Here is a 57,671-nt window from a genome sequence, read left to right as displayed (position 1 = left end):
CGGCAGATTTTAAGAGGGTCAAAAAATGGACATGAATATGGTTGAGATTTTAGGTTATGCAGCTTCAATCATGGTCGCTATTTCGCTAACTATGAAAGATATTGTTAAGCTTCGTATCCTTAACTTTATTGGTTGTGCGCTATTTACTGCTTACGGACTAATGATTGATTCTTGGCCTGTAGTACTAACTAACGGTTTTATTGCTTGCGTTAACATCTACTTCCTAGCAAAAATGCAGCAGGAAAAAAAAAGCCTAGAGCCTGAGAAAGCGCAATAGCATTCAAACAATAAAAGCCCGCAAATCATAAGATTGCGGGCTTTTGCTTTTAACATTCCCTTTCTATCACAGCATCCTTAAACGAGCGCTAACGAACCCAGCTAAGTGCTAGTGTTTCTCGACGAGAAAACATGTCCACATGCGATGAAATGATCGCCTTCACCGTATTCAGTTTCTCTTCTGAATCCGCCTCACAGGTTATAGTTAAGCTAGATGCACAAAGGTTAAACTCAGCTTTTCCCGTCGGAAATGTCACCAAACCGCTATTTTCATTCCAAGTAGCAGGAACTTTTCGTCCAAAATGCCGACAAAGCGTCACTAAGTATTTGTCAGCGTGTTCGCTATCTATTCGGGTGCTTTCTTTAATCATGAACTTACTCGTTACTTTGAAACGTCCTATGAAGAACCTTGTTAGAATTGATAAGCTGCAAAGAGCTTGAAGTTGCGACCCGGCTCGTAGTCATCAAGCGTGAAGCCACGTGCAGTCCCCGAACGAGACGCATGAGAGCTGTACAACTCGTCAAATACATTATCAATACCAAAGGTCACCGACAGCCCATCAATATCAGACGGCACCCATTGAGCGTATAGATTATGCACATCATAACTTGCTTTCTTTGGCTGACCATCAAAGACGTTGTCTTCCTCTAGAACAAACATTGAGTTCCACCCGAAGATCGTTTCTAAAGCGTCTGACTGGTAATCCAAAGTTAGAGCAATGCTATCACCCATATCAATGCTACGCCCATTGCCCCCAGCAACAGGACCACCAGTATTCTTGTTTTTGGTGTCCGACTTAGAGTAAGAAAGTTTGCTGTTAAACTTGTCGTAACCATAAGAAGCACTTGCTTCAAAGCCTTTAATCTCAACATCACCTAAGTTGTAAATCAGGTAAGTTTGAGTCGCGTTTTGGTACTGATCTGCAATGTAATCATCAATTTCCGTTTGGAATACCGTAATATTCGCCCCAAAGAAATGCTTATCAAAGGTTTTATCAAAACGAACACCACCCTGCGTGTTCAATCCCGTTTCTGGCTTTAACCCATCCTCTAAAAATGCAACGTCTTGGTAAGCAATAAAGGTTTCCATTAGCTCTGGACCTTTAAATAGAGAGCGTGCACTCGCAAACAACGTCCAATCTTGCGTCACCGTCCATTCTGCTGCTAGAGCCCAAGTCACATCATCATAATTACTGTTTCCTGTCTCAGCTTTGCGTTTGTAATCATCAAAGCGCATACCTGCAGTAATAAAGAAGGCATCAGAGAAGAAGAACTGATCTTCTACAAACAGTGCGGTTGAAATCGCCGATTCGTCCATAAACTTACGACTACCGTAGTAACTCGAAGACGTTTTATCCATGTAGTCGAAGCCATAAGTGACTCGATTATCAAACTCACCTAACATAACATCTGACTGGAATTTGCCATTCAAACCAAAGTTTTGGTTTTTGGCGGTGTTCTTTGATAAACGGTTCGAGGGCCAACGAGGCGCCATCACCGTTTCGTCACGTTTAATTTCTGTCTCGGTATTATAAAGAGTGACGTTTCCTTGGTGTTGTTCGCCTCGCAACTCATAACTCAAGGTAACGGTATCGCGGTCATAATCCGTAGGGATAAGTAACTTGCTCGAAAGGCTATTATTTGCACTACCCGACATATCAGGACGCGGACTGTAATCTCCACTGTCTCGGTACATGTCATAAGAGAGCTCAAAACGATGGATGTCATTTAGTTCATACCCCAGCTTAGCCAGAATGTTGTAAACATCACCTGCAGCACCGTAGGTTTTATTGCCATTACCATCTTCAAAATCATCACGCGTAACGTAATGGCCATAGACCATCGCATCAATGTTTTCGGACAAAAGTCCGTACAGTGTCAACGAACCTTGTTGGTTGTCGTTGGATGCATAGCCGCCATAAACACGCGCACCAAACTTTTCATCGTAACGAAGTAAGTCACGAGCGTCTTTCGTTTCAAAGTAGACCGAACCGCCTAACCCGTTTTGAGTCACAGAGTTATTACCTACCTGAATGTCCGCAGATTTGAGAATGTCAGGGTTCAACGTCAAGTTACCAATATGATGGAACATGCTCGCATGCTGAGAAGCACCGTCAAGACGAATGTCCAAATCGGTTTCGCTCAAACCACGAATCGTAATACGTTGATTCACAGAGTGTGTTCCACCAACATCTACACCGGGAATATCGCGCAGTAAATCAGACATATGATCCGCTTGCTTCAGTGACATGTCGTCCGCAAACATCGACTCAGTGTTGCTGGAAACTTTCGTTCCCCATACAACGACCTCTTCAAAATGTGACTCAGTATCTTGAGCTAAAACAGGGGTTGATAGCGCCATTCCCACTGCAAGGCAAAGGCTTGAAAGCTTGATAGGTGAACAAGCAGGGCTTTCCATAACTTCATTCCTAAATATTAATGATAATAATTCTCAGGTATAATAAGCATGAGTTTTATAAATACAAAGGCGATTTGGTTATGCGAAATCGCACAAGTGTTATGAGGAAGTGTCAAATGCAGGAAGTTACAACAAAACGAACTAAAATTGCCAAGATAGCTTTAACCCAAAGACTAAAGGCGACAGAGAAACAATGGATTGTCACGCAAGGCCAACCTTGTCAAACTCAACTGGCCGAAGGTAAGTTCCTATCATATCAGTACAATGATCAAATTTTTGTTCATGGCGGGCGTTGTCTAGAACTTATTGATTCGAATATTGTTTCTACTGCACACGCCTCACTGCTGGTCACTATTCTTTTAGAAGGTAGACTCTCGTTTGGCTACGACGATTTGCAATTTGATTTAGACGCGAGCGACGGCCCTAAGGGTGTAGTGGTGAACTTACTCAAACCTGCAAATTTTCGTCGTTCACTGCTCAAAGATAACCTCATTAATAAGATCAACATATTGGTTAAGCCCCAATGGCTAGAGGCCCGCCTTGAGCAAAATTGTAGCCATCGAGCCTTTTTTAACTCTCATCAGGCGTTTCAACAGTTGGAGCTTAACCAGACGCTATGCGAACTGGCTGAAACGTTAACAAATAGAGAAACACCGCAAGAGTTCCAAGAGAAGCTAGAAGTCGAAAGCTTGATCTATCAAATATTACATCAAGCCACCAAGCAAATTCCTAAGAATTTCAGTGCTAAAAACAGCAGTATTGAACGACACATTGATGGTCGGATTGAGGATATTGTCAGCTATATTGAAACTCACCTTGATCAAGAACTACGCTTGGAAAAGTTGGCGAGCCAATTCTCAATGAGTGTTTCAAACCTGCAGCGCCGATTTAAACAATCACTTAATATGACCATAAACGGCTACATTCGTTTTCGACGTCTTGAGATTGCTAGGCAACATTTGGAACGTGGCCTAGTAACGATAACAGAAGCCGCCTATGAAGCCGGATACCACCACCCTTCTAACTTCACTTATGCCTTCAAAAAGGCATTTGGTGTGCCACCACATGAAGTGATTAAAGAGTAAGGGGACTCTAGGTAACTGACTGTTATTTAGGAGTGTCTTATCCACAACATCGGTATATACTCGCCTTAAACGTTATGGAGGTTAAACATGAATATTGGTGCTGTCGCGAAGCTCACAGGGCTTTCATCTAAGTCGATTCGATTATATGAAGACAAAGGGATCATATCTCCACCAGCGCGTAGCGACTCTGGCTATCGCGAATATTCAGATAATCATATTCAAGAGCTTAACTTGGTATCACGCGCAAAAAGCGCAGGCTTTTCGTTGCAAGAATGCAAAGAGTTCGTACAACTTGCTCATAACCCCAACCGCAAAAGTAGCGAAGTAAAAGCAAGAACCATGGACAAACTGAGAGAGGTTGAAGAAAAAATTGCACACCTCATGGAGATCAAAACGCAACTTGAAGGTTGGGTTTCTTCTTGTCCTGGAGATGCAGAGAGCCGATGCCCAATCATAGACGAGCTCACCAAGTAAGCCCGCCTATCTATTGATCTCGTTAAAAACGAACTAGCTCGCTTAATGATAAGTACACATGCGCTTACCGTTTAACTCTATGATGTTAAATGGCGTTTCATAGATGTCCTCTAGCGTAGACGCTTGAATAACCTCTTCAACCGCACCACTCGCAACAACTTTACCTTTCTTAAGCGCCAATATGACATCTGAGTAACACGCCGCGAAATTAATATCATGAATTACGACCACCATGGCTTTATTCATGTCATGGGCTAACTGCTGCACAACTTTCATGATCTGAAGAGAGTGTTTGATATCTAAGTTATTAAGAGGTTCATCAAGAAAGACATAGTCTGTATCTTGTGCAATCACCATAGCAATAAATGCAAGCTGTCGCTGACCACCACTTAACTCATCCAAGTATTTGTCTTGAATATCTTGCAAATCTAAGTAGTCGATCGCTTGTTCTATGACCTCATGATCTTCTTTAGTCAGATTTCCTTTAGAGTATGGGAAACGACCAAAAGAGACTAACTCTTTTACGGTAAACCGCATTGTAATCGAGTTAGCTTGGCGAAGTACTGCCAGTTTTTTCGCTAGCTCTTTTGTGTCCCATTCCGCGATTTCCTTGCAATCAATGATAACACTACCGCCATCTCGCTCCGTTAAGCGTGAGGCCATAGATAACAGCGTGCTCTTTCCCGCGCCATTTGGACCGATAATCGATGTTACCTTGCCCTTTTCAAACTGAGTATTGGCCTCGTCTACGACTTTGTTTGAACCGAAAGCCTTCGTTAATTTGTCTATTACTATCATATTTATACAACTTTGTTTTTCAGCAGCAGGTATAAGAAATACGCACCGCCGATAAAGTTAATTACGACACTCAACGTCGTCTCAAAACTGAACACATTTTCGATTATCCATTGCCCAGCAAGTAGTGAACTGATGGATAGAAACGAACATCCGACCAATAGCGTTTTATGTTGGTAACTTCGGAACATTTCCCGGCTTAAGTTGGTCACTAGTAAACCAAAGAACATGATTGGCCCTACCAAAGCCGTAGAAATAGCAATCAAAACCGCCGAGATAATAAACACATTTCTCGTCACTTTAGGTACATCAACACCCAAACTTTTCGCATTGTCTTGGTCGAGCCAAAACACATCTAAAGTGCGATGCATCCTAAACAACAACCAACATGCAAACATCAAAGCCGGAGCACTAAAGTAAACCAAGTTCACTTTGACATTATTGAAACTGGCGTACAGTTTCGACTGAACAATTGCATATGTGTTTGGGTCCATCAGCAAAGAAAAGAATGACGCCGCATTGGAAAATAGCTGACCAAAGATCAAGCCGACCAATAGCAACGTAATCAAGTTCTTGCTGCCTTTTGAAAAGTAAAACCCAAACAGCAGTAGCGAAAACGACACCATTACAATTACTGCAATCGCGAAATTGACGTACAAGTTAAGAACTAAGGTACTCAACCCACCAAAAATCAACACGATCAAAATTTGGGTTAACACATACAGCGCATCAAAACCCATGATACTTGGCGTTAAAATTCGGTTGTGCGTAATGGTTTGAAATACAAGTGAAGACTGAGCAATGGCCACACCCGCTAGCACTATCGCCAATACTTTAGGAACTCTACGAGACAAAAAATATTGGTAGTTGTCAGCCGTTAGCCCAATACCAATAAACAGACACGCGAAAAGAATCGCAATGCCACCTAGCAGCAGGATTTTCGTTGAATCACGCATGTTGCTTACCTCGCAACAACATTGCGATGAATACCACGCCACCCAATATGCTAATCACGATAGAGATTGGCATTTCATGAGGGAAAATAATTAAACGACTCACCAAATCGCAACACAACACTAAAATGGCCCCATACATGGCCGTAAGCGGAATGTTCTTTTTGAGGTTATCGCCATAAAAGTGACTCACGAGATTCGGTACAATCAGCCCTAAGAATGGCAACTGGCCAACAATCATCACGACACTTGCTGACATGATGGACACCAATAGCACGCCAATCGTCACAACCTGCTGATAATTCAAACCCAAGTTAATCGCGAAATCTTTTCCGATACCTACGGCAGAGATCCTTGCGGCAAAAAGATAGCTGAGGATAACCATTGGTACCGCGATGTACAGCAGTTCAAAATCACCACGCAAGATGTTGGCGAAGTTTGCGACTGTCCAAGCATTCAGACTTTGAAGTGCATCATATTTGTAAGCGATAAACGTAGTCATGGATTGGATGACATTGCCGAAAATAATCCCGACAAGTGGCACAAAAACCACGCTCTTAAATTGAATGCGCTGAATAAAGAAAACAAACGCCAGCGTCCCAAATACCGAGATGCCGAACACGAGCCAAAGGTGATTATCATTACCAAAGAAAACCACGCTCAGTACATAGCCCAGCATGGCACATTCGATCGTACCAGTTGTAGAAGGTGCCGCAAATCGGTTCTGGCTGATTTGCTGCATGACAAGACCCGCAATACTCAAGCCAGCACCAGCAAGCAATATGGCAAATAAACGTGGTATACGGCTGGTAAAGAAAAGTTCTAATGCTTTCTCATCACCTGAAAAGAGTTGTTGGGGTGTCATGTTTGCCACCCCAACAAATAACGAAACCGTGCTTAAAACCACAAGGGTTAGCAATAACTTCTTCAAAGTTAACCTCTGCTATCTTGGATTACAGTTCAACGGTTTGCTTAATCTCACTGACCATTTTTTCTGTTGCTGTCACACCAGACATCGACAAGTACCAAGCGTCCACATCTAAATAGGTGATTTTATGATTTTTATATGCCGCAGTCGCTTTGACTAAGTCGTTATCCATGGATTTACGAATATCGTTATCCGGCGTACCTGTCAGAGAATTTCGGTCAACCACGAGGATATTTTTCGGGTTAGCTTCACGAATAAACTCATAAGAAATGACATCTCCGTGAGTGCCCGTTTTCACGTGCTCAACCGTTTCCAAGAAGCCAAAGTCGTTATAAATGACGCCAAATCGCGACTGGGCACCAAACGCGCTGATGTTGTCACCCATGCTTAAAATCGTTAATGCATCATTTTTGTTCGATTGGTTGTAGTCACGGATTACTTTGAATTGAGCATCTAGCGCTTCAATTTTCTGCTCTACTTTTTCTTCGATATTGAAGATCTTACCAATATTGCGCCATTGCGCTTGCGTGCCTTCCCAATAGCCTTGGTTCTCTTTCGCCGCAAAAACAACTGTAGGGGCAATTTCACTCAGCTCTTCATATTTCGCAGACGCTCGCGGACCAACCAAAATCAAATCCGGTTTTTGCATGTAGATGGTTTCAAAATCAGGTTCAAACAAACTACCCGCAGAGGTGTAGCTATCTTTGCTGTATTTTGAAAGGTAACTAGGAAGATTAGAAGAGTTAGATACTGCAACAGGATCGATACCAAAGTTGTCCAGCGCATCTAGCGGGCCAAAGCCAATCACAACCACACGCTCTGGGGATTGTTCTAGCTCTGTTTGACCCATGTAGTGGTCAATCACAACTTTAGCAGCAAAAGAAGGAGAAACAGTAAATAACGACAGCATAGCCGCACCGACGAATTTTTTCATTTTGTTAAGCCTTAATGAGATCTATTATCATACGCGTTCGCAATATAACGCTACTCTTTAATGCATTCAACAAAATTTAAGGTACTTTACATTAGTTACGTTTACTCAAGACTTAGATATATCAAAGACTTATAAAACCCATCAGTTTCAATACCTGGGCGTATCATTCATGCGCTTCAATAAACGCTTTGAGTGCCAGCTCATCAATAATCTCCAAACCGTTGTCCGTTTTTGTAATCAATCCCTTTTCAATCAAGTCCTTAACTACACGTCGATAGACTCGGCCTGAAGTGCCAAACCGCTCAGCCTCTTGGTTCACTTTATCAAAGCCACCAAGGAGCTTATCCGTCTGATTACGGACGAGAAGATCATAGGCAATGTTGTAAGTAATGGGATGCAACAAACGATTAGTGTAGATATCCATGGAGTCTTGATAATCCTCAGCCAATGCTGAAGCGAAGAACACCATCATTTGGGGATAATTTTGCAGCGCTTCGGTTAGTTTTTGGATACAGATAACATCAACCTGCATATGTTCATCTGCTATCACATTCCATTGACAAGGAGTCCGAGTGAAGAACTCCATTTCACCATAAATATGATAGTCGCAGTTAGCTTCCCCTAATTGAAAACGTCGTCCATTTGCGGCCAATATGTTCATCGAGACTCGACCTACTGGCACAACATACAAGTACTGAAGTTGCTCACCTTGGCGGAGAATTGCTTCCCCAGCATCAAAGAAACGCGAATTTATTTGGCATTGATAAATCAAATCGCGAAAGGTGGCACTCTTTTCTTCAAGGTATGTTTTGAAGCGACCAGTCGGATAAGGGCTGATTTTCATTTTCTGCTCTCTCAGAAAAAGTTACGGACAACTATTTAAGGTGGATTGTACCCCGTAACTCCAAATAAAAAAGCGACAGTGACCTGTCGCTTTACATCTATTCTGTTTATGTGACTTACTGAGATAGAGACTGGCTAACGCTGAGCAACCAAGGCTTCTAATGCCGTAATCGCGGCACTCTTCTCACCTTGCATCATTACTTTGGCTTCATCAACGTACTGACCAACACCTTCTTTCACATCTTGTTGATACAGCACCACGTTGTTTAATATCGAAGCCACATGAAGGCCTCGTAGTCGACCGACCGTAAACAGCGCAGAGGTTTCCATATCGGCACCTAAGATGCCTTTCTTGTTCCAATGTTGGCATATTGCATCTTCGTCATCGGTATAGAAACTGTCGTGAGAACGCACCACACCAAAATGATAATGCACTTTTTGCATCGACAAGTAACGCTCAACTTCCTTTAACAGTGAAAAGCTTGCGTAGGCTGGATAAGACGAATCGACATACGCTTTAGAGCCGCCCTCATCTCTTACCACGCCTTCGGCAATGATCAACTCGCCAAGGTGAATGCCTGATTGCATTGCCCCCGCAGATCCAACACGTACCACATGAGTCACACCGCACTGTTTTAGCTCTTCCACTGCGATGATCATCGATGGCGCACCTATACCTGTACTACACACTGAAACAGGCTTGCCTTTGTAGTTGCCGGTAAACACACGGTACTCGCGGTTTTCCGACACCATTTCTGCATCATCAAATAATGCCGCGATACGATTCGCTCGATCTGGCTCGCCGCATACAATAACGAGAGGAGAGATTTGTGTTTCATCCACTCCGATATGAGGTTGTTTGGCCATTTTTCGTTCCTTACACAGCAGCGTGCGCTAAGGTTTTATCGCCATTGCGCTTAGCGCTACGAGCCCACTCACGCGTGCCATTGGCAGCGATGAACATAAGAATCGCGTACTGAACAGACATTGCGTAAACACCTTGCGTCGCGTAGATACCCACACTGATAATGTTAATCACAACCCATAGAATCCAGTTTTCGACGTATTTACGTGTCATCAGAATTTGTGCAACCATGACAGTACTGTCATGGTTGCATCCCAGAACGGGAACGCGTCAGGTTCAAGCACCGGTTCAGCCAAGCCAGCACCAAAGAGATTCAAGCTATCAACAGCAATGTTTGCTAGCGCAAAGAAAAATGGGTCGATATAGATCGTTAATAATGCGATACATGCAACGCTAATAGAGGCAGTAGTAATAAGTTTCTGTTTATTTAACCAGCGAACTTCCAGCGTTTCACCTTGTGCGTTTGGACGGGTCCACGCATACCAGCCGTAAATGTTCGCACAGAAGAAAAACAATTGAAGAAGCAATAATCCGTATAACTGAATTTGAAAAAAGATAACGGCAAAAAGCGTGACATTCAGCAAACCGAATAAGTAGTTGATGGTTTTTTCTTGGCTGGCAAACCAAATGCAAAGCAGTCCAAAAACGGTACCGAAAGCTTCGATCCAACTCATTGCGTAGCCGTCGCCGATCGGAATGTTAAAGAGAGTATTATTAATATCGAGTAAGGCAAAGAGGTCCATAACATGTCCTTTATTATTTTGTTTGGAATACGCCTATATTAGAACGTGATATCCAACAAAAAGGAGGACATTTGTCCTCCTCTTGATGCACTCGATCATAAATCAGATTCATTACTTACTTGAAAGTACCTATTTATCTCAATTATTCATTCCAAATGAACTAGGACTCGTGTCCTAGGTAGCGCTTTTTGAACGTCGATGCTGACGCGAACAGTAAAGTCGAAGCAAATGTAAACACCACGCCAGCCAAGTATACATACTCTTCATTCGCAAGTAGTTCATAAACACTCACGACAAACACCGTTAATACTAGTGAAATATTGAAACGGTGAAACCACGGCCTCTTTACTGAATACTGTGCATATCTCTTAACTAACATAAAGATTTTCCATTCATCTCAATAATTTATAAATCTAATTATAGGCTTTATTAATAATAAGCTTTTTAAGCACTATCGACACGAAATCTTTCGAGTTACTCGCAAAAAATCACACTTTTCAAATGTTGAGTTAATAAATTCGAACATCTGTTTTGCATGCTTATTTATTTTTTAGCCCATTTTTTATAAATTATATGCACTAAATTTGTTAACCATGCGTTTGTTTTTAATTAAGAGAAATTCGTCACACTGTTGCGTACAACCAATGTTGGTTCCAGTTGAACGACTTGAGCGTCGTTAGATTTGTCGTCCAGTCTTCGTACAAGAGTCTCAACGGCAGCCTGCCCCAAACGGTACTTAGGCTGATGAATGGTAGTTAGCGATGGCGACATAAATTTCGCGATATGGATGTCATCGTAACCAATAATGGATAGGTCGTCCGGCACTTTAATACCGAGCTCATTTGCGGCGTTAATCACACCCATCGCCATCATATCGTTAGAGACGAAAATCGAGCTGGGTAATGCGCCACGTTGAGCCATTTTTTTGAACGCTTGATACCCACCCTCACATTCGAAGTCCGATTCAATGATCCAATTGGAATTAAATTCCAAGCCCGCTTCGTTCATTGCTCGCTTATAACCTTCGTATCGCATTTGCGCTTGGTGTTTAATCAAAGGGCCAGTGATGCACCCAATTTCGGTATGGCCGCAATCAATTAAGTATTTCGCCGCTAAGTAACCGCCACGAAGTGAGTTGTCTTGGATTTTATCGCTTGTAAATAGCATCGGCCCCCAGTCCATTACCACAACTGGGATATCTGGGTAACGCTCAAATACATCGATACGCTCTCCTTCTAGCGACGAGCACATCAAGATCAAACCATCGACACGCTTTTGCAATAGCGTATTAATGGATTGACGCATACGTTCGTTATCACCCTCGGTGTTACATAAAATGAGGCTGTAGCCTTTTTGGTAGCAGCTGCGTTCGACGCCTTTTACGACTTCGCCAAAGAATGGGTTGGTTGAGGTTGTCACGAGCATACCAATGGTTTTGGTACGATTGACTTTGAGGCTACGCGCCAACGCAGAGGGCGCGTAGTAGTTAAGCTCTTTTGCGGCATTGTTAACGCGTTCAGAGATCTCTTCGCTCACAAAACGCGTCTTGTTAATAACATGGCTCACTGTTGAAGTGGAAACCCCTGCCAGTTTTGCGATGTCTTTCATCGTCGCCATGTTACTACTCCTATTTTAATGAGGCGTTGTGCGCCTTATTGTTCAGCGAGAAACGCGTCCACCTCTTCGCGGGTTGGAATCGACGTTTGCGCGCCAAAGCGGGTCACAGAAATTGCAGCCGCCGCATGTGCAAACTTAATCGCTGATTCTAAAGGTAAACCTTCTAGGAGACCAGTGACGAATGCCCCATTAAATGTATCGCCCGCTGCGGTAGTATCCGTCGCTTCAACGCGGAAACCCGAGATGATTTCGCCTCGACCGTTTTGGCTTAACCAAACGCCTTTTGCACCGAGTGTGATCATGACGATTTCTATACCTTTACCATGTAGCACATTCGCCGCTTCTTGCGCGTTTTCGTTGTCTGTTACAGTAATACCTGTCAGAACTTCAGCTTCCGTTTCATTTGGTGTAATCACGTCAATGCAAGACAGTAATTCATCTGACAGTTCGCGAGCTGGCGCTGGGTTCAGAATGACATTGGTTTTGGCATCTTTCGCTACACGCGCAGCTTTCTCAATGCCGCACATCGGCGTTTCCAATTGCATTAGCAAGTAATCTGCTTGGCGAATACGCTCTAAATCTGGCTCAATCGCTTCTGCTGTCAGTTTGGCGTTTGCTTCAGCTGAAATGCAAATGCTGTTCTCACCACTGTCCGACACTTGAATCATCGCGATACCTGTCGGGCAATTTGGCTGCATCTTCACACCAGTGATATCGATGCCGTCCATTTTGAAGTTTTCGCGAATGTTAATGCCGAATGAGTCGTCGCCCACACAAGCGATAAAACCTATGTCTGCATTTAATCGCGCCGCCGCGACGGCTTGGTTGGCACCTTTGCCACCTGGGATAACTTGATAGTTGCGACCATGCAGCGTCTCGCCTGGGCGAGGGAAAGAAGGCACTTGAAGAACATGGTCAGCGTTTACACTACCTAACACCACTAACTTATTCATACGGTTATCCTCGGTTCTGAATGAACCCTTTTTAAAAACTGTTTAGGAAAATACATTAGATGACTTTAACTTCTCTTCCTGACGAAGGAGTCTCGATAAAAAGCCAAAGGCATCTATCCCCACACTTTGCAGTATTTTGGGTAAATTTGCCCTCACCTCCTAAACGACAGATATAAACGGAGGAGAGAGCAAAAATTAGGATGATTTATTGAACTTAAAACTTACTTAGTGACTACTTTTAGTGGTACTGGGATGTACTCTTCTACTTCTTCACCTTTCAAAACTTTGTCAGCCGTTTCAACACCTAAAGCACCGATAAGGTCCGGTTGCTGAGCAATAGTTGCCGCTAGTTTGCCACGGTTAACTGCTGCAATGCCGTCTTCCGTTCCATCAAAACCAACGATAACGACATCTTTGCCAGAAGCTTGAACTGCGCGAAGTGCACCTAGCGCCATTTCATCATTCTGTGCAAATACCGCTTGTACATCCGGGTTAGCCGCTAGCAGGTTTTCCATCACGTTTAGACCTTTTGTGCGGTCAAAGTCAGCTGGTTGGCTAGCGAGAAGATCCATATCGCTGCCCTTCACGGCATTCATAAAGCCTTCACCGCGCTCACGCGCTGCCGATGTGCCCGCAATACCTTCAAGTTGAATGACTTTTGCTTTTTCGCCGACTTTTTCCATGATGTAGTGGCCTGCCATTTCACCACCAATTACGTTGTCCGACGCGATGTGACTCACAACTTCACCACGGCTTGCACCACGGTCTAGTGTCAACACAGGGATCTTAGAACGGTTCGCCATACGAATTGCATTAGACACTGCATCAGAATCCGTTGGGTTGATAAGAATTGCTTTTACGCCGCGAATACTTAAATCCTCGATGTTCGACAGTTCTTTACTCGGGTCATTTTGCGAGTCCAGTACAATTAAGTCGTACCCCAATTCTTTCGCTTTTGCTTCCGCACCATCTTTCATCGTTACGAAGAACGGGTTGTTTAGCGTCGAAACCACAATCGCCATGGTATCTTGAGCTTGCGCCGCTACCGATACGGTTGAAGAAAGAAGTGCAGCAGAGATAAGAGTTGCAAGTTTTTTCATCGTTCTAGTCCTTTGTGTAGGGTGAGCCAGTACACGTCCCCTGACTCGGTTTGTATTCACTGTTTTATATATACAGATTGTTATGAATTACTTGTTTTTGTTGTCTACCAATACCGCAAGCAAGATAACCACTGCTTTTGCAATCATTTGGTAGTAGGAAGAAACATCAAGTAGGTTAAGTGCATTGTTCAAGAAACCGATGATCAGCGCACCAATCAAGGTACCCATGATACGGCCTTTACCGCCCATCAAGCTGGTACCGCCAAGAACAACCGCTGCGATAGCGTCTAGCTCGTAGCCCATACCTGCTGTTGGCTGCGCCGAAGAAAGACGAGACGTTACAATAATGCCTGCAAGCGCTGCTAACATACCGCAGATGGCGTAGACACCAATCTTCACTCGGTCTACATTGATACCTGATAGACGCGTCGCAGACTCGTTGCCGCCTAGTGCGTAAACATAGCGACCAAAGCGCGTGTGGTTAAGTAAATACCAAGCCGCTGCAAACACAACCACCATTAACCAAACAGGAACCGGAATGCCTAGCGCGTAGCCAGTACCAAACCATGCGAACGCATCCGCGGTGTCAGTAAAGCCTGTCGAGATTGGTCGACCTTCGGTGTACACCATGGTCACGCCACGTAGTAACGTCATGGTAACCAGCGTAGCGATAAATGCCTGCACCTTACCCTTCGCAATAATGATACCGCTGATCGCACCTAACGCTGCACCTGCGACTAAAGCAGTGGGAACCGCTACCAGCACCGGAACCTCAAGCGCAATCATGCTTGCCGCAAAGGCACCACACAACGCCAATACCGAACCAACACTTAAGTCGATGCCTGCTGTTAAAATAACTAATGTCATACCCACTGCGATAATGGCATTCACGGAGGTTTGACGAAGAATGTTGAGAATGTTGTCGACCGTAAAAAAGTTCGGGTTCAAAAATGACACAACAACGATCAGAAAGATCAAAGCTATCAGTGATTTTTGCTCAATCAGCCACTCTTTTGTGAACAACTTCTTGTTGCCAGTTTCGGTTGGTTTGCTCATGGTATTCGTACTCATGCTGCTTCCTCATTGATCTCTTTGCCTACGGCACAGGCGAGTAATTTTTCTTGATCGGCGTCTTTCGCATCAAATTCGCCAGTGATACGACCTTCATGCATCACTAAAATACGGTCGCTCATGCCGAGCACTTCAGGCATCTCGGAAGAAACCAAGATGATGCTCATGCCTTCGGCCTTAAACTTGTTGATGAGCTGATAAATCTCTTTTTTTGCTCCGACATCAACACCACGTGTTGGCTCATCCAGAATCAGAACTTTAGGTTTCGTCATTAACCCTTTCGCAATCGCAACTTTTTGCTGGTTACCACCAGATAAGTTGCCGATGATTTGATCTCGCGTTGGGGTTTTAATGTTGAATAACTTAATAAAATCTTCCACTGCAATCACTTCGTCGCTGTGTTGAATCTGGAAGCCTTTGGTCAGCTGGTTTAGCGAACAAAGTGACATGTTCTCCTTAACTGAAAGACCTAAAACCAAACCATCGCCTTTGCGATCTTCAGAGATGTAAGCGATACCATTTGCCAAGCCATCTTGCGGGCTAACCGGGTTAATAGTTTTGTTGTCAAGATTGATAACACCATGCTCACTAGGTAATGCGCCGTAAATGACTTTCATGAGTTCAGTGCGGCCTGCGCCCATCAAGCCAGAAATTCCGAGAATCTCACCGCGCTTGAGAGTAAAGCTCACATCCTGAACGCCAGACCCAGTCAAACCAATGACTTCAAGACAGGTTTCGCCATGTTGGACATCAATACGTGGATATTGCTCTTCTAATTTTCGGCCAACCATCATTTCAATTAGGCCATCTTCATCAGTGTCGGACACCTTGCACTCACCGATAAACTTACCATCACGAAGCACGGTAATATCATCACAGATTTCAAAGATTTCTTTAAGACGATGCGAAATGTATACGATGCCGCATCCTTGCTCGCGGAGCTCATTAATCACTTTAAACAGTGATTCCGTTTCGGTATCGGTCAGTGCGTCCGTTGGCTCATCCATAATGATGACTTTCGACTCAAACGAAAGTGCCTTTGCAATTTCCACCATTTGTTGTTCACCAAGGCTTAAATCGCCAAGCAATGTTTTTGATGAATGCTTTACATTGAGACGTTTTAAAAGCTTGTCAGCTTCGTCATACATTTTGCCCCACTGGATACGCCCTAAGGAGCCGGTGAACTCTCGTCCCAAGTAAATATTTTCGGCAATCGTCAGTTCAGGAATCAGGTTCAGCTCTTGGTGAATAATGCTAATACCAGCTTCCTGTGAATCGCGTGGACCTTTAAAGGCCGCCGGCTGACCTTGATATTGAATGCTCCCCGCATCCATGTGGTAAATGCCTGTCAACACCTTCATTAACGTTGACTTGCCTGCTCCATTTTCACCCATCAGCGCCATAACACGGCCTGGATAAACATTCAGGCTTGCTTTGTCGAGTGCTTTTACGCCCGGAAACGCCTTCTCAATTTCGCTTAGTTGTAGAATGGCTTGAGTCATAATCTGTCCTCAATATCTCTGGCTTAAAAAACCACGCCCGCTTGGAAAATAACGTTCGCATATGGCGAGCATTCGCCGGTTCTTACGATAGCGCGACTTTGGGCCGTGCGTGCTTTAAACGCTTCATGTGACACGTAGCTCACCTCAATAGATTTGCCCGTCTCTTCACTCTCTTTGCTCAGTTCGTTGAGCAACGCTTCATGCAAAACTGGGCTTGCATCAGAGAACTCTTCCGCAATGATGACCCCTTCGATTTGGGACTCAGATAGAATTACGCGAACAGTATCAAGAAAACTTGGTACCCCATGCGTTAGCGCCAAATCGATTCGCTGAACATGCTCTGGGATTGGTAGACCAGCATCACATATCGTGATCTCGTCGGTGTGGCCTAGCGTCGCCACCAAGTAAGAAATATCTGAGTTAATTAGGGTACTTTTTTTCATCTCATCGACCTTTCGGTTACACGTTCATACAACCATGAGCGCCTGTTTTAAAGTGTTTTCGTTATTAACAGAAAACTCATCGAAACGTTTCGATGAAATAATAATTCGTCATCGCAATTTGACCAGTGTGAGATCGATAAGGTGTGAGAATGATCTGTAATTCAATTGTCATTGAATAGGAAAAGTGCACTTGAGTCACACTTTACCATCGAAACGTTTCGATGATGGTATTTCCCTGTCATTACGGTTAGGTTTTATACAGGGAGGAAGGAAAAGAGACGTCCAACTACTGAGAAAACCTCTAGTTAATAAGCTCGAAACCTTTCACGTCATCACAATTCTTAGATAGCTGCCTGATTTTGGAGAACGCTCACCTTACAATCTGGTTACAATTTGCCAAAACACATCATCCGTTCAGTACCTTACCTGGTACGCGACGTTTGTAGGGACACAAACGGAAACTAAGAACCATAATGAAGTTAAGCAATAGAGTCATTTTGCTTGTCGCGCCAGTGATCTTATTAAGCGCGTTAGTATCTAGCTATATTATTTATAGCATTCAAAAAGTGACGCTCATCAAGCGGGAAGACAGCTATATTCAGTTGCAGATGGAAAAGCTCGCCGGGCAGTTTCGACAAGCGAATATTTTTCTTAATAGCTATGCCTATACGCTCAGTAAAAGTGATGTATTACAAGACTATTTGGTAAATCATAACAACCCCTATCGTGAACGAGTCTTGTTTAACCGATTAGACGAGACCGCTGAAGTATTGAGCCATGGTTACAAAGGCGATGCGAGCATGGCGATCCTCGACGGAAAACAAAACCTTCTCTACTACACAGAAAACAAATATTACGAATCATCGGGCGTGGTCGACCCAAAGGTGTTAGAGTACATATCACGAAGTTTCAATGAGAGAGAGGCTTTCAGTCACACTGGCTTTATTTATAACTCCAGTGGACAAAGCATTCTTCTTCAATATGAGGTCGTCGACAAAAGAACGGGGACTCACCCTTTGAGCTTTGACTCGAAAAATGTGTTTTTTGTGGTAGTTTCCGTATCACTTGAAGCCTTTAACGAGATTAAGCATGACATCGAGTTTGACACACACAGCGTGATTACTTTCGCCGACAAACCCATTTATCTTGATATTCCTCTCGCTCAAACCATTGAGCTGCTGCCGCACTTTTATGCCGTGCTTTCTCCTGCCGAATATTTAATGTGGAATAAAGTCGATAAAGTGTGGCTAGAACTTGCTTTCTCCTTTGGCGTAGCGGCGTTTTTCACCATCACATTAATCATTTTGGTGTTGTACCGCTATGTGTTGCGCCCTGTTTCTCGCCTTGATAAGCAGCTGAACGAACTTGAATCTAATCAACGTGACAATATTGAAAAGCTAGAAACAAACGATGAAATAGGACGCCTCTCTGCACGCTTTTTTGATATGTATGAGGAACTTAATGTCATCTATAAAAAGACAAAACGCCTAGCTGAAACGGATCACCTGACGCAACTCGCCAATCGCCATCGTTTTCATGAGCTTGCCACTCGTGAACTTATCTCCCCTTCGCAGTTTCTGTGGGTTGTTTACGTCGATCTTGATAACTTTAAATACGTGAATGATAAATACGGGCATGAATTGGGAGATAACTTATTAAAAGTGTTCTCATCACACATCAAGAATGCCTGTCAAAAGTTCTCGCACGATTACAACAGCCCCTGCTTTGCCGCCAGGTTGTCTGGTGACGAATTTGCAATTTTGCTGAGCTCAAATCAAGAGGTAAAACGCTTACCTGATTTGCTTGCATCAGAGCTGCTAAAACCGATTAGTAATCTCAGTTCATCTTGGAGTAATTCATTTCCCGTTACGGCAAGCGTAGGTATTGCACAATATCCTCAAGACGGTACTGACATCGCAAAGTTACTCTCCAGTGCCGATGCGGCTATGTATCAAGCAAAACGGGCAGGGAAAAATCAATACGCCTATTATTCAGCCGCTCTCAATATTGAGTCTCAAAGACGAAGTCAACTTGAACGTGCGCTCCGAAAAAGCAATGTAGAGGAAGAGTTTCACCTTGTTTTTCAACCCTATATGAACAATCGAAGCAACGAAATTGAGGGGTTAGAAGTCTTGTTGCGCTGGGAAGCCGAAGGTATCGGCCCTATCCCTCCAAAGGAGTTTATTCCAATTGCAGAGCAAGCCGGATTATTTGATAAAATTGACCGCTGGGTTTTCGCCAATGCAACGGCGGAATACCATCAATTAAGGAATATTTTCGGTAAGGATATTGTTCTTTCGGTCAATCTTTCATCAGCAGAGCTAAACTCGATAGAAATGGCAAACTACATCCATGAACAAGCGACACTGCACAGTGTTAAACCAGAATGTATTGAGATAGAAATAACCGAAACCTTTGCCGCAGAACAACAAGGCACGGCTCTACTTGATGAGCTATCAAAACGTGGCTACCGTCTTGCAATTGATGACTTTGGTTCTGGTTACACATCGTTAACTCAGCTCGTTCAGTATCCGGTTCAAAAAATCAAATTTGATCGAGAGTTCCTCGTTACATTGATGAACACCAACAACGGCCATGTGATCAAACCTATTATTGAGCTATGCCATGCCCAAAATAAAACGGTTACAGCAGAAGGTATTGAACACAATATGATGCATGAATGGCTATCGGCATACCGCTGCGACTATATGCAAGGCTATTTATTTGGCAAACCAATGACTAAAGAACAATTGAGCTTGTGGTGGCAATCGGCAAATGACGACAGTCGATTTGATGCGTCCATGGTCAGCTCAATTAGGGTTTCAAGAACATAAGTTAAGGGGAGACGTACAGCAGTCACAACTGTGGCGGCTGTATTTAGCTGTATATGAGCTTCATTGATAGATGCTCAGCTTTTGTTCCCCCATACCTATATCTATGACTTTAGTTGAGTAAATCACTATTTATTCGTTTTTAAACCAGCACTTCCTTGAAATCCAAACCGGTCAAATTCAGCGCTTTGACGCTATCGTACAAGCCACCTTTTTTGTCCGTGCAAAACGTTCTGAGCCCAGCACCTTTTACTCTGAACAAGTCAGATTCATTAACGGCTTCTCTATTCAAAACGAGTTTCTTAAACGGTCTAGCACGACTTAGCTTACCATGACGAAGATTATACTCGGTAGCAGAGGTATCAATGGCATCAATTTGAGTGACAATGTTTAATGCTCGCCAAGGCTTTCCTTGTAGATTTAATGGTAAAAATTCGACATTCTCGCTCAACACATCGAGCTTATCCGCAATAGAAGCGGATACAGCAAGAGTAAAAGATCCCCATGCTGCAATATCAGGCCTGGGCAATGGCTTTTCACTCATAACGTCTAACCATTCAATATCAATACTTTTCCAACTGGCTTTAACAGACTCTCCATAGAGTTGGATAGGTTTGCTTGCCGTTACTTGAAGAGACATTTCCAATGGCGACTCTTGCAACATTGCAAAATCATTAACATTGGGAGAGACAATAAACACTTTATTAAATGCTGTCATAACCGTCCTTAAATAAATTCTAGCGCTTTTCTTAATGAGATGAGCGCTTTCACACCAAACCAAACCAAACCAAGCATAATAGATAGAGTTTAATTTCATGTTCAAAAATTTAATGAATTAAGATCTGGCGTTCTTATCTTTTAATTTCGAAGTTTTATTATTTATATATTTTAATCCACACGATAGAATTATTTTTTCAATTTTTACTATGTACCCTTCCTTATGTAATCGAATAAATTAGAAAATAAACAGTAGCACGCGTCACTTCACTTTTGTTGAGCTCATCACCCTCACTTAAATGATACATTCACAAGTTCAATTTTTGAACGACTTAGACTTAGCTTTGTCAATCGTGAATTAAAAACAACCGATTCACCGCTGTTTTACTGCCTTTTCTTACCACCCTGTTGTTTATTCATACATTATAAATGCACTTATACACATAACGATTCGGCGTTACGATTTGTTACGAGTTAAGTCACAAACTTTTGAGGTATTGGATAAAGTGTAGAAAAAGAAAACACATTGAAATAAAAAGAGTTTCTAAAGTACGAAAAATAAAACGCCGTTTTTATAAATTGGCAACTTCACAAATATCCTTAAACACAGTTTTATTAATTACATATATCAGATATTATTTACGCCGAAGTTTATAGAAACCATCGTCAAACTTCATATTTTATATAAATTTCAAACAGTTAGTTTTTAACTCGAGAAATTATCGTCAACCCAATATCAAGCACCTAAGCGTGCAATAAGAAACATTGGGAATAGAATTATATTGATGTGCATGTTGTTTTAACGAGTGCATGAAGCAATCGGTAAATTTGTAACACCATAGAGTTTTATTTAGCCAAGATGAAAAAGTTAATTATATTATTTACATGTGCGCTGTTGTCTGTCTCACCTTTTGCTTTTGCAAAACAATCAGATAACGAACCCAGGGATCATTTACGACCAAAGCAAGCTGAACATGTGTTTAAACAAGCCAAGCTAGATGGCATAGTAGACTTTAAGTTGTTCAGTGACGCTTACATCGCTTATCAGAAGACACCCGATAGAAAGAAGTCGGTACTAACGATCATCGACTATAGTAAACCATCAACTGAAAAGCGTTTTTATGTGGTTGATTTAGATAAAAAGAAGCTAATCTACAATACGTATGTTTCTCACGGCGTGAACAGCGGAAAGAAAACAGCGACACAGTTTTCAAATGTCGTGAACTCGCGAAAAACATCATTGGGCACTTTTTTGACTGATACCACTTACTACGGCTCAAATGGCTATTCACTTCGATTAGATGGGCTAAGCTCTGGATTAAACGACAAAGCTCGCGAGCGTTACATTGTCGTGCACGGCGCCGATTACGCAAACCCTTCCTTCATCAAGAAGAATGGATACCTCGGACGCAGTTGGGGTTGCCCTGCTTTGCCAGAGAAGTTGTCTCGCGAGATCATTGACACCATAAAAGGCGGCAGCGTTATTTACGCAAGCGCATAATATCGATGCGACACATATGGGGAAGAAAAAGAAGATTCTATTTCTTCCCTAGTAATAATCCTGTTAGCTTAATCGTCCTGTGCAACGACTCTCTTTCCATTTTCGCTTACTCGAAAGCGAAAAATTATTGTGTTATTCGCTGATATACCTAAGTGCGATCAGAAAACTCTGTTCATCCCCCTTCCATCTCGTTAGTATACGCTGAGTTGATCAGACACTGGCTTTCATCGTTATCATAGTGCCACTAAGATTCCTTAATCATGGTGGGTAACTGTGGCTTTATATGTTTAGGGTTACTTCTTGCGTTATCTACACCGTATATTATTGATGCTTTCTTTGTCCCTGCTCTCAGGGCTCATCACAGCTTCATATGCGCATGAGTGGCACCACACCAAACATTACACTTCCGAGCGCCTACTTAAACTCTCTCAACAAGACGATTTTGAGCTAGCACACACTGATTTTCATGCCTCAGCTTCTCTGAGCTCTTGGGGTTCAGAAAGTTACTACCTACATATAAAGCGCGAGTTGTTCGGGCTTGTCTCCTGTCGCCGAACATCAGCTACTGATGGCGTTTTATCATCAGATTTTACTCCTGATTATTTTTTACTTATTGCTTTCTCTTCTCCACCACTACTGGAGTTGGCAAAACAAGCATCTCGCTTACCTCTAGACAGTTATGGCGGACTCATGAGTCAACGCTCTCTTTATCGCCTCTCAGGAAGAAAGGAAGCGAACTTAATGTACGTCTTTACTCATGGTCGCAACGCCTTCTCTGTTGTTTAACTTTTTATGACATACAGAGAACACGAAAATGTAACGATAAGAGCCAATATGCTCATTGTTACTAGAACCAATTTGAGGTCCATATAATGACAAGAATCGCTACAACCATCGCACTAGCATTACTATTTTCAGCGGGCTCAACCTTAGCAAACACAGAAACTAAGCCAGAAGAAATGAGTAACGACACTCTGTTAGAGTGTGCCAACGTTTCTAACGCACGTATTGCAGTTCCGGAACACAGAGCGATGTTCAGACACTACTTAATGTCTGAGAGAGACTACAGCTTTGACCAGCTATCGTCTGCCGAACTTGAATTTAAAGCAGCAGATAAGAATGAGTCTGAAGTAGAGAACATCTACAAGTCTCAGTGCAAAGAAGTTGGCGAATACCTATATAGCATTGGCTATTAAATTCGAAACCCTAACGACACTCAAAAAGAAAGGCGCAATGTATGCGCCTTTCTTTTTACTGACAAAAACCTGTCGATTAGATGTCTAATCTGCATACAAGCTTAAAAGTGCAAATCAAAGTAAACTTACTGGGAAAACTCAGACACATCCTTGGGTTTACAGAACGCTCGACGTGCTTTAACAAACAAGAAACTAAGCACTCCAATCACAAGAGTAATTATTGGTGCCGCCATTAATAGCATTGTGATTGCTTTGCTCATATTTTCTGGTAGCAAAGGAAGTAATGAACCAAAACCGCATAATACCAGCGTCCATAAAATCGCACTCAGCCACGCAAAGTAATGGAATTTACTAATACGTTTCACTCGCAACCCCATCATTAATGGCAATAGGGAGCGAACAACCGGAATAAACCGCGCACAAAAAAGCGCAATCAATCCATGTTTACTGAGTAATACGTCGACTTGTTCCAAACGCTTTTGAGGAACCGCGCTCACCCAACCTTGGACCTTAGGTAAGCGATTTAGCCACTTGCCTTGTAAATAAGCCGCCCAACTTCCCAATCCCGCACTAACAGCTATCACCAACATGATCATAATTGGGTCAAGGACGCCAACCGCCGCCAGCGTACCGGATAATACGACGACACTGTCGCATGGGAAAGGTGCAGCAGGAATAAAACCACTTTCCAAAAAAATAATCACAGCAACAACAAAATAAACTAAACCTGCACTGCCTGGCGCCATTAACGCCGTGAAATCTTGATGCCAAAAGGCACTCAAGACCTGAATTATCGAATCAAACATAAACCGCTCCTAAGCATAATTAACCAAAAGTTGCAAAAACATGGAGTGTGTTAGCGAGCATGTATAAAGCGGTATATGAAATTCGATTCTTTTCTCACTCCGATTCTGTATTTAAAGTGAGTAAAAATACTTTCAATACAACAACCTAAAGCCTCATTGCCGATGCGTTTTAGCCGCTTCATCGAGTAAATTGCCGAACGATGCGCCCACCATGCTACATCAAGCATTTCAAACCATTCGGGTTCTACATCGTCGTTCGAGCTCATTTCCTTAGCATGGCTAACCCTCAATACATTCCGGCTGTTTAAACTCGGATAGTCTTGTTGTATTGGAGAGATAGGATATTCTGAAAAGTGCTTCGACTTAGCGTCAACAGCAATATTCTGGTTATGAAAGGAAAGAAAATTTGGGTGTGAGTGCGCCAGGCTCATGCTCGGAGCCAACAAGCAGAAAAGTAGTCCGAGTAAAGCAATCAGAATCGTACGCACAAAGGTAACCAAAACCAAAATAATAAGTTCTTTTAACCCTGTGCGTAACTATTGGCAATTAGTATTCTTAATCGTTAAGAATACTAATTATTTTTCACCGTAAGGGTAGCTTTCAAACATCTTCGCGATTTCTTCTTGGATGAGAGATTCTCTTTTCTCAGAGCTCATTGACTCAGACAGTTTACGACTTGAAACGCCTTTCCAAACGACTTGATTAGCCTTTGCATCAACCAGTTCAACCACCAACTTCCCATACTTACGTTCTTTATATCTTTCTGGGCTTGAAGTGATCACACCAAAGCTATTCCAGCCATAGCCAAAGCTCACCGACGATCCTGAAGAAACAAGCTCGGATTCTTCTACGATATCATGATGTACGTAAAGGTCACCGCCACTATTTACCTTAATTAAACCCTTACCCTCAAGCTGTTCAGCAAGCCCTTGCTCAATACGTCGACCATCAATACTGGTAGGAGCTTCCGCCTGAGCACCGAAGTCAAACGTTCTGTAAGCTGAAAAGTCGGCTTGTTTATCTACATCGGTTGTAACGGTAGTACAAGCAGATACCAGCATCACCACCAGCCCTAATATCAAACCTCTCATCATGTTAAATCTCCTTTGGTTAAGCTGACTGTTTCAGCAGAATTACCCTGTGTTATACATACGCATCAACAGTAAAAAGTAATCATTTCAATATCTAGTCTTGACCATGAAACGTGACTGTTCAATAAACGAGATTAACCTTTACACAGAAAATCTTGAATATCATCAACATCTAAACACCTAAGAATTCGGTGTTTACGACCTAATTGGAAGCCCCTAGGCTTAGTAGCGGAATCGCGAGTGCCACAAAAAACCAGAGACAGTGAACACTTTAACATCAGTCCGCTACTTTTTTAGGCAACTGACAAACATTTGATGAGAAAAGACTTTTCTTTTTCGTCCAGTGTGGCATATTAACTGAGTCCTATCGATGCGCGGGCATCGTATAATGGCTATTACCTCAGCCTTCCAAGCTGATGATGCGGGTTCGATTCCCGCTGCCCGCTCCAATCTCTTTATCTCAATTTACTCATAAAAATCCGATGGCGGAGCGAACAAACGGCGGCAGCGTTGTTTCCATGATAAGTTTGGTCGAGTTACGTCATAAAACATGTCTTTCCATTCTGCAAACGTCACGCGGATGGGATTAAAGCTGTTTACAGGTTTAGAAACCCCATACCGAACCGTTTCCACCTCTGGTTCAAACGTTCCGAACATTCGATCCCAAATAATTAATACACCCGCATAATTTTTGTCGATGTACTGACGGTTCACACCATGATGAACGCGATGATGAGACGGCGTGTTAAATACCCACTCTAGTGGCCCGAGCGAACGAATTGATTGGGTGTGAACAAAAAACTGTAAGCCCAGATTAAACAACACAACGAAGACAACCCATTTTGGCTCAAAACCAATAATCACCAAGGGCAACCAAAAAATCCACATCCCCGCTAGCGGATACATTAAACTTTGACGAAAGGCGGTACTGAAGTTCATTCTTTCCGAACTGTGATGAACAACGTGCGCGGCCCACATCCAACGAATACGATGGCTAGCCCGATGAAACCAGTAATAGAAAAAATCTTGCAGGACAACAAGTAAAAGAAAAGCTGAGACGCTCATTTCGATATCAAACAAACGCCAATCGAACCACCACAAATACAACTGAGCAATCAGTAAACCCGTGAGTATGTCTGTCGCTTGGTGTAAGCCCGCAAGAACAAAATTACACGCTACTTCAGGGAAGTAATACGTCGCGCTTTCAGGCAAGCGTCCCCTTCTTTGTCCGAACCAATATTCGGCAAGCATGCAGAAAAAGAAAACTGGAGCCAGAATCATCAGAAGTAATTCTGGGCGGTCCATCAACTGCGTCCAATCCATTGTGTTTCTACCATTTTGCATAGTGATCTTCAGTAAGACCCATAACTTCTTCTAACTGATGTTTGATGCCATTTCCATCGATAATATAGCCAGAGAAATAACCGATGTACTGACGAAAGTTACTTTTGAGAAGCCAAAAATTTTTCTTCTCTGAGCGTCGATTCAAAGGCGTGAACTGTAAGTTAACTCGTTTATCTTCAGACGTAATATGCCACTTTTGCCCTTCATCACTTCGTGAAAACTGAAACTGCACAGGTTGCAAAAAGTGACGCTGACCATTAATCCACAATACATTTTCGCAATAGCCAGTTTCATTAACGCCAGCTGCCAAGTTCAACCCCAGACGCCTGTCATCCTCAAAGCAATTGATACTCGCCCAGCGCCAACTTGTTTCTCGCCGCATGTACCCAGCGGAAAAATCGTAACCAGCAGCCACCTCTGAAAGATCTTGCTCTTTTCCTAATATGAACAAGTTACCGTCTACTGCTAACGCATTGTGCTTCTGAGTATATGTCCAACCCGCATAACCTGTTGGCGTACACAACATTAATGGCAAACTCATATTTTCTGGACGTAAATAGAGATCCGCATTGACTGACTCTGTCACAAAGTGGACGTGCCAAATACCATCCTTAATAGAAAACTGAACTCTTTTGTTAGCAAGATGGGCAAGACTGCACCAACTGGAAGGCTGAGTTTGATAACCTATATTAAAAGGTTTCAACCATTGTTGCTCAATCAACTTATTCTTTTTAATATCAAACAGGTAGCAAAAGCCGGATGCTAAATACCGTATATCAGCAATCGCTACTCCAATGACGTAATTAGGTGTGACCAAATTGACGAACTGAAACTGCTTATAATCGCGGTAACGGCGCCACTTAGATACCGGCTTATCCATCTCATCAAGGTAGGTAAATTTATCTAGCTGTAACGATGTTGGAATTCCATCAAGGTGGCCAAACGCTGGTAGGCCATTCTGCTGAATAAACGAGTTCAGAACCTTAAGCTCATCCATATAGTTGTCTTTTCACAAGTTATCACACACACAAACTTTAACATGACGTTAACATAAACAATTTGCGTAACTGCACAACAACATCGACTAAAGTGATTTCTGCTTGTTATATGTGAAACTGATCACTCAACCACCCGCTTACTTAGCTAGCCCTACCTATCTCAACCAACACAGCCTGGGTTAGAAGCTGCACATTCTCATCCGCAGGAAAGACCACTACAACCATTGAATCTTGGTCAAAATCACTATTTAATGGAAATACATTCATATAAACTGATTGCTTATTCACATCAAGGAAGAAATCTATGTCATACATACACGATACTATTGTTGCGTTGCAACACAGTAGCCCTGCGCAAAAAGAATTTTACCAAGCGGTAGAAGAAGTATTAACTTCTCTCGCGCCGGTAATAGAAGGCAATAATAAATATAAGGAACAAGCGATTATCCAGAGGATCGTCGAGCCAGAACGTCAAATCATGTTTCGAGTTCCTTGGGTTGATGATGCTGGAAATGTACAAGTAAACAAAGGTTATCGAGTTGAATTCAACTCTGCTTTGGGGCCGTACAAAGGAGGATTGAGATTCCATCACTCAGTCAATGCGAGCATCATAAAATTTCTCGGCTTTGAGCAAATTTTTAAAAACGCACTGACTGGCCTTCCTATCGGTGGCGGCAAAGGCGGTTCAAACTTCGATCCTAAAGGAAAATCCGACGGCGAGATCATGCGATTTTGCCAATCATTTATGAACGAGTTGTACCGTCACATCGGTCCTACCACCGATGTGCCCGCAGGCGATATCGGTGTCGGGGCGCGCGAAATTGGCTATATGTTTGGTCAATACAAACGATTGACGGGCCGCTACGAAGGTGTGCTTACAGGCAAGAGTCTGCTTTGGGGTGGCTCACTCGCCAGAAAAGAAGCGACAGGATATGGCGCCGTCTATTTTGCAGAGTGCATGCTCAACGACCGCAACGATTCATTGAAAGGGAAAACTTGTCTCGTTTCTGGTGCTGGCAACGTGGCTATCTACGCCATTGAAAAACTGTACCATATGGGAGCAACGCCAGTTACATGCAGCGACTCTCGAGGTACGATCTATCATGAGCACGGTATTGATCTTAAGCTCCTAAAACAACTGAAAGAAGTGAAAAGAGCAAGCTTAGAAGAATATTTAGAAACTTACCCTGAAGCAGAATACACACCAGAGGGCGACTATCCTAATGAAGGACATGCTGTTTGGCGATATCAGGCTGATGCTGCCTTCCCTTGTGCGACTCAAAATGAATTAACGTCAGACGACGCACTGGCTCTTATCGAAAACGGATGTATTTTGATTAGTGAAGGGGCGAACATGCCAACCACCCGTGATGCTGCCAATATTATCGTGGACTCGGACATAGCTTATGGGCCTGCCAAAGCAGCCAATGCAGGCGGCGTTGCAACCAGTCAACTTGAAATGGCGCAAAACGCCAGCATGCAAAACTGGACTTTTGAACAAGTGGATAGTCAGTTGCAAACCATCATGAAAAATATTTTCATCAATGCAAACGAAACCAGTAAAGAGTTTGGCCAACCTGGAAATTTAGTTTTAGGCGCCAACATTGCAGGCTTTAGAAAAGTCGCTGATGCAATGATTGAGCAAGGTGTCGTCTAGATGAACGAGCCAGCAGGATGACTGCTGGCTTAATATAACTCCGCAATAGGCCGCGCTTTTTGATAAAGAGCTCCACTTAATTCGCAATAAGCGTTGTCACTTCTGTTTTAACGGAGTTGGCGATAAAGCAATTCTCATGGGCCATGTGGTGCAGTTTTTCTAATTGAGATGGTGTCGGTTGTTTTTCACCTGAAAATGTTATCTTAGGGTTTAACGTTACCTTTGATACCCACTCTTTTCCGTTTTCGCCTTTTTCAAGCTCCCCTACCGCTTCATCTAAGTAACTGTCCACAACGTAACGCCGCTTTGCTGCAATAGACAAGAAAACGAGCATATGACAACTAGAAAGTGCCGCGACAAACGCTTCTTCTGGATCAACATTTTCTTCTACGGATAGTGGTAATGGTACTACGTGGGGAGATGGAGATGCTGGGACTTGCAACCCTCCATCAAATTGCCAAATGTGTGCCCTACTATACTTATTATCACTAAACTCTTCGCCAGCTTTACGATGCCATTTGATTAAAGCGGAATGCTTACTCATTCTAACTCCCTGATTTTCCGACGACGAATCAACACTATCCGTCCTTGCCACAGTAAACCACAACAAAATGAGTTAAGGAAAGCATCGCACTCACAGGGACTATAAAATCTGTTGAGGATCGGCATTGTTCTTCTGGATATCATCCAAAAGTCTATGAGACTGATGGATGTTGACCTGTAACCGATTGATCAGCATCTGCAACTGCTCAATCTCGGGACTTTGGTTGGCTTTAAGTTGAGTTTCCAGGGCCTCCGTTTGGCTCGCCAAAATAGGTAAACTTAGGTTCAGTGCCATCCCTTTCGTTTTGTGCAACGTCAACTCTAATGAAGCAAAGTCTTCAGCCATAAAGTATTCAATAAGTTCATCAACAGAAGTCTCAAAATCGACAATAATGCTTTTTAGCAACTCGTCGAGCGCTTCTGGCTCATCTCGTAAAGAAGTAAACATGCCTGAACGGGAGAGTTCTTCCTCTGTTAACCTTAAGTTCTCGATTGGCTTACGTTGCAATTGAAGCACATTGCTGTCACTCGTTAGTGGCGGATTCTGTTTCGGTTCGAGTCTGGCGGCAAACTGTTTGAGAGCGTCTGAAAAGCTCTCATGCTGTAGCGGTTTCGTAAGCACATGGTCTGCTCCTGCTTCGATAAAGCTATCGTGAGCTTCACGAAATACGTCTGCCGTGTACGCAAAGAGTAATGTCTTGATACCTAACTCTTGTCGGATAACGCGTGTCGCCTCAACGCCATTCATCTCGGGCATATGGTTGTCCATCAAGATCAGGTCGTACTCGTTCTCTTTCGCCTTTTTAACCGCGATTAATCCATTTTCTGCAACATCCACTTCATGCCCAAGCTTTTCGCAAAACCCTTTTGCCACAATGGCATTCACACGGTTATCATCAGCAAGTAGTATCTTGAAATGGTGTGATTTTGCGCGAGGTTTCGGTGCTTCTTGCTGCTTTTTCGGAGCAGATTCTACCCAAGGAATCGGCAACTCAACGATAAATTGACTTCCAACGCCTTCTATACTCTTCAGAGTAATATGGCCACCCATCAAATCGGTTAGTTTTTTGACGATGGCTAACCCAAGCCCTGTTCCGCCGAACCTTCGAGTCGTTGATGAGTCTGCTTGCTCAAACGAGTTAAAAATATGCTCGTGCTTGTCTGGCGCAATACCAATACCGGTGTCGCTCACGCGCATGACCAACAACTGATTCGATTCATCTAACTCAGTTCTAACCAGCACATGCCCTTCATTGGTAAACTTCACCGCGTTACCGGCGAGATTAAACAAGATCTGTCGTAAACGCGCACAATCTCCAGTAAATTCAGTATATTCAGAAACCTCGTTTTCCAAGATTAACTCGATATTTTTTTCATCAACAAGTGGTTTTATTGCGCTACACACCGGAGAAAGCACTTGATCGAGCTTAAACTTAGCTTGCTCAAATTCCAGTTTGTTTTCTTCAACTTTAGAAAAATCCAAAATATCGTTGAGGATAGTCATCAGATGCTGGCCAGAATCAAGAATAACCCTAATATGCTCTTTCGTCGTCGGCTCTTTGGTCTCTTCTGCAATCATTTGAGAAAGCCCTAGTACACCATTCATCGGCGTCCTTAGTTCGTGACTCATTGCAGCGAGAAAATTTGATTTCGCTTTTGCCGCTCGCTCGGCTTTGTTTCTCGCCTCTTCAATTTCAAGATTCAACTGTTTTAAGTTATGCATTCGGTGATGTGACTGATAAACAAACGCGCTAACTAGAAACATCACCGCGATAAATACAAACAACCACGTAAAACGCGCCTCACTTTGAGCAATATTGAGTAACCGATGCTCTGAGCTTTCGACAAACTCAATATAAGTGTGATCAAGCAGTTCATTCGTCAGCAATTCAATTCTTTTATCACTCGTTTGAAGCCGTTTAAGGAAGTTCGCTTCTTTTTCACTCTCAACTTCAGTTTGTGTTAGAAGCAACTGGTTGAGAAATTCAAAATAACGACTGCCACCCAATGATTGACCGCTCTCGGTAGAAACCTCTTGCTGATATAAATTGAACAACATGAGTAATGCATACCGATTTTCTACCTGAACACCAATTAACATATCAAGCTTCAACGTTGTTTGAAGCACTCGCTCCTTAAACTGTTCAAGCGTATCCCTAACTTTTATACGATTGGGTGTCACGGGAAACCAAACTGATGCCTTTGATGATTCCAACAGTGCCTGTGCTGCGATTTCTATCTCTACTAAAGATGTTGTTAACTCATAGTTTTTCCTATCTTCAACGGCATATCGGTTCACGATAACATCACGCTCTTCAATCAACTCATGTCCGATATTCATTGGCCCTGCATGAAATTCTTGAGCGTTTTTTGAATTCATATACGACATATACGCCAGTGTGCAGCACGTCAGTATCCCAATAAAAAAGCAAAAGTTGATCAGTTTGAATTTATTCATTTTCCAACACCTCTAAAATTATGGGTCTAGGTGCTGTCAACGACTGCAAGAATGCTTCAATGTCCGCGACATTCTCATCGTTCATCGTTATACCGAGCTGGGTTTTAGCCATGATTTGTATCGCGTCGGATAACTTATCGACTTGCCCATTATGAAAATAAGGACTCGTTAGCGCGACATTGCGTAAACTGGCTACTCTAAAATAGAATCGCTCTTCATCTTCTATCGTAACGAGTTGCCGGCCCGAGTCCTCTACTACTGGCTTATCCTTGAAATAGGCGAACCTTTGGATCATCGCTCCGCCGATATTTTTGCCCTGATGACACTGCACACAACCTGAAGTCTGAAATGTTTTCCAACCTCTGATTTGCTGTTCACTCAGTACATGCGTGTAACCCAATAAGTAAGCATCGAATGGTGCGCCAGGCGTCTGCAGCCCTTCAACAAACTCCACAATAGCGGACTTGATATTATGAACGTTAATCGGCAATTCATCGTCACGACTAAATAGCGCTTGATAATGTTCACTCTCTTTTACATATTGCTCTATTGTTTGCCAGTTTGAGTCCATTTCCATTGGATTATGGATTGGACCATCAATCTGAGCCATCAAGGTGTTTTCCGTTCCATCCCATAAAAAACGATAATTTAACGCCGCATTAAACACTGTTATAGAATTTCTAATTCCATCACCTTTCACCCCCGTAGAGACTGGTGTATTTTCAGCGCCATTGGTTTGCAGATTGTGGCATGTCGCGCAGCTGACATTACCATTTGACGATAATTGAGGATCGCGGAAGAGATGCCAGCCAATTCTCGCTAGCTTAATATCCACATTAGGATCACCCTGTATGGGCTGAACTAGGGAGATATCACCTAACATCTTCGCGTTTCTTGCGGTTGTTGTTTGGCTCAAAATGAGTGTTACAACAGCTAGTGCGATTGCGTTGAATTGCCTCATCAACTACATACCTTAAACTTGTCATTGATATGAATTTAGTTGCATTTTGGCGTTTTTTCCACCGACAGGAAGTTGAAAAAACGAGTTAAGTATTGCTTTGTTTAAGGCTTTGGTTGAAGAGGGAGTAATAAGGCGAATAGGAAGAAATCGATCGCCTTATGAGTAGCTAACGTATTGAAATCTGAGTTTAGTGTAGAAAAGCCAAAAACCGTTGAAACCAAGTCACCTCTCCATACGAGATCAGATCGAAAATAGTAAAGAATACGGCACAGATAACGGCCAACTTAATCAAACGCTGAACAATAAACATAAACATCACAATTACCAATAATTTGCTTTAGTTTACTATCTCACACAGCGTTTATATATAAAAAAGTAGTCTCCTAATTAGCCTCGGCAACTTATTCATTAGAACCTATACTCAAGCATCTCTAAGTTATTTGGATATACTTGAATTAGGATTTCAAAAAGTCCCTGTGACCACACAAGGAGGACTGCATGAAACGACTATGGATATGGTTCTTACCTTTACTCTTGATGGCCAGTCAAGCACTGGCGAATACTGTTTGGATTGTTCCTGTCAAAGGCGCTATAGGGCCTGCTACTAGCGACTATTTATCTCGTGAAATAGAAGAAGCTCAACTAAACGGTGTCAGTTTAGTGATCTTAGAGATGGACACACCAGGCGGCTTAGATAGCGCAATGCGAGATATTATTCACGCGATTACCACCTCCTCCACTCCAATTGCGACTTGGGTTGGCCCGTCAGGATCTAGAGCGGCTAGCGCAGGGACATACATTTTACTCGCCAGCCACGTTGCCGCCATGGCTGAAGCCACCAACCTTGGCGCGGCAACGCCCGTCGCGTTAGGTGGTGCCCCTCAGCCCCCTTCATCGGATGATGGCAAAGATCAAAACGCGGAAGAAACGTCAGAAGGAACCAACGAAGGTTCAGAGAAAGTTCCCGCGAAAACCGCAATGGAGAAAAAGGTGATTAATGATGCTAGAGCCTATATTAAAGGCTTAGCAAAGCTTCATGGCCGAAATGCAGAGTGGGCAGAGAAAGCAGTGAGCGAAGCAGCGAGTTTGGACGCCACAGAGGCATTGGAATTAAACGTTATTGATTATATAGCCAACTCACCAGAGGATTTAGTCAAAGCCATTGATGGACAAACTGTTAAAGTTAACAATCGTGATGTGACATTGTCACTGGAAAATCCCGTATGGATTGAAAGAACACCCGATTGGCGAGCAGAAATGCTAGCCGTTATAACCAATCCAAACGTTGCCTACATTCTAATGCTCATCGGCATCTACGGTTTACTTCTTGAATTTTACAACCCAGGAATTGGCTTACCCGGTGTGCTAGGTGGGATTTGTCTGCTTCTTGCCATGTACGCACTACAAATGATGCCCGTCAACTACGCAGGTCTTGGTCTGCTGTTACTCGGTATTGCACTAATGATAGCGGAAGCATTCAGCCCGAGCTTTGGTATTTTGGGCTTAGGCGGCGTTGTCGCCTTTGTACTCGGTTCGATATTTCTCATGGACAGTGAGTTACCAGGATTCCAGATCGCCCTTCCTTTGATTTTTGGTATTGCCATATTTTCCGTGGCTCTAATCGTGCTGACCGTCGGCCTGCTGCTCAAAATTCGTCGCCGGCGTGTAACGACGGGTTTAGAGACTTACCCTGGGAAGGTCGCCGTGGTAAGCGATGACTTTATCGATGGCGAAGGACGCGTTCAACTCAACGGTGCGTTATGGCGAGCTAAAGCCAAAGACCATCAACAATTCAAACAAGGTGATCACGTCACCATTGTTAATGTTAAAGGGCTGACCTTAACTGTGATGCCTGATGACCGCCAAAATAAATAGGAGGCGCTTTATGATGCTCTATACCGTTGCGGTGATCGTGGTGCTGCTGTTCGCACTAGCGACCCAAATGTTCAAGGTTTTGAGAGAATACGAACGTGGGGTTGTGTTCTTTCTTGGTCGATTTCAAGAAGTCAAAGGACCTGGTTTGATCATCCTTATCCCATTTATTCAGCAAATGGTGAGGGTTGATTTACGTACTGTCGTTTTGGATGTGCCGACACAAGATTTAATTACCAAAGATAACGTTTCTGTGCGCGTCAACGCGGTCGTTTATTTTCGCGTAGTCGATCCTCAAATGGTGATTAACAATATTGAAAGCTACAGCGATGCCACCAGTCAGTTAGCACAAACCACGCTGCGCTCGGTATTGGGTCAGCATGAACTCGATGAATTGCTATCAGAGCGAGAACGCCTCAATAAGGATTTACAATCCATTCTCGATCAACAAACTGATGACTGGGGAATCAAGATTGCTACGGTTGAAGTCAAACATGTTGATTTAAATGACAGCATGGTCAGAGCCCTAGCCCGTCAGGCAGAAGCAGAACGTAACCGTAGGGCGAAGATCATTCACGCTACTGGTGAGTTAGAGGCTTCAAATAAATTAAAAGAAGCAGCGCAAATGCTCAACGAAGCACCGAATGCACTGCAATTACGTTACATGCAGACACTCACTGAAATCACTACAGACAAAACATCCACTATTATTTTTCCAATGCCGATCAATCTTGTCGAAGCTGTCAGTGATATCGCCGAAGCGGTGAAAAAGAATAAAGAGACACAAGATAAGTAAGGTTCTGACCCTAGGAAGTAACGACCACTCACGTTACTTCCTTATTTGGAACTCGCTTTAAGGATGTGCCCATCTTCTTTATCACACTCTTGTTTCATTACTTCTAAGCCCGTTTTAAAGCATGTTCGCCAAGCGGTTTCAACATCGGTATCGTACCCGGAATCACACTGTCGAACCGTTTCTAACAAACTCTCAAGCCAAACATCAAAATCCTGCGGCTCTATACCAATTTCGGCACTTGCATGCTTTTTCCCATACTTTTCCACCATTTTGTGCGCTTCGGTCGAGGTATCTGCCATCATAAAAAATACGATAGACCCTCTAAGCATTCTCACTTGTTGGTGCATGTCTATACCGTCAAACTTCTGTCTAAAGTTGGCGCTTTTCGACCATAAATTTTTGTAGAACAAGTCGAAAAACTCCTGATCTGAAGTACAACGTTCATAGCTATCATTAAAAACTTCAATCACGTTCATGTTGCTTTCCCCTACGCCTCAATATGAGTTTAATTTAATATCAAATAAAAGCTTCCAAATAAGGACTTTTAAGTTTCAAATCGATCAACTCACATCGATTTTCAACAAAAAGTAAAAAGTGATTTAAATAAACACCCTCTTATCAATGAAAAAATATCCATTATCATGAACCCATATTCGAGGTACGCATGGTTGTCGATGCTAGTGCATCCTCATCTGTCATCACATAAAGAGGATATAAACGTGTCCCATCAAATCATTACCGATCTAAATAACCGTTACACTGCAAAAAAATATGATGAAACCAAGCGCGTTTCTCAAGAAGACATGGCGATAATCAAAGAAGCACTGCGTTTGTCGGCGTCTTCTATCAACTCACAACCATGGAAATTCATCGTTATTGAAAGTGATGAAGCGAAGCAACGTTTCCACAATACGTTTGCAAATATGCACCAGTTTAACCAACCACACGCGAAAGCCGCATCACATACGATTCTGTTTGCTTACGATCCTAAATTTACTAAAGAGAAATTTGCGAAACGTGTGGATGCAGAAGTAACATCTGGCCACTTGCCAGCGGAGATGTACAACAACTTTATGGGTGCTTACGCTTTTGCCGATGCAAATACGGACGAAAATGGCTTCAACGGAAACTGGACAAAAGCACAAGTCTATTTGGCACTAGGCAACCTACTACACACATTGGCACGACTAGGCATTGATTCAACACCGATGGAAGGTGTCGATCCGGCTCTGATTGGAGAAGAGTTTAAAGAAGAGCTCGAGGGCCATATTTGTGAAGTTGCGCTGGCGATTGGCTACCATAAAGATGGGGAAGATTACAATCATGGTCTTCCAAAAGCGCGCCTTGCAATGGATGACGTAATTACGACTCTATAATCGACCATTGTCTTAGCTTAGCGACTTAACTCATTGTTTAAACTAAAAAGAGCCGCACATTAATGCGGCTCTTTTTTACTTGGTTCTGCGTCAACTTTACGCAACTTGCTCTGACTTAAAATTACCAAGCAATGCATCGTAAAGCTCATTGTCGCTTAACACACCAACCAGCTTATTATCTTCAACCATAAGCAGAGGCTGATTGCTACGCTGTTTAAGTTCAATCGCTTCTCGCATACTGATTTCTGGACTAACCTGAACCAGAGAGTTTTCATTAACTTCGTCAAGGTTCGAAGAATCGCTCTTCCATTGAATCAACGATTTATCTTTATCCGCTAAACTTAACCCCTTGCTCTCTTGTATCACCCAAATATCTTTATCAGGGCAAATCAGAACACGCGTATCTTCGCGAACCAAATCGTCACGCATTAAGGAACGTCCCTTCAGCACATTTAATGGATTAGTGTGAGCAACAAAGTCCGCCACATAATCGTTTTCTGGAGCAAGAATGATCTGTTCTGGCTTGCCATGTTGAATCAGCTTTCCTGATTCCATAATGGCGATGTTGTTACCGATTTTAAGTGCTTCATCCAAGTCGTGACTCACAAAAAGAATGGTTTTGTTTAGCTTTTCCTGAAGCAGAATCAATTCATCTTGAAGCTGAGCACGAATCAATGGATCAAGTGCTGAAAACGGTTCATCCATTAACAAGATATCAGTGTCCATCGCGAACGCTCGCGCTAGGCCAACACGCTGCTGCATACCACCAGAAAGCTCGTGCGGGAATTTGGTTTCCCACTCAGATAAACCGACCATTTCGAGCTGTTCACGCGCCTTTTTACGACGCTCTGCTTTACCAATGCCTTGCATCTCTAGACCAAACGCTACATTGTCTAACACCGTTAACCAAGGCATCAATGCAAACTTCTGAAACACCATGGACACGCGGTGCGTACGAAGGTGGCGCAGTTTCTGTTCGTCACAGTTAGAGAGCTCAACCATGTCGTCGCCATCTTTAATTTTCAGAGAGCCACGAGAAATATCGTTCAATCCGTTAACCGTTCGCAGCAAACTTGATTTACCCGAGCCTGAAAGCCCCATCAAGACACAGATCTCACCCTGTTTCACGTTCAGCGAAACATTATCAACCCCAACCACTTGGCCAGTTTCATCAATGATTTCTTGTCGAGATTTCCCTTGATCTAGTAGTGCTAGCGCCTGTGCTTGTTGCTGACCAAAAACGACATCAAGATTTTTAATAGTAATAGCGTCCATGATTATGCCTCCTTCTGGTTTGGTGCTTTACACAAGCGGTCAAGAATGATGGCAACGAGTACAATCGCTAAACCAGCTTCAAAACCTTGTGAAATGTTTACCGTATTCAGTGCACGTACGACTGGCTTACCAAGCCCATCAGCACCAACAAGCGCCGCAATGACCACCATAGAAAGAGACAACATAATGCACTGCGTAACGCCAGCCATAATACTTGGCAATGCCGCAGGTAACTCCACCTTAAACAGTAGCTTCATGCGGCTGGCACCAAATGCTTTACCCGCTTCAAGTAGCTCCTCCGGCACTTTAATAATGCCGAGGTACGTCAATCGAATTGGCGCAGCGATAGCGAAAATGATGGTCGAGATTAGACCAGGGACAATACCCAATCCAAACAGAACCAAGGTTGGAATTAGGTAAACGAATGTCGGGACGGTCTGCATTAAATCGAGTATTGGCCGCAACAAGGTGTATAACCAAGGACGGTGCGCCGCCATAATGCCCAACGGCACGCCAATTAATACGGAAATCGTTGTCGCTGCAAACACAAGGACAAAGGTTTCCAGCATTTCTTGCCAGTAACCAAGGTTGAGAATTGCGAGTAAGGCCAACACGATAAATACGACAAGAGGAATGCTGCGATGTAAGAACCAAGCAATTGCCGCCGTCATAATGATTGGCGCTGCAGGTGGCATCCATTTAAAAATGTCCACCACGAAAAGAATGATCGTTTCAAGTGTAATAGAGATTGCATCGAAAAAACCCGATGCATTGATGGTTAACCAATCGACGCCAGTTTCCATCCATTGGCCCAACGGTAGTTTGTTGTCCGTAATAAAATTCAAAATAAAACCTTTGTGTTAATGAAGCGGGCAAAACTGCCCACTTTCTTTTAAAAAAACGAGCTCAAATACTGCTTATTAAGCGTTTGTTTTTAAGTAGTTTGTAATAGCTGTTAGCGCATCTTGGCCATCCACCGTTTTCACGCCCTCTAGCCACGCTTCAATTTGCTCTTGGTTTGCATTCAACCATGCTTGCGCTGCTTTTGATGGCTTCTGTTTCTGGTTAAGAATCGCTTCCATCAGTTCATTTTCCATTTCTAGGTTAAACTCTAGATTTTTCACTAGCTGACCTACATTTGGACACTCAGCGAGGTAATTTTTACGTACGTTTGTGTAGACGTTCGCGCCGCCGTAGTTAGGACCGAAGAAGTCATCACCACCCGCTAGATATTCCATTTCAACGTTACTATTCATTGGGTGCGGCGCCCAACCTAGGTACACAATCCATTGATTGCGGCGTGCGGCACGTGATACTTGAGACACCATGCCAGCTTCACTGGACTCAACTAGGCTGAAATCTTTTAGGCCGAATGCGTTGCTATCAATCATTGACTGAATTAAGCGGTTGCCATCGTTTCCTGGTTCAATGCCGTAAATGCGGTCTTTAAATTTGTCGGCATGTTTTACTAGGTCAGCGAAATTGGTTACGCCTGCGTCATAAACGTATTTTGGAACCGCTAGCGTGTACTTTGCGCCAACGAGGTTCGCGCGTACGGTTTCAACAGTACCTGCATCACGGTATTTCGCGATATCACCTTCCATCGTTGGCATCCAGTTACCTAGGAAAATGTCGATATCGCCATTAGCCATAGAGGAGTAAGTTACAGGCACAGACAGAAGATCGGTCTTCGTTTTGTACCCCAACCCTTTAAGTAACTCTGATGTAACGGCAGTGGTCGCTGTGATGTCAGTCCAACCTACATCTGCGAAACGAACCGTTTCACATTGGTTGGCGTAAGCGCCTGTTGCTAAAGTACTTAGTGCAATTGTTGAGAAGATTTTTGTCATCTTAGACATGTTGAATTCCTTGTAATGATTACTGACTTTTTCATTTTATGAGATCGAATCGAGATCTCTTTTTGGCGGATGCATTCGTTGCATCTCTTGCCAGTCCGGTGCAATCCAAACTGGTACGTTGTTCGACGTTTCTAGGGCGTTATCCAAAATCATATCCGCGGCGCGTTCTGCCACCATAATCGTTGGCGCATTTAAATTACCGTTCGGAATGGTTGGGAAAATAGAAGAGTCCACCACACGCAAGCCTTGAATACCGCGTACTTGGCATCGCTCATTTAAGACGGCTAATGGGTCATTATCTGCGCCCATTTTGCAGGTACAAGATGGATGGTAAGCACTCTCGACGTTTTGCTTCACCCATTCATCAATCTGTTCATCCGTTGTGATGTTCAGACCGGGTTGGATCTCATCCCCACGAAACTCATCCATGGCTGGCTGATTGAGGATCTCGCGAGTAAGGCGAATACAATCACGCCAATCCTGCTTATCTTGTTCAGTGGAAATGTAGTTAAACTCAATCTTCGGCTTATCATTCGGATTCGCAGAGACAACTTCGACCGACCCGCGACTTTCTGGCTTGTTAGGTCCAACGTGCACTTGGAAACCATGACCATCAAAAGCAGCTTGCCCGTCATAGCGCATTGCCGCTGGCAAGAAGTGATATTGAATATTTGGCCACTTTAGTCCTTCACGAGAGCGGATAAACGCACACGATTCAAAGTGGTTAGTAGCCCCTAGGCCTTTGCGAGTTAATATCCACTCAGTGCCAATCAAGCCCTTGCTCACCAACCCTAATTTGCTGTTGAGCGTGATAGGTTGTTTACAGTGATATTGGAAGTACACTTCTAAGTGATCTTGCAGGTTTTTACCTACTCCCTCCAACGAGTGTTTCACCTCAATGCCCGCTTTTTCTAATACTGCCTTAGGGCCAATGCCTGAAAGCTGCAACAGCTGAACGGAGCCAACCGAACCCGCACTCGAAATCACTTCATTATTCGCAAAACATTGCTGAATTGAACCTGACTTTTCAAATTCAACGCCTACCGCTTTCTTACCTTCTGCACCAGTTTCTTCTAATAAAACTCGATGAACCGTCACCCTCTTCATTAGGGTGAAGTTTTTGCGTTTTTTAGCGCGGCTTAAGTATGCATTAGAGGTCGAAGCGCGTACGCCTTTGTCGACGGTCATATGCATTGGGCCAAAGCCCTCTTGCTGATAACCGTTGTAATCTTTTGTTTCTGGGTAGCCCGCTTCTTTGCCTGCATCAATAAAAGCTTGGTACAGTGGATTGAGCTTCATATCGTTGCCGTTACATGTGCCGACTGGACCGTGATCGCCCCGATATTCATCAGCACCACCAATCCAAGACTCTGCTTTACGGAAATAAGGCAAACACGACTGATAATTCCAGCCTTTCGCGCCTTCCTCTTCCCACTGGTCAAAGTCACAAGCGTGTCCGCGAACGTAAACCATGCCGTTGATAGATGAGCTACCGCCCAGAACTTTTCCGCGAGGACAATGAAGTTGGCGACCATCCAACCCTTGCTCTTCAACCGTCTCAAACTGCCACGCGTATTTTTCAGTGTTCATCGGGTAAGAAAGCGCTGTTGGCATTTGGATAAAAATACTTTTATCCGACCCACCCGCTTCGAGTAATAGGACCGAATTTTGACCACTTTCACTTAAGCGATCCGCTAACACACAGCCGGCCGAACCCGCACCGACGATGATGTAATCGTAGTGTTGTTGCATTTTTATTCTCCTAGGAGTTAATACTCATCACCGTAGATAAGTGAACGAAATTAGCGTAGGAAAAATGCTTGAGAACAAGGCGGAAATTTTGATAAGTAGTTAACCTACAATCAAAATTGACAACGTAGTTATCGAGCATTTTAACAAGCTAAAGTGGTCAGTTATCTACTATGAGTAGTATCATTTGTAAGGGCTTTCGAAGTCGCTTAGCTGAACCAAAACACTCTTCGTTTGTGTGTAATGTTTAAGGGTTTCGACTCCGTTTTCACGGCCAACACCTGATTGCTTGTAGCCGCCAACTGGCATTTCCGCAGGTGAGTCACCCCATGTGTTCACCCAACAAATACCCGCTTGAATTTGGTGTATCACACGGTGCGCACGAGATAGGTTTTGAGTAAAGACACCTGCCGCTAAGCCATAATCGGTGCCATTTGCGCGCGCAATCACTTCCGACTCATCGCGGAATTTCAGAACTGACATTACCGGGCCAAAGATTTCTTGTTGAACGTGGCTCATGTCATCATCGCAATCGACAAATACGGTTGGAGCAACAAAGTTACCATTAGCTAGACCATTGTCTGTTACTTTGTAGCCGCCAGTCAGTAACGTCGCGCCACTCGCTTTCGCGGCTTCAATCGCTCCTAGAACTTTCGATTCATGATCTTTAGAGATTAGCGCGCCAATTTGCGTGTTCTCATCAAGCGGATCGCCGACGACTAACAGCTCGGTTCGGGCTTTAAGCTGTGCGATAAAGTCGTCATAAATACCTTCATGGACAAATACACGTGTACCATGCGTACAAACCTCACCTTGGGTGTAGAAGTTCGCCACCATGGCCGCAGAAACGGCATCGTTTAACTTCGCATCATCAAAAATAATCAGCGGAGACTTGCCACCCAGCTCCATCGTTACTTGTTTTAGTGTCTTAGCGCTGTCACTCATGACGACTTTACCGGTGCCTGACTCACCCGTGAATGACACTTTTGCGATATCAGGATGCGCCGTTAGCATCTGTCCTACTCGGTAATCCCCTTGCACGACATTAAATACGCCATCTGGCATGCCCGCTTCTGAATAAATTTCGGCGAGCTTAAGCGCCGTTAATGGTGTTTCTTCTGATGGCTTGAAGATCATTGCGTTGCCCGCAGCGAGTGCTGGCGCCGATTTCCACATCGCAATTTGAATTGGATAATTCCAAGCGCCAATACCCGCGCAAATGCCCAATGGCTCACGACGTGTATAGAAAAACTGATCGTCGCTGAGTGGCTGCTGTTCACCTTGTAGACTTGGAGCAAGGCCAGCGTAGTACTCAAGAACATCGGCACCTGTTGTGACATCAACCGCGATAGCTTCTTGAATGGGCTTACCAGTATCTGCCACTTCCAATGCAGCCAGCTCGTCATTACGCTCACGTAAAATGGCAACGGCTTTGTGTAAAATACGGCTGCGCTCAATCGCAGTCATCGCCGACCATGCAGCAAAACCTTTCTTTGCCGATTCAATCGCTGCTTGAAGATCGTCTTGGTTCGCTTGTTTAATGTTGGCCAATGGCTCACCATTCGCCGGATTGTAAGTGGTGAAGTGTTCATCTGAACACCCGTCGTACATCGCACCATTGATATAGTGTGCTTTCATTTCCATTTTGAAGACCTGTAACTTTTATATTTTTTCAGAATAAAACGTAAGTTGTTTTTCGAGATAATCGTTGATGATGATTCTCGCTCTTTCTGCATCAATGCCTTGCGGGTTGAGCGTTCCGCGCAGCCAAATTCCATCAATAAGTGATGCAATACCATGAGCAACCAATTCAGCCTGCTCTGCATTTAATAATGCTTTGAGTTCTTTTCTTAGGTGGGACAATAGACGTCGTTCGTTGACACGCTGTAAACGCTTGAGCTGCTCGTCATGCATTGAGTACGACCAAAACGCCAGCCAAGTCTTAGCAACTTGGTTTTCTGCCTGATAGCCGACAAAGTTACCGTCAATGATTGCATTAATTCTTTGGTGATGAGCATCACTTGGCAGCTCACGTAACTTCTGTGTGATAGTGGACGAAAGCTGACGCAAGATTTCTCGCATCGTTTCCTCCAGCAATCCGTGCTTACCACCGAAATAGTGGTTGATAATCCCCGTTGATACACCGGCTTCTTTGCTGATTAACGAAATACTCGCCGCGTGTAAACCGACTCTATCAATCACTGACATTGTCGCTTTCACAAGCTGCGGTTTTCTGATTTCAGGCATCCCCACCTTTGGCATTTTGCGTCCCTGTTATTTTTAATTGAACGGTTAGTTAAATATAAAATGCCTGAAAATTAATTCGAACTCAAATTATTTTTAAAGAAAAATGTTAGTAAAAAAGGATGAAAAGTTGAGGGTGTACGAAAAATCGCTCGGTAAGAACTTGTCGGGATAACTAGATTTCAGTTTAAGAACAAACAAACAAGAAAAACAAAATCAAACACTTAACTCTTTCTCTATTTTTAAAACGATGATGAACGAGTTGATTTTTGAACAACAAAAATCTGTGCCACAAAAAATTTATATCGACCACTAATCATTTCACCTGTACACGGTTTATTTGTACAAAGAATAGACACACTAGTTTGTTATAGTTTTGTAGACACAACTGGCATTCGCACTTTGAAGGTGAAGGAGGCAAAAAGAGAGGTTATGTTGAACGCCATGAATATGCGATTCGATATCCTTAAGCCATTTTTAAGTAATATCGCCAAGTGACTTTAAGATGTTAGATTCAGCGTTTTATATTCGAAGCAAGGATCTCAAAGTCACTTGGCTATCAAAGTAAATGGGAGGGATAAGTTCAGATTCATCGTGCGATGAGCCTGAACTCTTGATTTCTGTTACGCTAGCGAGCGACCTTTCACGCAGTTGCGTCCGTTCGCTTTCGCTTGATAAAGCAATTTATCGGCCTGATCGCAAAGTGATTTAAAGCTCATCTCATTATCTTCAGTGGTAACGACTCCAAAACTACAGGTCACTCTCACTTCTTCTTTCTGTTCCGTAACAAAGCCATGTAGGGATAAAGCGCTACGTAAACGTTCGGCAGTAATAAGGGCGTTTTCATGGTCTGTATTGGGCATAACAACAACAAACTCTTCACCACCAAAGCGAGCAACAATGTCGTTTTCACGTACAGTTTCCTCCAACACTTTGGCAACGCCCGTTAGTACGGTATCTCCAAACACATGCCCATAGGTATCATTTACCTGCTTGAAATAATCCACATCGATTAACGCTAAAGTTACTGGCCCCGATTGTGGTTTATTTGGCACCATTTTCTGTTTATCGAGTTTGCTATCTACCCATTTATTTAAAGCTAGATAACCGTACTTAACTTGCTCGACTTGCTCAAAAACAAAGTGTTGTATTTTTTCTTGCTTAGATTGAGGTACCGGTTTCTCTTTTCGCTCACGCCTCACTTCTACTGGCTTAGTGAACCAGTCCTCTAAAAAACGGCGATTGAACAACCCTGTCAATGTGTCTGTCTTTGCGAGGCGACGCATTCTCAAACGCGAGCGATTGACGACGAGAAATACTACCGCCATCAAAAATAGAACACCGATGAGCGCAAGTAGCGCTTCACCCAATAAGTAAAAAGTACGACGGTTATTTTCTAGCTCCATACGCTGCAAAACATTGTTCCAGTTGAGATCTTCGTTCTCATATTCAAGTCGTTCCAACTCAAATAACGTCTGCTGGCGCTCAAGATTTTCAACTTCTCTTTGATTGCTAAATTGGATAAATTTATCGTGATAGTTACCGTAAGTTTCGAATGCTAGTTTAAAGTCATTGCTTCCCGCATAGGCCATAGCGGCGACTTTTAGTAGCTCCATTTGCTGTTGCTTGACGTATCGACTCTCTATAATCTCCGGCAGCATTGGCGCGATCATCGCTAAAAGTATTTCAAATTGCTGCTGCTCTAACATATATTCGGCTTGTAACAACTTAAATGTTGCCAAATACGCGCTAGACGTTTCTCTGTACTGTAAATTCTCCGCCAGCTTCAAGTGATTAACCATCTTCTTTTCTTGTTTCGTCTCGCGATATAAAGCTGCAAGTTCAAGGTTAACTCGAAATCTAAAGCGTCCATCACCGATAATTTGAGCCAGCTTTAACGCTCGCTGATATGACGCTATCGCCTCTTCGTATTGGAACTGTGCTTTATGAAGTTTCGCTATCGTCAAAACGCTCAACAACTCATTGAACGACATACGCCTATCCCTAAAATAGCGATATGCTTGTTCCAAAAGCGCCTCAGATCGGTCGTAACCCTGAATTTTGACAAGTACGTCACCTAGCTCTAGTGCTGCACGTTCGACCAGCCCGTGAACACCTGAAGATTCAGCCGCATCCATGGACGACATAAGTGCAGCATAGGATTTTTTAAACTCACCTTGCTCATCGTAATAGCGTCCTTTTAGCAACAGGATTTCTGATTCAAGTTGCTTATCACCATTCTCACGCGATGTTTCCAACAAGCTATCCAACGCAGAAAGCGCGGTATCGATATCGCTCTTTCCAACCATAGTTCGCATCTGAATCAACTTAAACAGGAGATACTCATGGCTCTGTGGACGTACAAGCTCCAATCCTTTTTGAACGACACTCTGACTCTCTTCTACGCGCCCTAGCAGCTCTAAAACCGTGGCCTTGGCAAGCCAGTAACGCACCAACAGCGCTGTTGGTTGGTTTTGTAGTAAAGACTCTTCTTCTAACGCTTCAATCAAAGCTAAAGAACTCTGAGGTAATGCGTAAATTTGATTTTCGATGCCTTCTAACGACTGTAAAAACTTACCTTCCTGTTCCACCTTTTCTGTGGAGGCCTGAACAGAAAAACACAGACACCCCAATAATAGCGGCATCGTCCTAAGCGAATGAAATAGTGACATTATTGCTCTTCCCTAATGGGTAGTTACTTCAGTGTAATTGAGAATTCTGATTATTTATTATTAAGACAACTGAAGGTTATTCAGTCAGCCTCATATTCCCATGTATTTTGCGCTGAATAATAAATCACCATCTTTAGATGCCGAAATAGTTTTCGGTTACAATATGACCAATAAGAATGTTTTTTACACACCAAGAATAACGATCTCGTTAGTGAGACAAAAGATCGTCTTAGTTGTGAGTTAATACATTTACATGACAAGCAATATAGAACTAACCATTCACATTAGAAATAGAATCAATTTTTATACCGTTCGATGAGATAGCAGTCGACCATGCATCCAATACATTTTTCAGATAGAAGCAATAAAAGAAAGGAGAAAGTGGAAGGAAGCGGACAATCAAACTCGCTCCCCTTTTTTATGTTGCAGAGGGGGTTACATTCGCATTCCGCCATCGACTTCGAACACTCGTCCGGTCACGAATTCGTTGGTTAACACGTATTTTATGGTCGATGAAATTTCATCCGCCAAACCTAAACGTCCAACCGGAATCATTCCGATTAAACGTTCCATCGCTTCAGGTTTTATTTGGTCTGTCATGGCAGTTTTGATGACACCCGGAGCAATCGCCACTGAGCGAATTCCGAAACGCCCTAACTCTTTCGCCCACACCGTTGCCATGGTGGCTACCGCCGCTTTAGATGCTGAATAGTTGGTTTGACCAATATTCCCGGCACGCGCAACGCTGGATATGTTGATCAGAACCCCTTTGCTATCGGTGTTCAGCATTACCTTGCTCGCTTCACGGCCACACAGGAAAGTGCCTGTTACATTCACATCTAGAACAGACTGAAATTGTTCCAGCGACATCGTGTTAACCTGACCATCTTTGACTTTAATGAACATACCATCACGCATAATACCTGCGTTATTGATAACGCCATTGAGCTGCTTGAAATCTGCCTCAATTTGCTCAAAAGCAGTGCACACCTGCTGTTCGTCAGTCACGTTCGTCACATAAAAACGAGCGGTAACGCCGAGAGATTCACATTCCGCTTTCGTTTCAGCCAGTTGATCTGAATTGAGGTCGATAAGCGCAAGATGAACGCCATTTTCCGCCAGTGACAGTGCCATTTGTTTACCCAGCCCCTGCCCTGCCCCCGTGATCGCAATGACCTTATTTGCTAACTCCATAAGCGCTCCTTAGGCCTGATTTTGCTTTTGGTAGAACTCAAACAAGCTTGAAAAATCTTTTTGCCCGTTGCCCTGACCGTTGTGAAAATTAAACAGATTACGAGCCAAGCTGCCCATTGGCGTTGATGTTTGACTGGCAACCGCCGCTTCCATCGCAAGACCCAGATCTTTAGCCATTAACTGGCTCATAAAGCCGCCTTGATAACCATTGCTTGCAGGCGTATTTTCCATCACACCTGGACAAGGGTTATAAAGCTCTAGCGCCCAGTTACGCCCTGAACTTTGCAACATGATGTCGGAAAGCACTTTGGGATCGAGTCCGTTTTCCATCCCTAAATTTAGTGCTTCACAGGTGCCGCTCATCAAAATGCCCAACATCATGTTATTGCAGATCTTCGCGACCTGACCAGCTCCAACATCGCCCGCATGGAAGATGTTTTTACCCATGTGGCTAAGCACCGCTTTGGCTTGAACAAAGTTCTCTTGCGAGCCGCCAACAATGAAAGTTAACGTACCTGCTGCTGCGCCCGCAACGCCACCAGATACTGGTGCATCAACAAAACTGATACCAAGTTGCGATGCTTTTTCGCCAACCAAACGAGCAGTCACCGGATCGATGGTGGAAGAATCAATCAGCAAGGTACCTGATTCGACGCTATCTAAGATGCCATCTTGACCAAGATAAACGCTTTGAACGTGTTGGCTCGCTGGCAGCATAGTGACAACCACGTCAACACCTTGTACTGCCTGCTGAACGGAATCGGCACTTGAAGCGCCCAATGCGGTCAACTCCTCAACTGCGCTTGGGTTCAAATCAAATACTTCGACATTCAAGCCCGCTTTGAGTAGATTCTTAGCCATAGGCGCACCCATGTTACCAAGGCCAATAAATGCAATTTTGTCCATATCGTATTTCTTCCTTGTACTAAAGTGCCGCTATAGCTACCGACGATGCGGTCAGTGGGTATTCTGCTGAGTCAATTGGCGAGAAGAAGCGCTCCAAAACTTGTGGCGTTACGTCAGAAACCGTGCGATGTTGCCAAGTCGGTTGATTGGTTTTATCAATAATCAGCGCACGAACCCCTTCTCTAAAATCACCTTCTAAGCCACAACGTAGTGTTAGGTTAAACTCCATATCAAAACACGCTTTCAAAGAGAGATTTTGATACTGCGTTAACTGCTGATAAGTGATACTGAGCGACAACGGACTGCCATAGTTCAGTGACTTCTGCGCATTGACGAACCACTTGTTATCAACGTTAGCACTGCTGATTGCGTCAACAATTGACGCTAAGTCACCCGAACATAACTGCTCAATCAATTCCGCATAGGGCATCAACATCCCTTCGCTTGGCTCGTCCACGTGTACCGAACGCAGCGTAGTAGCGATTTTTTCGTTGATGTTCGCTTCACCTTTCCAACTTACCGATGCAAGCAGATCCAGCAGCACTTGCTTGTTTTCTGGCTGTGCAATCCATTGGCTTAACCCCAACGCTTTCATATCTGTTGCGCTAATTTGGCAAGCCGTCAAACTTAAGAACAGAGCCAAATGTTTTGGCAACTGGTTTAGGAAGTACGTCGCGCCTACATCTGGGTAAAGGCCAATTTTAATCTCTGGCATTGCAAAGCGGGTGGTGGTTTCTGCTACGCGATGACTTGCGCCCATAAACAGGCCAACTCCCCCGCCCATCAAATAACCATGTCCCCACGCGATGATCGGTTTTGGATAAGTATGAATAAGATGATCACAGCGATATTCGAGGTCAAAGAAGGTTTCCATCGCTGAAAACGCAGAATCAAAGTCTTGCTCTTTGTTTTCAAGTGCACGGTAGATCGCTTGAATATCTCCGCCAGCACAAAACGCTTTTTCACCTTGAGCATGCAAGAATACCGCGACGACGCTGTCGTCCGTTTGCCATTCATTAAGCTGTTTGTACAACTTCTCAATCATCACGTAACTCAACGCGTTGAGAGCAGCTGGATTATCAAGCTCCAGCACACCAATAACAGAGCCATCTGCGCACTCAAGTTTTGAAACATTTACTGTACCTGTCATTTGGCCTCCGCTAGCTGTTTGTCCATTGTGGCTTGCGCTTTTGCAAAAACGCATTCACACCCTCAGTCTGATCTTGTGTATTGAACAGCTGTAAAAACAGTTCACGCTCCAAAACCAATCCAGCCGCGTGAGTTTGGCTGCGTCGACCTTGAATGAGCGTTTTGCACGCTGACACAGATTTCGGTGATTGACCTGCAACACGCTGCGCTAGTTCCATAGCCGCTTCGAGTGCTTGACCTTTCGCCACCACCTCTTCGACTAAACCAATTTTTTCCGCTCGCTCGGCCGTCACTCGTTCGCCACATAGAATCATACGCTTCGCCCAACCTTCACCTACCAACGCGGTCAGGTTTTGCGTCCCACCCGCACACGGCAACAAACCTACCGATGCTTCAGGAAGTGCCATTTGTACTTGTTCTTCTGCGATACGAATGTCACACGCCATCGCCACTTCCAGACCGCCGCCCATCGCATAGCCATTAATCGCTGAGATAGAAACCCCATCGAATGCAGAAAGCGCTTCAAACGCTTCACCAAATGCGAACGCCATGTTTGCTGCTTGTGATTTATCACCCGATGCAAAGTTATTAAGATCTGCTCCAGCAGAAAAGAATTTCTCGCCTTCGCCTGTTAAAACCAACGCATAAATAGAGCGATCATTACTAAGTTCAATTGCCAACTCTTTTAGCTGATTCAAAGACTCAAGCGTCCAAGTGTTCGCTGGCGGATTACTAATCGTGAGCTTGGCAATATGCGCTTCGCGCTCTAATTTGATTTGTGCCGTCATAATCTTTCAGTCCTTTTTAATTTCTTTAGGTAAGGCTGTGTCTCGCTGACTAAAGCAGCTCAACGCCTTCCGTTAGTAATCGTCTTGCGACGATCAGACGCATGATTTCGTTGGTACCTTCAAGGATTTGGTGAACACGAACGTCTCGGAAATGGCGCTCGACTGGATATTCTTTGATGTAGCCATAGCCACCGTGAATTTGCAGCGCCTGATCGCAGACTTTAAAGCCCACATCAGTAGCAAAGCGTTTTGCCATGGCACAGTACGCACTTTTTTCTGCGTGCTGGGCATCGAGTTTAGCGGCAGCGAGTCGCACCATTTGACGCGCAGCGACCAGCTCAGTCGCCATATCAGCAAGCTTGAACTGCAACGCTTGAAATTGCGCCAGTGAACGGCCGAACTGTTTGCGTTCGTTCATGTATTGCTTGGCTTCGTTCAGTGCTTGTTGCGCAGTACCGACGGAACAAGTAGCGATATTGATTCGACCACCATCAAGGCCAAGCATGGCGAACTTAAAGCCCTCTCCCTCTTCACCCAACAGATAGTCAGCCGGAATGCGGACATTTTCGAAGGTAATCATGCGAGTTGGCTGGCAGTTCCAACCCATTTTGGCTTCTTTTTTACCGTAGCTAATGCCTTCGCAATCAGCAGGAACAACGAATGCAGAAACGCCACCCGCTCCTTCACCACACGAACGCGCCATCACGACGAGAACATCTGTATCACCCGCACCCGAGATAAACACTTTTGCTCCATTGAGGACAAACTCATCGCCATCACGCACTGCGCTAGTCGTTAGAGAAGCGGCGTCAGAGCCGGCATTAGGTTCGGTTAAACAGTAGGAAGCGAGCTTTTCACCCGAAATTAGATCCGCGCTAAATTGCTGCGCCACTTCGGCTTTGGCAAAGCTGGTTATCATCCACGTCGCCATGTTGTGAATGGTCATAAACGCAGTAGTCGCGGTACAACCCATAGCCAACTGCTCGAAAATGATCGCCGCATCCAAACGAGATAACCCCAAGCCACCATGCTCTGGCGGCGTATAGATGCTCAGAAAACCAAGTTCACCTGCTTGACGCAGTACGTCTTTAGGGAAATGATGGTTTTCATCCCACTCGGCCGCATGAGGCGCTAACATTTGGTCTGCAAACTGCTTTGCTACTTCGGCAAACGCGAGTTGATCTTCGTTTAATTCAAAATCCATCTTGAAGTCCTAAGGTCTAATTCGTTGCATTTGTATCCGAGCCAAGCCCACTTAAACGGTGGCGCTTGGCTAGAGGTGTCGCTAATCCAGTAATTAGCTAAGTTGAATGGTCATGTTTGGACCGCTTGGAATGTCATCTTCAAACCAACGCGCGGTGACAGTTTTCGTCTCGGTGTAGAAGCGAACCGCTTGTTTACCGTAAGCATGCAGGTCGCCGTAGAAGCTGCCTTTCCACCCAGTAAATGAGAAAAATGGCAATGGCACTGGAATCGGCACGTTGATGCCTACGTTACCTACTTCGATATTGTGTTGATACTTTCTCGCGGCAGCGCCGTTCGCCGTGAAAATAGACGTACCATTACCAAAGCGGTTTGCATTGATCAGTTCAATCGCTTCATCTAGGTCATCCACTTCCATAGTTAACAGTACAGGCCCGAAAATTTCTTCCTGATAAATCGACATGTCTGTGGTCACGTTAGTAAACAGTGTTGGCCCCACCCAGTTACCGTTCGGGAAGCCAGGTACTTGGCAATCTGTCCCGTCCAGAACACAATTCGCGCCTGACGCTTTGCCTTCATTAATCAGATTCACCACTCGCTGCTTCGCTTGAGGGCTAATCAGTGGACCATAACCAGCGGTTTCATCATCCCACGCGCCAGGCTGAACCTGAGCTAACGCCTCTTTAAGCTCTGGAATCCATTCTTTGGTTTCGCCGACAAATACGGCAACCGAAATAGCCATACAGCGTTGGCCTGCAGCACCAACTGACGCGCCAACTAGGTTATTGATGACTTGCTGTTTGTTTGCATCCGGCATGATGACCATGTGGTTCTTAGCACCTGCAAATGACTGCACGCGTTTCAGGTTGTCTGTACCTGTTTTGTAGATGTACTCACCAACGGGCACAGAGCCAACAAAAGAGATCGCACGAACAACTGGATCAGTCAGAATGCGGTCGACTTGCTCTTTGGTCCCGTGAACAACTTGCAATACGCCTTTTGGTGCACCAGCTTGTTCAAATAGCTCTGCCAATTTCATTGCAGTCAGCGGAACTTGTTCCGAAGGTTTTAGAATAAAGGTGTTGCCACAAGCGATCGCCATCGGGAACATCCACAATGGGATCATCGCAGGGAAGTTAAAGGGTGTGATGCCAGCACAAACACCGAGCGGTTGAATGTAAGAGTAACCATCAATATTGGTCGCGACATTTTCCACCGTTTCGCCCATCATTGAGCTACAAATGTTCGCCGCTTGTTCTACGACTTCAATCCCACGCCAAATGTCACCCTTTGCATCCGCGAGGGTTTTGCCTGTCTCACTTGAAAGCAGTATCGCCAACTCATCGTGTTGCTCTTTTAGCAGATGTTGGTAACGCAACATCAATCTAGCACGCTCCGGCGCTGCAACTTCTTTCCAGCGTTTGAACGTTTCTGTTGCGCTGGCAATCGCCGCATTCATTTCCGACTCCGTGGCACAAGGTACTTGTGCAATCACTTCGTTGGTTGCCGGGTTGGTTACATCTAGCCATTGTTTTGAATCGGAGATGGCAAATTCACCACCGATATACTGCTTTACTTGTTCTGTCATGATGACATCCTTGTATTTTTCAGCTTGTTACTGACTACTGTTATGTAAGTGAAACTTTGTTGAGAGTGATTTAGCAGATTTCAATCGCGATAGCGGTAGCCTCACCACCACCAATACAAAGCGATGCAACGCCACGCTTACCACCAGTTTGTTTTAGCGCATGAATCAAAGTGACAAGGATTCGATTGCCACTTGCGCCTATTGGATGCCCCAGCGCACAAGCCCCTCCGCGAGGGTTCACTTTGCTCTCGTCCAGTTCGAGTGCTTTCACCGCGTATTGAGTCACAACAGCAAAAGCTTCATTGATTTCCCAAAGGTCCACGTCCGATTTGTCCCAGCCCGTTTTTTCCAGCAGCGATTCAATCGCGAAGACTGGTGCGATGGTGAACTCATCAGGCTGTCTTGCATGCGAGCTGTACGCGACAATTTTGGCTAGAGGCTGAAGGTTTTCCTGACGACCAAACTCACTATCGACTAAGATCATTGCCGACGCACCATCCGAAATGGAACTAGAGTTTGCTGCGGTTACGCCGCCATCTTTGGCAAACGCAGGGCGTAAGGTAGGAATTTTAGTGACGTCGAGTTTGCTCGGTTGCTCATCATCTACAACCAAGGTTTCGCCGCGCCGACTTTTTACGTTAACAGGCACGATCTCTTCTTTGAACAAACCTTGCTCGATTGCTTGCTGCGCACGAGTCACCGACTGCTGCGCCCAGGCATCCATACTTTCACGGCTGAACTGATACTTTTGCGCCGTCTGTTCTGCAAAGACACCCATCAGCTCGCCTTGGTAGGCATCCTGCAAACCGTCATAAAACATGTGATCAAGCACTTGCTCGTGACCTAAACGGAAACCATCACGCGCTTTCTTTAATAGATAAGGAGAAGACGACATGTTTTCCATGCCACCAGCGATGACAGCATGCGCATTGCCAGATTGAATAAGGTCATATGCCAGCATGACGGTTTTCATACCCGATCCACAAACTTTGTTCAGTGTCGTACAACCAATCGATTGTGGCATTTCAGCTTTAAGACTTGCTTGTCTTGCAGGCGCTTGCCCCACACCGGCGGGTAAAACGCACCCCATCAACACTTCGTCTATTTTGTGCACATCGAGTTGGCTTTCGGCTAGCGCCCCTTGAATGGCTCTCGCACCGAGTTCCGTGACATCTGTTGAAGCTAATGCACCTTGAAAAGAGCCGATAGGCGTTCGCTTAGCGGCAACAATCCATGTTTCATTTTTCATTCCATTAACCTTTTGTTGACGTTTACGTCATAACTATACTAACATTTACGTTAACGTCAAGTTTGAGGTTATTGTTTGTTCGAGTGATTCTTTGATTTCGAGTAAATGCGAGTGATATCAAGGCTCAAGAGTGGATGTTGTTTGTTTACTTTAACGTTAACGAATTGTATATTCATGTAAATGTTATACGAAAGTCGTAAGGTTAAGGAATGAACACATTTAAGATCAGCGAGCTCGCGAAAGAGTTCGACATTACTACTCGAAGCATTCGCTTCTACGAAGATTTAGGTCTCCTAACTCCAGAACGTAAAGGCAACACTCGAATCTACAATGGTCGTGATCGAATTCGACTAAAACTGATTTTGCGAGGTAAGCGATTGGGCTTTTCTCTTGCAGATATCAAAGAGTTATTTGAACTCTACGATACCGATCAAAGTACTGAGCAGTTGAACTATATGATTCGGTTGATCGAAGAGAAGAAGGCAGCATTGCAACAGCAAGCAAACGACATTCAAGCGGTAATGATGGAGTTAAATGCTGCGCAGTTGCGATGCCAAAACACACTGAGATCCATGAAAGGCGAAAAAGTCACCTAACACCTCAACTCTGGGATGTAGGTGACGTAAAGGCAAGGACACGCAATGAAATCTACCTACTCTTCCCTGAACTTTGTTTATGACGAAAATACCGATTTGCTTCGCGAGCAAATCAATAGTTTTGCTGCAAGAGAAATTGCGCCGCTAGCGCAATCTATCGACCAAACTAACGACTTTCCAAACCATCTTTGGTCCAAATTAGGTGACATGGGTCTTTTAGGTGTGACCACCAGCGAAGAGTTTGGTGGTGCAGGCATGGGCTATCTCGCCCACGTTATCGCTATGGAAGAAATCAGCCGAGCATCCGCTTCGGTTGCGTTAAGTTACGGCGCTCACTCCAACCTTTGCGTCAACCAAATCCACCGTAACGGCACACAAGCGCAAAAAGAGAAATACCTACCTAAGCTCATCTCCGGTGAACATATCGGCGCCCTTGCTATGAGTGAACCCGGCGCCGGCTCTGATGTGGTCTCTATGCAGCTTAAAGCCGAACGTAAAGGCGCTATTTTCCTATTAAATGGCAACAAAATGTGGATCACCAACGGCCCTGATGCACACACCTATGTTGTCTACGCAAAAACCGACCCAAGCCAGCACTCCAAAGGCATCACGGCGTTTATTGTGGAACGCGGATTCCCTGGATTTACTCAAGCACAAAAACTCGACAAGTTGGGTATGCGCGGCTCGAATACGTGTGAGCTGGTCTTCCAAAACTGCGAAGTCCCTGCGGAAAATATTCTCGGCGAAGAAAACCAAGGCGTGAAAGTATTGATGAGCGGCCTCGACTACGAACGTGTGGTGCTTGCAGGCGGCCCACTTGGCATCATGCAGGCGTGTATGGATATCGTTGTGCCTTACATTCACGACCGTAAACAGTTCGGTAAATCCATCGGTGAATTCCAGCTAGTTCAAGCAAAAATCGCGGATATGTACACACAAATGAATGCCGCTAAAGCGTATGTTTACGCCGTCGCTGCCGCTTGTGATCGCGGTGAAACCACACGTAAAGATTCTGCTGGCGCGATCCTCTACAGCGCAGAGCTGGCAACCAAGATGGCACTGGATGCGATTCAACTACTTGGCGGTAACGGCTACATCAACGAGTTTGATACGGGCCGTTTGTTGCGAGATGCCAAGCTGTATGAAATCGGTGCGGGCACTTCAGAAATTCGCCGCATGCTTATTGGTCGCGAATTGTTTAACGAAAGCGCCTAATCAACATACCTAGGCGTTCTGAATCTAAATAAATTCCTTATTCAACCTAAATCTTATTCAACATAGATAAAGGCGGGTGGTGTCACCCGTCTACCGAATGGAGATCGGCTATTTATGGCTTGTTTGACGACCAATATTAATACCCACTCAGAGCAGTATCAGGAAAACTACCGCTCTATGGCGTCACTTGTAGATCAACTTTATACCGTGACTGCCCAAATAGAAGATGGTGGCGGTGAGAAAGCCCGCGAGCATCAGCAGAAGAAAGGCAAACTTCCGGTACGTGAGCGCATTCTTGCCCTACTCGACCCTGGTTCGTCCTTTCTAGAAATTGGTCAATTTGCTGGCTGGGATGTGTATCCAGATTACGTTCCATGTGCTGGAGTGGTTGCCGGTGTGGGTGTAATTGACGGCAATGAGTGCATGATCGTCGCGAACGACGTGACGGTAAAAGGCGGCAGTTACTACCCACTCACCGTGAAAAAGCACTTAAGAGCACAAGAAATTGCAGAAAAATGCCAACTGCCGTGTGTTTACTTAGTCGACTCTGGCGGCGCTAACCTACCCCGCCAAGATGAGGTATTCCCAGATAAAGACCATTTTGGCCGTATTTTCTACAACCAAGCCCGTATGTCGGCCAAAGGCATTCCACAAATTGCGGTGGTCATGGGGCTATGTACCGCTGGCGGCGCTTATGTTCCTGCGATGTGTGATGTTTCCATCATAGTCAAAGAACAAGGTACGATTTTCTTGGCAGGTCCACCTCTTGTAAAAGCAGCGACAGGTGAAGAAGTCAGCGCGGAAGATCTTGGTGGCGCAGACGTTCACTGTCGCAC

General features: G+C 44.1%; 53 protein-coding genes, 1 tRNA gene and 1 pseudogene (1 of these 55 only partly in view). 15 read left to right on the top strand and 40 right to left on the bottom strand.

Annotated features, from left to right (window positions below; translation table 11 throughout):
- The first annotated feature begins 25 nt into the window (after positions 1–25).
- A complete protein-coding gene (locus R7040_RS03920; RefSeq protein WP_005376619.1) occupies positions 26–277 on the top strand; it encodes a YgjV family protein in 252 nt (83 codons plus the stop codon).
- A gap of 88 nt (positions 278–365) precedes the next feature.
- On the opposite strand, the gene R7040_RS03915 is transcribed toward R7040_RS03920, so the two are convergent.
- Together R7040_RS03915 and R7040_RS03910 are read right to left on the bottom strand one after the other, a co-directional pair.
- Complete coding sequence (locus R7040_RS03915; RefSeq protein WP_005376622.1) at positions 366–647, bottom strand: DUF2218 domain-containing protein; 282 nt, start codon at positions 645–647, stop codon at positions 366–368.
- A gap of 41 nt (positions 648–688) precedes the next feature.
- A complete protein-coding gene (locus R7040_RS03910) occupies positions 689–2,695 on the bottom strand; it encodes a TonB-dependent siderophore receptor (RefSeq protein ID WP_318095412.1) in 2,007 nt (668 codons plus the stop codon).
- Between the two features lie 116 nt (positions 2,696–2,811).
- Between R7040_RS03910 and R7040_RS03905 the strand changes: the two genes are divergently transcribed.
- Both R7040_RS03905 and cueR read left to right on the top strand, forming a co-directional pair.
- Positions 2,812–3,780, top strand: coding sequence for a helix-turn-helix domain-containing protein (locus R7040_RS03905; protein ID WP_064354719.1), 969 nt, complete (start codon positions 2,812–2,814; stop codon positions 3,778–3,780).
- Positions 3,781–3,867: 87 nt separating this feature from the next.
- The gene (gene cueR, locus R7040_RS03900) at positions 3,868–4,254 is read left to right on the top strand and encodes a Cu(I)-responsive transcriptional regulator (protein ID WP_005376627.1); all 387 of its coding nucleotides are present in this window, start codon (positions 3,868–3,870) and stop codon (positions 4,252–4,254) included.
- Positions 4,255–4,296: 42 nt separating this feature from the next.
- Here the strand turns inward: cueR and vctC are convergent, their stop codons facing one another.
- From vctC to rbsD, 14 genes and pseudogenes are all read right to left on the bottom strand, one after another.
- Positions 4,297–5,052 carry an iron chelate ABC transporter ATP-binding protein VctC gene (vctC, locus tag R7040_RS03895; RefSeq protein ID WP_017635379.1) on the bottom strand — a complete coding sequence of 252 codons (756 nt, stop codon included), beginning with the start codon at positions 5,050–5,052 and terminating at the stop codon, positions 4,297–4,299.
- 2 nt (positions 5,053–5,054) lie between these two features.
- Positions 5,055–6,005: an iron chelate uptake ABC transporter permease subunit VctG gene (gene vctG, locus R7040_RS03890; RefSeq protein ID WP_005376631.1), complete on the bottom strand. Its 951-nt coding sequence runs from the start codon at positions 6,003–6,005 to the stop codon at positions 5,055–5,057.
- Positions 5,998–6,933 carry an iron chelate uptake ABC transporter permease subunit VctD gene (gene vctD / locus R7040_RS03885; RefSeq protein WP_017820306.1) on the bottom strand — a complete coding sequence of 312 codons (936 nt, stop codon included), beginning with the start codon at positions 6,931–6,933 and terminating at the stop codon, positions 5,998–6,000. Before vctD ends, vctG begins: the two co-directional genes overlap by 8 nt.
- Positions 6,934–6,955: 22 nt before the next feature.
- Positions 6,956–7,864 (bottom strand): siderophore ABC transporter substrate-binding protein, encoded by a 909-nt coding sequence (locus R7040_RS03880; protein WP_064354718.1) that lies wholly within the window; start codon positions 7,862–7,864, stop codon positions 6,956–6,958.
- Positions 7,865–8,027: 163 nt separating this feature from the next.
- On the bottom strand, positions 8,028–8,708 hold the full coding sequence (locus R7040_RS03875) for a Crp/Fnr family transcriptional regulator (protein ID WP_064354717.1): 681 nt from the start codon (positions 8,706–8,708) through the stop codon (positions 8,028–8,030).
- Positions 8,709–8,842: 134 nt separating this feature from the next.
- Complete coding sequence (locus tag R7040_RS03870) at positions 8,843–9,574, bottom strand: nucleoside phosphorylase (RefSeq protein WP_213967552.1); 732 nt, start codon at positions 9,572–9,574, stop codon at positions 8,843–8,845.
- 10 nt (positions 9,575–9,584) lie between these two features.
- Positions 9,585–10,315, bottom strand: a pseudogene (gene pnuC, locus R7040_RS03865) (nicotinamide riboside transporter PnuC).
- Positions 10,316–10,475: 160 nt separating this feature from the next.
- Positions 10,476–10,694, bottom strand: coding sequence for a hypothetical protein (locus R7040_RS03860; protein WP_005499106.1), 219 nt, complete (start codon positions 10,692–10,694; stop codon positions 10,476–10,478).
- A 230-nt stretch (positions 10,695–10,924) separates the two neighbouring features.
- The gene (locus R7040_RS03855; RefSeq protein WP_318095408.1) at positions 10,925–11,932 is read right to left on the bottom strand and encodes a substrate-binding domain-containing protein; all 1,008 of its coding nucleotides are present in this window, start codon (positions 11,930–11,932) and stop codon (positions 10,925–10,927) included.
- A 35-nt stretch (positions 11,933–11,967) separates the two neighbouring features.
- Positions 11,968–12,885, bottom strand: a complete 918-nt coding sequence (gene rbsK / locus R7040_RS03850; RefSeq protein WP_318081070.1) for a ribokinase — start codon at positions 12,883–12,885, stop codon at positions 11,968–11,970.
- A 221-nt stretch (positions 12,886–13,106) separates the two neighbouring features.
- A complete protein-coding gene (rbsB, locus tag R7040_RS03845) occupies positions 13,107–13,985 on the bottom strand; it encodes a ribose ABC transporter substrate-binding protein RbsB (RefSeq protein ID WP_005373143.1) in 879 nt (292 codons plus the stop codon).
- Positions 13,986–14,072: 87 nt separating this feature from the next.
- The gene (rbsC, locus tag R7040_RS03840; protein WP_005382618.1) at positions 14,073–15,056 is read right to left on the bottom strand and encodes a ribose ABC transporter permease; all 984 of its coding nucleotides are present in this window, start codon (positions 15,054–15,056) and stop codon (positions 14,073–14,075) included.
- Positions 15,053–16,558, bottom strand: a complete 1,506-nt coding sequence (gene rbsA / locus R7040_RS03835; protein ID WP_005373147.1) for a ribose ABC transporter ATP-binding protein RbsA — start codon at positions 16,556–16,558, stop codon at positions 15,053–15,055. The genes rbsC and rbsA overlap by 4 nt, the downstream gene beginning before the upstream one ends.
- A gap of 23 nt (positions 16,559–16,581) precedes the next feature.
- Positions 16,582–17,001: a D-ribose pyranase gene (gene rbsD, locus R7040_RS03830; RefSeq protein ID WP_005382620.1), complete on the bottom strand. Its 420-nt coding sequence runs from the start codon at positions 16,999–17,001 to the stop codon at positions 16,582–16,584.
- Positions 17,002–17,474: 473 nt separating this feature from the next.
- Between rbsD and R7040_RS03825 the strand changes: the two genes are divergently transcribed.
- Positions 17,475–19,835 (top strand): EAL domain-containing protein, encoded by a 2,361-nt coding sequence (locus R7040_RS03825; protein WP_054574642.1) that lies wholly within the window; start codon positions 17,475–17,477, stop codon positions 19,833–19,835.
- A 139-nt stretch (positions 19,836–19,974) separates the two neighbouring features.
- Here the strand turns inward: R7040_RS03825 and R7040_RS03820 are convergent, their stop codons facing one another.
- A complete protein-coding gene (locus R7040_RS03820; protein ID WP_225455291.1) occupies positions 19,975–20,550 on the bottom strand; it encodes an imm11 family protein in 576 nt (191 codons plus the stop codon).
- Positions 20,551–21,408: 858 nt separating this feature from the next.
- Between R7040_RS03820 and R7040_RS03815 the strand changes: the two genes are divergently transcribed.
- From R7040_RS03815 to R7040_RS03805, 3 genes are all read left to right on the top strand, one after another.
- Positions 21,409–22,050 (top strand): murein L,D-transpeptidase catalytic domain family protein, encoded by a 642-nt coding sequence (locus R7040_RS03815; protein WP_136977181.1) that lies wholly within the window; start codon positions 21,409–21,411, stop codon positions 22,048–22,050.
- 327 nt (positions 22,051–22,377) lie between these two features.
- On the top strand, positions 22,378–22,836 hold the full coding sequence (locus R7040_RS03810; RefSeq protein WP_017633653.1) for a hypothetical protein: 459 nt from the start codon (positions 22,378–22,380) through the stop codon (positions 22,834–22,836).
- A gap of 86 nt (positions 22,837–22,922) precedes the next feature.
- A complete protein-coding gene (locus R7040_RS03805; protein WP_054574645.1) occupies positions 22,923–23,246 on the top strand; it encodes a hypothetical protein in 324 nt (107 codons plus the stop codon).
- A gap of 125 nt (positions 23,247–23,371) precedes the next feature.
- On the opposite strand, the gene R7040_RS03800 is transcribed toward R7040_RS03805, so the two are convergent.
- The 3 genes from R7040_RS03800 to R7040_RS03790 all read right to left on the bottom strand — a co-directional run bounded on the left by R7040_RS03800 (position 23,372) and on the right by R7040_RS03790 (position 25,146).
- Positions 23,372–24,052, bottom strand: a complete 681-nt coding sequence (locus R7040_RS03800; RefSeq protein ID WP_047101379.1) for a DedA family protein — start codon at positions 24,050–24,052, stop codon at positions 23,372–23,374.
- A 50-nt stretch (positions 24,053–24,102) separates the two neighbouring features.
- Entirely contained in the window at positions 24,103–24,540 is a 438-nt protein-coding gene (locus R7040_RS03795) for a hypothetical protein (protein WP_225455293.1), read from the bottom strand.
- 87 nt (positions 24,541–24,627) lie between these two features.
- Positions 24,628–25,146, bottom strand: a complete 519-nt coding sequence (locus R7040_RS03790; RefSeq protein WP_005382627.1) for a DUF4136 domain-containing protein — start codon at positions 25,144–25,146, stop codon at positions 24,628–24,630.
- A gap of 371 nt (positions 25,147–25,517) precedes the next feature.
- Between R7040_RS03790 and R7040_RS03785 the strand changes: the two genes are divergently transcribed.
- Positions 25,518–25,592: transfer RNA gene (locus R7040_RS03785), tRNA-Gly, on the top strand.
- Between the two features lie 16 nt (positions 25,593–25,608).
- Here R7040_RS03785 and R7040_RS03780 read toward each other — a convergent pair.
- A complete protein-coding gene (locus R7040_RS03780) occupies positions 25,609–26,466 on the bottom strand; it encodes a sterol desaturase family protein (RefSeq protein WP_005373167.1) in 858 nt (285 codons plus the stop codon).
- Positions 26,467–26,473: 7 nt separating this feature from the next.
- Positions 26,474–27,484 (bottom strand): DUF2804 domain-containing protein, encoded by a 1,011-nt coding sequence (locus R7040_RS03775; protein ID WP_033906458.1) that lies wholly within the window; start codon positions 27,482–27,484, stop codon positions 26,474–26,476.
- Positions 27,485–27,789: 305 nt separating this feature from the next.
- Between R7040_RS03775 and gdhA the strand changes: the two genes are divergently transcribed.
- On the top strand, positions 27,790–29,142 hold the full coding sequence (gdhA, locus tag R7040_RS03770; protein ID WP_005373174.1) for an NADP-specific glutamate dehydrogenase: 1,353 nt from the start codon (positions 27,790–27,792) through the stop codon (positions 29,140–29,142).
- 76 nt (positions 29,143–29,218) lie between these two features.
- Here gdhA and R7040_RS03765 read toward each other — a convergent pair whose 3' ends face one another.
- The 3 genes from R7040_RS03765 to R7040_RS03755 form a co-directional block, all read right to left on the bottom strand.
- On the bottom strand, positions 29,219–29,686 hold the full coding sequence (locus R7040_RS03765; protein WP_005373176.1) for an OsmC family protein: 468 nt from the start codon (positions 29,684–29,686) through the stop codon (positions 29,219–29,221).
- A 99-nt stretch (positions 29,687–29,785) separates the two neighbouring features.
- The gene (locus R7040_RS03760; RefSeq protein ID WP_318081069.1) at positions 29,786–32,143 is read right to left on the bottom strand and encodes an ATP-binding protein; all 2,358 of its coding nucleotides are present in this window, start codon (positions 32,141–32,143) and stop codon (positions 29,786–29,788) included.
- Complete coding sequence (locus R7040_RS03755) at positions 32,136–33,104, bottom strand: cytochrome-c peroxidase (RefSeq protein ID WP_176311497.1); 969 nt, start codon at positions 33,102–33,104, stop codon at positions 32,136–32,138. Before R7040_RS03755 ends, R7040_RS03760 begins: the two co-directional genes overlap by 8 nt.
- A 498-nt stretch (positions 33,105–33,602) precedes the next feature.
- Here R7040_RS03755 and R7040_RS03750 point away from each other — a divergent pair, with 498 nt between their 5' ends.
- Both R7040_RS03750 and R7040_RS03745 read left to right on the top strand, forming a co-directional pair.
- A complete protein-coding gene (locus tag R7040_RS03750; protein WP_005382635.1) occupies positions 33,603–34,979 on the top strand; it encodes an NfeD family protein in 1,377 nt (458 codons plus the stop codon).
- 10 nt (positions 34,980–34,989) lie between these two features.
- Positions 34,990–35,772: a slipin family protein gene (locus R7040_RS03745; RefSeq protein ID WP_258470033.1), complete on the top strand. Its 783-nt coding sequence runs from the start codon at positions 34,990–34,992 to the stop codon at positions 35,770–35,772.
- A gap of 41 nt (positions 35,773–35,813) precedes the next feature.
- Here R7040_RS03745 and R7040_RS03740 read toward each other — a convergent pair whose 3' ends face one another.
- On the bottom strand, positions 35,814–36,248 hold the full coding sequence (locus R7040_RS03740) for a globin (RefSeq protein ID WP_053349193.1): 435 nt from the start codon (positions 36,246–36,248) through the stop codon (positions 35,814–35,816).
- Positions 36,249–36,491: 243 nt separating this feature from the next.
- Here R7040_RS03740 and R7040_RS03735 point away from each other — a divergent pair, with 243 nt between their 5' ends.
- Positions 36,492–37,148, top strand: a complete 657-nt coding sequence (locus R7040_RS03735) for an NAD(P)H-dependent oxidoreductase (RefSeq protein ID WP_042523604.1) — start codon at positions 36,492–36,494, stop codon at positions 37,146–37,148.
- A 96-nt stretch (positions 37,149–37,244) separates the two neighbouring features.
- Here R7040_RS03735 and choV read toward each other — a convergent pair whose 3' ends face one another.
- The 14 genes from choV to R7040_RS03665 form a co-directional block, all read right to left on the bottom strand.
- On the bottom strand, positions 37,245–38,423 hold the full coding sequence (gene choV, locus R7040_RS03730; RefSeq protein WP_042523602.1) for a choline ABC transporter ATP-binding protein: 1,179 nt from the start codon (positions 38,421–38,423) through the stop codon (positions 37,245–37,247).
- 2 nt (positions 38,424–38,425) lie between these two features.
- Complete coding sequence (choW, locus tag R7040_RS03725; RefSeq protein WP_005392552.1) at positions 38,426–39,268, bottom strand: choline ABC transporter permease subunit; 843 nt, start codon at positions 39,266–39,268, stop codon at positions 38,426–38,428.
- A 75-nt stretch (positions 39,269–39,343) separates the two neighbouring features.
- Complete coding sequence (locus R7040_RS03720) at positions 39,344–40,282, bottom strand: choline ABC transporter substrate-binding protein (RefSeq protein ID WP_005382646.1); 939 nt, start codon at positions 40,280–40,282, stop codon at positions 39,344–39,346.
- Positions 40,283–40,318: 36 nt separating this feature from the next.
- Positions 40,319–42,034 (bottom strand): choline dehydrogenase, encoded by a 1,716-nt coding sequence (gene betA / locus R7040_RS03715; RefSeq protein WP_005373209.1) that lies wholly within the window; start codon positions 42,032–42,034, stop codon positions 40,319–40,321.
- Positions 42,035–42,214: 180 nt separating this feature from the next.
- Positions 42,215–43,675: a betaine-aldehyde dehydrogenase gene (gene betB, locus R7040_RS03710; protein WP_025767886.1), complete on the bottom strand. Its 1,461-nt coding sequence runs from the start codon at positions 43,673–43,675 to the stop codon at positions 42,215–42,217.
- Between the two features lie 18 nt (positions 43,676–43,693).
- On the bottom strand, positions 43,694–44,293 hold the full coding sequence (betI, locus tag R7040_RS03705) for a transcriptional regulator BetI (RefSeq protein ID WP_017820329.1): 600 nt from the start codon (positions 44,291–44,293) through the stop codon (positions 43,694–43,696).
- 605 nt (positions 44,294–44,898) lie between these two features.
- Entirely contained in the window at positions 44,899–46,920 is a 2,022-nt protein-coding gene (locus R7040_RS03700) for a tetratricopeptide repeat-containing diguanylate cyclase (RefSeq protein WP_372430189.1), read from the bottom strand.
- A gap of 462 nt (positions 46,921–47,382) precedes the next feature.
- The gene (locus R7040_RS03695; protein ID WP_005373217.1) at positions 47,383–48,141 is read right to left on the bottom strand and encodes an SDR family oxidoreductase; all 759 of its coding nucleotides are present in this window, start codon (positions 48,139–48,141) and stop codon (positions 47,383–47,385) included.
- Between the two features lie 9 nt (positions 48,142–48,150).
- Positions 48,151–49,047 (bottom strand): 3-hydroxyisobutyrate dehydrogenase, encoded by an 897-nt coding sequence (mmsB, locus tag R7040_RS03690; protein WP_064354703.1) that lies wholly within the window; start codon positions 49,045–49,047, stop codon positions 48,151–48,153.
- Positions 49,048–49,066: 19 nt separating this feature from the next.
- Positions 49,067–50,197: an enoyl-CoA hydratase/isomerase family protein gene (locus tag R7040_RS03685; RefSeq protein WP_213913555.1), complete on the bottom strand. Its 1,131-nt coding sequence runs from the start codon at positions 50,195–50,197 to the stop codon at positions 49,067–49,069.
- Between the two features lie 10 nt (positions 50,198–50,207).
- Positions 50,208–50,984: an enoyl-CoA hydratase gene (locus R7040_RS03680; RefSeq protein WP_064354701.1), complete on the bottom strand. Its 777-nt coding sequence runs from the start codon at positions 50,982–50,984 to the stop codon at positions 50,208–50,210.
- A 49-nt stretch (positions 50,985–51,033) separates the two neighbouring features.
- Positions 51,034–52,188 carry an acyl-CoA dehydrogenase family protein gene (locus R7040_RS03675; protein ID WP_005373226.1) on the bottom strand — a complete coding sequence of 385 codons (1,155 nt, stop codon included), beginning with the start codon at positions 52,186–52,188 and terminating at the stop codon, positions 51,034–51,036.
- A gap of 93 nt (positions 52,189–52,281) precedes the next feature.
- A complete protein-coding gene (locus tag R7040_RS03670) occupies positions 52,282–53,775 on the bottom strand; it encodes a CoA-acylating methylmalonate-semialdehyde dehydrogenase (protein ID WP_005382664.1) in 1,494 nt (497 codons plus the stop codon).
- A gap of 70 nt (positions 53,776–53,845) precedes the next feature.
- Positions 53,846–55,024, bottom strand: a complete 1,179-nt coding sequence (locus R7040_RS03665) for a thiolase family protein (RefSeq protein WP_005382666.1) — start codon at positions 55,022–55,024, stop codon at positions 53,846–53,848.
- A gap of 209 nt (positions 55,025–55,233) precedes the next feature.
- Between R7040_RS03665 and R7040_RS03660 the strand changes: the two genes are divergently transcribed.
- The 3 genes from R7040_RS03660 to R7040_RS03650 form a co-directional block, all read left to right on the top strand.
- Entirely contained in the window at positions 55,234–55,620 is a 387-nt protein-coding gene (locus R7040_RS03660) for a MerR family transcriptional regulator (protein WP_005373242.1), read from the top strand.
- A gap of 45 nt (positions 55,621–55,665) precedes the next feature.
- Positions 55,666–56,835, top strand: a complete 1,170-nt coding sequence (locus R7040_RS03655; RefSeq protein WP_213967560.1) for an isovaleryl-CoA dehydrogenase — start codon at positions 55,666–55,668, stop codon at positions 56,833–56,835.
- 114 nt (positions 56,836–56,949) lie between these two features.
- Positions 56,950–57,671, top strand: partial view of a carboxyl transferase domain-containing protein gene (locus R7040_RS03650; protein ID WP_054574658.1) — the 5' end (the start) only. It continues 886 nt past the right edge of the window; only the first 722 of its 1,608 coding nucleotides appear in the window; the start codon lies at positions 56,950–56,952; its stop codon lies off the right edge, out of view.

The sequence above is a fragment of the Vibrio sp. 1069 genome (assembly GCF_033340555.1).
This window is presented reverse-complemented; position numbering and strand designations above follow the sequence as displayed.

What these genes read in the sequence shown, in the direction of transcription:
- R7040_RS03815 (WP_136977181.1), top strand. Translation starts at nt 21,409, where the DNA reads ATGAAAAAGTTAATTATATTATTTACATGTGCGCTGTTGTCTGTCTCA.
- gdhA (WP_005373174.1), top strand. Translation starts at nt 27,790, where the DNA reads ATGTCATACATACACGATACTATTGTTGCGTTGCAACACAGTAGCCCT.
- R7040_RS03780 (WP_005373167.1), bottom strand. Translation starts at nt 26,466, where the DNA reads ATGGATTGGACGCAGTTGATGGACCGCCCAGAATTACTTCTGATGATT.
- R7040_RS03775 (WP_033906458.1), bottom strand. Translation starts at nt 27,484, where the DNA reads ATGGATGAGCTTAAGGTTCTGAACTCGTTTATTCAGCAGAATGGCCTA.
- R7040_RS03765 (WP_005373176.1), bottom strand. Translation starts at nt 29,686, where the DNA reads ATGAGTAAGCATTCCGCTTTAATCAAATGGCATCGTAAAGCTGGCGAA.
- R7040_RS03675 (WP_005373226.1), bottom strand. Translation starts at nt 52,188, where the DNA reads ATGGATTTTGAATTAAACGAAGATCAACTCGCGTTTGCCGAAGTAGCA.
- R7040_RS03920 (WP_005376619.1), top strand. Translation starts at nt 26, where the DNA reads ATGGACATGAATATGGTTGAGATTTTAGGTTATGCAGCTTCAATCATG.
- betB (WP_025767886.1), bottom strand. Translation starts at nt 43,675, where the DNA reads ATGGAAATGAAAGCACACTATATCAATGGTGCGATGTACGACGGGTGT.
- R7040_RS03810 (WP_017633653.1), top strand. Translation starts at nt 22,378, where the DNA reads ATGCTTTCTTTGTCCCTGCTCTCAGGGCTCATCACAGCTTCATATGCG.
- betI (WP_017820329.1), bottom strand. Translation starts at nt 44,293, where the DNA reads ATGCCAAAGGTGGGGATGCCTGAAATCAGAAAACCGCAGCTTGTGAAA.
- R7040_RS03880 (WP_064354718.1), bottom strand. Translation starts at nt 7,864, where the DNA reads ATGAAAAAATTCGTCGGTGCGGCTATGCTGTCGTTATTTACTGTTTCT.
- betA (WP_005373209.1), bottom strand. Translation starts at nt 42,034, where the DNA reads ATGCAACAACACTACGATTACATCATCGTCGGTGCGGGTTCGGCCGGC.
- rbsC (WP_005382618.1), bottom strand. Translation starts at nt 15,056, where the DNA reads ATGAGTACGAATACCATGAGCAAACCAACCGAAACTGGCAACAAGAAG.
- R7040_RS03685 (WP_213913555.1), bottom strand. Translation starts at nt 50,197, where the DNA reads ATGACAGGTACAGTAAATGTTTCAAAACTTGAGTGCGCAGATGGCTCT.
- vctG (WP_005376631.1), bottom strand. Translation starts at nt 6,005, where the DNA reads ATGCGTGATTCAACGAAAATCCTGCTGCTAGGTGGCATTGCGATTCTT.
- R7040_RS03805 (WP_054574645.1), top strand. Translation starts at nt 22,923, where the DNA reads ATGACAAGAATCGCTACAACCATCGCACTAGCATTACTATTTTCAGCG.
- mmsB (WP_064354703.1), bottom strand. Translation starts at nt 49,047, where the DNA reads ATGGACAAAATTGCATTTATTGGCCTTGGTAACATGGGTGCGCCTATG.
- rbsK (WP_318081070.1), bottom strand. Translation starts at nt 12,885, where the DNA reads ATGAATAAGTTAGTGGTGTTAGGTAGTGTAAACGCTGACCATGTTCTT.
- R7040_RS03915 (WP_005376622.1), bottom strand. Translation starts at nt 647, where the DNA reads ATGATTAAAGAAAGCACCCGAATAGATAGCGAACACGCTGACAAATAC.
- R7040_RS03660 (WP_005373242.1), top strand. Translation starts at nt 55,234, where the DNA reads ATGAACACATTTAAGATCAGCGAGCTCGCGAAAGAGTTCGACATTACT.
- R7040_RS03855 (WP_318095408.1), bottom strand. Translation starts at nt 11,932, where the DNA reads ATGGCGACGATGAAAGACATCGCAAAACTGGCAGGGGTTTCCACTTCA.
- R7040_RS03755 (WP_176311497.1), bottom strand. Translation starts at nt 33,104, where the DNA reads ATGAGGCAATTCAACGCAATCGCACTAGCTGTTGTAACACTCATTTTG.
- R7040_RS03750 (WP_005382635.1), top strand. Translation starts at nt 33,603, where the DNA reads ATGAAACGACTATGGATATGGTTCTTACCTTTACTCTTGATGGCCAGT.
- R7040_RS03870 (WP_213967552.1), bottom strand. Translation starts at nt 9,574, where the DNA reads ATGGCCAAACAACCTCATATCGGAGTGGATGAAACACAAATCTCTCCT.
- R7040_RS03665 (WP_005382666.1), bottom strand. Translation starts at nt 55,024, where the DNA reads ATGAAAAATGAAACATGGATTGTTGCCGCTAAGCGAACGCCTATCGGC.
- R7040_RS03700 (WP_372430189.1), bottom strand. Translation starts at nt 46,920, where the DNA reads ATGCCGCTATTATTGGGGTGTCTGTGTTTTTCTGTTCAGGCCTCCACA.
- R7040_RS03720 (WP_005382646.1), bottom strand. Translation starts at nt 40,282, where the DNA reads ATGTCTAAGATGACAAAAATCTTCTCAACAATTGCACTAAGTACTTTA.
- R7040_RS03745 (WP_258470033.1), top strand. Translation starts at nt 34,990, where the DNA reads ATGATGCTCTATACCGTTGCGGTGATCGTGGTGCTGCTGTTCGCACTA.
- R7040_RS03655 (WP_213967560.1), top strand. Translation starts at nt 55,666, where the DNA reads ATGAAATCTACCTACTCTTCCCTGAACTTTGTTTATGACGAAAATACC.
- rbsB (WP_005373143.1), bottom strand. Translation starts at nt 13,985, where the DNA reads ATGAAAAAACTTGCAACTCTTATCTCTGCTGCACTTCTTTCTTCAACC.
- R7040_RS03695 (WP_005373217.1), bottom strand. Translation starts at nt 48,141, where the DNA reads ATGGAGTTAGCAAATAAGGTCATTGCGATCACGGGGGCAGGGCAGGGG.
- choV (WP_042523602.1), bottom strand. Translation starts at nt 38,423, where the DNA reads ATGGACGCTATTACTATTAAAAATCTTGATGTCGTTTTTGGTCAGCAA.
- R7040_RS03760 (WP_318081069.1), bottom strand. Translation starts at nt 32,143, where the DNA reads ATGAATAAATTCAAACTGATCAACTTTTGCTTTTTTATTGGGATACTG.
- vctC (WP_017635379.1), bottom strand. Translation starts at nt 5,052, where the DNA reads ATGATAGTAATAGACAAATTAACGAAGGCTTTCGGTTCAAACAAAGTC.
- R7040_RS03875 (WP_064354717.1), bottom strand. Translation starts at nt 8,708, where the DNA reads ATGAAAATCAGCCCTTATCCGACTGGTCGCTTCAAAACATACCTTGAA.
- R7040_RS03670 (WP_005382664.1), bottom strand. Translation starts at nt 53,775, where the DNA reads ATGACAGAACAAGTAAAGCAGTATATCGGTGGTGAATTTGCCATCTCC.
- rbsD (WP_005382620.1), bottom strand. Translation starts at nt 17,001, where the DNA reads ATGAAAAAAAGTACCCTAATTAACTCAGATATTTCTTACTTGGTGGCG.
- rbsA (WP_005373147.1), bottom strand. Translation starts at nt 16,558, where the DNA reads ATGACTCAAGCCATTCTACAACTAAGCGAAATTGAGAAGGCGTTTCCG.
- R7040_RS03680 (WP_064354701.1), bottom strand. Translation starts at nt 50,984, where the DNA reads ATGACGGCACAAATCAAATTAGAGCGCGAAGCGCATATTGCCAAGCTC.
- R7040_RS03905 (WP_064354719.1), top strand. Translation starts at nt 2,812, where the DNA reads ATGCAGGAAGTTACAACAAAACGAACTAAAATTGCCAAGATAGCTTTA.
- R7040_RS03825 (WP_054574642.1), top strand. Translation starts at nt 17,475, where the DNA reads ATGAAGTTAAGCAATAGAGTCATTTTGCTTGTCGCGCCAGTGATCTTA.
- R7040_RS03790 (WP_005382627.1), bottom strand. Translation starts at nt 25,146, where the DNA reads ATGATGAGAGGTTTGATATTAGGGCTGGTGGTGATGCTGGTATCTGCT.
- R7040_RS03740 (WP_053349193.1), bottom strand. Translation starts at nt 36,248, where the DNA reads ATGAACGTGATTGAAGTTTTTAATGATAGCTATGAACGTTGTACTTCA.
- R7040_RS03860 (WP_005499106.1), bottom strand. Translation starts at nt 10,694, where the DNA reads ATGTTAGTTAAGAGATATGCACAGTATTCAGTAAAGAGGCCGTGGTTT.
- R7040_RS03800 (WP_047101379.1), bottom strand. Translation starts at nt 24,052, where the DNA reads ATGTTTGATTCGATAATTCAGGTCTTGAGTGCCTTTTGGCATCAAGAT.
- R7040_RS03910 (WP_318095412.1), bottom strand. Translation starts at nt 2,695, where the DNA reads ATGGAAAGCCCTGCTTGTTCACCTATCAAGCTTTCAAGCCTTTGCCTT.
- cueR (WP_005376627.1), top strand. Translation starts at nt 3,868, where the DNA reads ATGAATATTGGTGCTGTCGCGAAGCTCACAGGGCTTTCATCTAAGTCG.
- R7040_RS03820 (WP_225455291.1), bottom strand. Translation starts at nt 20,550, where the DNA reads ATGACAGCATTTAATAAAGTGTTTATTGTCTCTCCCAATGTTAATGAT.